This window comes from Burkholderia sp. AW33-5 (assembly GCF_053427615.1).
This window is the reverse complement of sequence record NZ_JBSAXA010000001.1, coordinates 398,630-454,277: the sequence shown is the minus strand read 5'-3', so window position 1 is coordinate 454,277 and position 55,648 is coordinate 398,630. Positions and strand designations below refer to the sequence as shown.

Annotated in this window: 53 protein-coding genes and 1 pseudogene (2 of these 54 cut by a window edge); 30 read left to right on the top strand and 24 right to left on the bottom strand. The window is 69.1% G+C overall.

Translation table 11 applies throughout. From position 1 onward, the window contains the following. The 6 genes from ACV22V_RS02120 to ACV22V_RS02095 all read right to left on the bottom strand — a co-directional run. Positions 1 to 860, bottom strand: partial view of a phosphotransferase enzyme family protein gene (locus tag ACV22V_RS02120; protein ID WP_448012863.1) — the 5' portion only. 349 nt of this gene lie to the left of the window's left edge; the window shows 860 of its 1,209 coding nt (coding positions 1-860); it begins with the start codon at positions 858 to 860; its stop codon lies beyond the left edge, outside the window. 36 nt (positions 861 to 896) lie between these two features. Further along, positions 897 to 1,508, bottom strand: coding sequence for a nicotinamide riboside transporter PnuC (pnuC, locus tag ACV22V_RS02115; protein WP_059531890.1), 612 nt, complete (start codon positions 1,506 to 1,508; stop codon positions 897 to 899). Between the two features lie 59 nt (positions 1,509 to 1,567). After that, the gene (locus ACV22V_RS02110; protein ID WP_448012862.1) at positions 1,568 to 3,799 is read right to left on the bottom strand and encodes a TonB-dependent siderophore receptor; all 2,232 of its coding nucleotides are present in this window, start codon (positions 3,797 to 3,799) and stop codon (positions 1,568 to 1,570) included. A gap of 619 nt (positions 3,800 to 4,418) precedes the next feature. Continuing rightward, positions 4,419 to 4,622: a DUF2970 domain-containing protein gene (locus ACV22V_RS02105; RefSeq protein WP_059531896.1), complete on the bottom strand. Its 204-nt coding sequence runs from the start codon at positions 4,620 to 4,622 to the stop codon at positions 4,419 to 4,421. 124 nt (positions 4,623 to 4,746) lie between these two features. Further along, positions 4,747 to 6,834, bottom strand: a complete 2,088-nt coding sequence (locus tag ACV22V_RS02100; protein ID WP_448012861.1) for a pyridoxamine 5'-phosphate oxidase family protein — start codon at positions 6,832 to 6,834, stop codon at positions 4,747 to 4,749. A 31-nt stretch (positions 6,835 to 6,865) separates the two neighbouring features. Then, positions 6,866 to 7,510 (bottom strand): glutathione S-transferase family protein, encoded by a 645-nt coding sequence (locus ACV22V_RS02095; protein ID WP_448012860.1) that lies wholly within the window; start codon positions 7,508 to 7,510, stop codon positions 6,866 to 6,868. Between the two features lie 126 nt (positions 7,511 to 7,636). Here ACV22V_RS02095 and ACV22V_RS02090 point away from each other — a divergent pair, with 126 nt between their 5' ends. Beyond that, positions 7,637 to 8,581, top strand: coding sequence for a LysR family transcriptional regulator (locus tag ACV22V_RS02090; RefSeq protein WP_059699736.1), 945 nt, complete (start codon positions 7,637 to 7,639; stop codon positions 8,579 to 8,581). A gap of 63 nt (positions 8,582 to 8,644) precedes the next feature. Here the strand turns inward: ACV22V_RS02090 and ACV22V_RS02085 are convergent, their stop codons facing one another. Next, positions 8,645 to 9,286: a TetR/AcrR family transcriptional regulator gene (locus tag ACV22V_RS02085; protein ID WP_257129925.1), complete on the bottom strand. Its 642-nt coding sequence runs from the start codon at positions 9,284 to 9,286 to the stop codon at positions 8,645 to 8,647. Positions 9,287 to 9,389: 103 nt separating this feature from the next. Here ACV22V_RS02085 and ACV22V_RS02080 point away from each other — a divergent pair, with 103 nt between their 5' ends. Genes ACV22V_RS02080 through ACV22V_RS02070 form a run of 3 tightly spaced genes read left to right on the top strand, consistent with a single transcriptional unit; the run spans position 9,390 to position 12,845 of the window. Next, positions 9,390 to 10,292: an SDR family NAD(P)-dependent oxidoreductase gene (locus tag ACV22V_RS02080; protein WP_059689452.1), complete on the top strand. Its 903-nt coding sequence runs from the start codon at positions 9,390 to 9,392 to the stop codon at positions 10,290 to 10,292. Beyond that, a complete protein-coding gene (locus ACV22V_RS02075) occupies positions 10,289 to 11,851 on the top strand; it encodes a flavin-containing monooxygenase (protein WP_448012859.1) in 1,563 nt (520 codons plus the stop codon). The genes ACV22V_RS02080 and ACV22V_RS02075 overlap by 4 nt, the downstream gene beginning before the upstream one ends. A 7-nt stretch (positions 11,852 to 11,858) precedes the next feature. After that, positions 11,859 to 12,845, top strand: coding sequence for an alpha/beta fold hydrolase (locus tag ACV22V_RS02070; protein ID WP_448012858.1), 987 nt, complete (start codon positions 11,859 to 11,861; stop codon positions 12,843 to 12,845). 41 nt (positions 12,846 to 12,886) lie between these two features. Here ACV22V_RS02070 and ACV22V_RS02065 read toward each other — a convergent pair whose 3' ends face one another. Continuing rightward, on the bottom strand, positions 12,887 to 13,285 hold the full coding sequence (locus tag ACV22V_RS02065) for a carboxymuconolactone decarboxylase family protein (RefSeq protein ID WP_059689450.1): 399 nt from the start codon (positions 13,283 to 13,285) through the stop codon (positions 12,887 to 12,889). Between the two features lie 377 nt (positions 13,286 to 13,662). Next, entirely contained in the window at positions 13,663 to 14,514 is an 852-nt protein-coding gene (locus tag ACV22V_RS02060; RefSeq protein WP_448012857.1) for a hypothetical protein, read from the bottom strand. Here ACV22V_RS02060 and ACV22V_RS02055 point away from each other — a divergent pair. From ACV22V_RS02055 to ACV22V_RS02035, 5 genes are all read left to right on the top strand, one after another. Continuing rightward, complete coding sequence (locus tag ACV22V_RS02055; RefSeq protein ID WP_448012856.1) at positions 14,459 to 15,691, top strand: collagen-like triple helix repeat-containing protein; 1,233 nt, start codon at positions 14,459 to 14,461, stop codon at positions 15,689 to 15,691. The genes ACV22V_RS02060 and ACV22V_RS02055 overlap by 56 nt on opposite strands. 120 nt (positions 15,692 to 15,811) lie before the next feature. After that, on the top strand, positions 15,812 to 17,095 hold the full coding sequence (locus ACV22V_RS02050) for an isoprenylcysteine carboxylmethyltransferase family protein (RefSeq protein WP_448012855.1): 1,284 nt from the start codon (positions 15,812 to 15,814) through the stop codon (positions 17,093 to 17,095). Between the two features lie 234 nt (positions 17,096 to 17,329). Continuing rightward, positions 17,330 to 17,479 carry a hypothetical protein gene (locus ACV22V_RS02045; protein WP_156441416.1) on the top strand — a complete coding sequence of 50 codons (150 nt, stop codon included), beginning with the start codon at positions 17,330 to 17,332 and terminating at the stop codon, positions 17,477 to 17,479. Between the two features lie 106 nt (positions 17,480 to 17,585). Beyond that, complete coding sequence (locus ACV22V_RS02040; RefSeq protein ID WP_448012854.1) at positions 17,586 to 18,263, top strand: histone acetyltransferase; 678 nt, start codon at positions 17,586 to 17,588, stop codon at positions 18,261 to 18,263. A 54-nt stretch (positions 18,264 to 18,317) separates the two neighbouring features. Next, entirely contained in the window at positions 18,318 to 18,890 is a 573-nt protein-coding gene (locus ACV22V_RS02035) for an NADPH-dependent FMN reductase (protein WP_448012853.1), read from the top strand. A 37-nt stretch (positions 18,891 to 18,927) separates the two neighbouring features. On the opposite strand, the gene ACV22V_RS02030 is transcribed toward ACV22V_RS02035, so the two are convergent. The 4 genes from ACV22V_RS02030 to ACV22V_RS02015 are packed head-to-tail and all read right to left on the bottom strand — an operon-like array spanning position 18,928 to position 24,015. Beyond that, positions 18,928 to 19,563 (bottom strand): DUF2894 domain-containing protein, encoded by a 636-nt coding sequence (locus ACV22V_RS02030; RefSeq protein ID WP_448012852.1) that lies wholly within the window; start codon positions 19,561 to 19,563, stop codon positions 18,928 to 18,930. Further along, positions 19,560 to 20,204 (bottom strand): OmpA family protein, encoded by a 645-nt coding sequence (locus ACV22V_RS02025; protein WP_059531940.1) that lies wholly within the window; start codon positions 20,202 to 20,204, stop codon positions 19,560 to 19,562. The genes ACV22V_RS02030 and ACV22V_RS02025 overlap by 4 nt, the downstream gene beginning before the upstream one ends. Before the next feature lie 3 nt (positions 20,205 to 20,207). Beyond that, positions 20,208 to 23,255, bottom strand: a complete 3,048-nt coding sequence (locus tag ACV22V_RS02020) for a DUF802 domain-containing protein (RefSeq protein WP_448012851.1) — start codon at positions 23,253 to 23,255, stop codon at positions 20,208 to 20,210. Positions 23,256 to 23,265: 10 nt separating this feature from the next. Continuing rightward, the gene (locus ACV22V_RS02015) at positions 23,266 to 24,015 is read right to left on the bottom strand and encodes a DUF3348 domain-containing protein (protein WP_448012850.1); all 750 of its coding nucleotides are present in this window, start codon (positions 24,013 to 24,015) and stop codon (positions 23,266 to 23,268) included. Positions 24,016 to 24,458: 443 nt separating this feature from the next. On the opposite strand from ACV22V_RS02015, the gene ACV22V_RS02010 reads away from it, so the two are divergent. Beyond that, positions 24,459 to 25,670 (top strand): hypothetical protein, encoded by a 1,212-nt coding sequence (locus ACV22V_RS02010; protein WP_448012849.1) that lies wholly within the window; start codon positions 24,459 to 24,461, stop codon positions 25,668 to 25,670. A 123-nt stretch (positions 25,671 to 25,793) separates the two neighbouring features. On the opposite strand, the gene ACV22V_RS02005 is transcribed toward ACV22V_RS02010, so the two are convergent. Further along, positions 25,794 to 26,432 (bottom strand): LysE family translocator, encoded by a 639-nt coding sequence (locus tag ACV22V_RS02005; RefSeq protein ID WP_059532414.1) that lies wholly within the window; start codon positions 26,430 to 26,432, stop codon positions 25,794 to 25,796. 149 nt (positions 26,433 to 26,581) lie between these two features. Here ACV22V_RS02005 and ACV22V_RS02000 point away from each other — a divergent pair, with 149 nt between their 5' ends. From ACV22V_RS02000 to ACV22V_RS01990, 3 genes are all read left to right on the top strand, one after another. Further along, a complete protein-coding gene (locus ACV22V_RS02000; protein ID WP_448012848.1) occupies positions 26,582 to 27,046 on the top strand; it encodes a GNAT family N-acetyltransferase in 465 nt (154 codons plus the stop codon). Further along, on the top strand, positions 27,046 to 27,621 hold the full coding sequence (locus tag ACV22V_RS01995) for a hypothetical protein (protein WP_448012847.1): 576 nt from the start codon (positions 27,046 to 27,048) through the stop codon (positions 27,619 to 27,621). Before ACV22V_RS02000 ends, ACV22V_RS01995 begins: the two co-directional genes overlap by 1 nt. 161 nt (positions 27,622 to 27,782) lie before the next feature. Beyond that, positions 27,783 to 29,159, top strand: a complete 1,377-nt coding sequence (locus tag ACV22V_RS01990) for an FAD-containing oxidoreductase (protein ID WP_059690308.1) — start codon at positions 27,783 to 27,785, stop codon at positions 29,157 to 29,159. Positions 29,160 to 29,212: 53 nt separating this feature from the next. On the opposite strand, the gene ACV22V_RS01985 is transcribed toward ACV22V_RS01990, so the two are convergent. Further along, positions 29,213 to 30,106, bottom strand: coding sequence for an SDR family oxidoreductase (locus tag ACV22V_RS01985; RefSeq protein ID WP_448012846.1), 894 nt, complete (start codon positions 30,104 to 30,106; stop codon positions 29,213 to 29,215). 94 nt (positions 30,107 to 30,200) lie between these two features. On the opposite strand from ACV22V_RS01985, the gene ACV22V_RS01980 reads away from it, so the two are divergent. The 6 genes from ACV22V_RS01980 to ACV22V_RS01955 all read left to right on the top strand — a co-directional run bounded on the left by ACV22V_RS01980 (position 30,201) and on the right by ACV22V_RS01955 (position 37,639). Then, the gene (locus ACV22V_RS01980) at positions 30,201 to 31,070 is read left to right on the top strand and encodes a helix-turn-helix transcriptional regulator (protein WP_223963028.1); all 870 of its coding nucleotides are present in this window, start codon (positions 30,201 to 30,203) and stop codon (positions 31,068 to 31,070) included. 140 nt (positions 31,071 to 31,210) lie between these two features. Continuing rightward, a complete protein-coding gene (locus ACV22V_RS01975; RefSeq protein ID WP_448012845.1) occupies positions 31,211 to 32,440 on the top strand; it encodes a cyanate transporter in 1,230 nt (409 codons plus the stop codon). 149 nt (positions 32,441 to 32,589) lie between these two features. Continuing rightward, entirely contained in the window at positions 32,590 to 33,360 is a 771-nt protein-coding gene (locus ACV22V_RS01970; RefSeq protein WP_059690312.1) for an ABC transporter substrate-binding protein, read from the top strand. Positions 33,361 to 33,778: 418 nt separating this feature from the next. Then, positions 33,779 to 35,263, top strand: a complete 1,485-nt coding sequence (locus ACV22V_RS01965) for an alkaline phosphatase family protein (protein ID WP_448012844.1) — start codon at positions 33,779 to 33,781, stop codon at positions 35,261 to 35,263. Between the two features lie 100 nt (positions 35,264 to 35,363). Then, positions 35,364 to 35,783, top strand: a complete 420-nt coding sequence (locus tag ACV22V_RS01960; protein WP_448012843.1) for a VOC family protein — start codon at positions 35,364 to 35,366, stop codon at positions 35,781 to 35,783. Between the two features lie 293 nt (positions 35,784 to 36,076). Next, entirely contained in the window at positions 36,077 to 37,639 is a 1,563-nt protein-coding gene (locus ACV22V_RS01955; RefSeq protein ID WP_448012842.1) for a methyl-accepting chemotaxis protein, read from the top strand. 108 nt (positions 37,640 to 37,747) lie between these two features. On the opposite strand, the gene ACV22V_RS01950 is transcribed toward ACV22V_RS01955, so the two are convergent. The 6 genes from ACV22V_RS01950 to ACV22V_RS01925 all read right to left on the bottom strand — a co-directional run bounded on the left by ACV22V_RS01950 (position 37,748) and on the right by ACV22V_RS01925 (position 43,901). Continuing rightward, positions 37,748 to 38,131, bottom strand: a complete 384-nt coding sequence (locus ACV22V_RS01950) for a hypothetical protein (protein ID WP_059531991.1) — start codon at positions 38,129 to 38,131, stop codon at positions 37,748 to 37,750. Positions 38,132 to 38,262: 131 nt separating this feature from the next. Beyond that, positions 38,263 to 39,735, bottom strand: coding sequence for an amidohydrolase family protein (locus tag ACV22V_RS01945; RefSeq protein WP_448012841.1), 1,473 nt, complete (start codon positions 39,733 to 39,735; stop codon positions 38,263 to 38,265). A gap of 103 nt (positions 39,736 to 39,838) precedes the next feature. Further along, the gene (locus ACV22V_RS01940) at positions 39,839 to 41,317 is read right to left on the bottom strand and encodes a sodium:solute symporter family protein (protein WP_448012840.1); all 1,479 of its coding nucleotides are present in this window, start codon (positions 41,315 to 41,317) and stop codon (positions 39,839 to 39,841) included. Next, positions 41,314 to 41,526 (bottom strand): DUF3311 domain-containing protein, encoded by a 213-nt coding sequence (locus tag ACV22V_RS01935; RefSeq protein ID WP_059702769.1) that lies wholly within the window; start codon positions 41,524 to 41,526, stop codon positions 41,314 to 41,316. Before ACV22V_RS01935 ends, ACV22V_RS01940 begins: the two co-directional genes overlap by 4 nt. Before the next feature lie 39 nt (positions 41,527 to 41,565). Continuing rightward, positions 41,566 to 42,681: a porin gene (locus ACV22V_RS01930; RefSeq protein WP_448012839.1), complete on the bottom strand. Its 1,116-nt coding sequence runs from the start codon at positions 42,679 to 42,681 to the stop codon at positions 41,566 to 41,568. Positions 42,682 to 43,001: 320 nt separating this feature from the next. After that, positions 43,002 to 43,901: an IclR family transcriptional regulator gene (locus ACV22V_RS01925; protein WP_448012838.1), complete on the bottom strand. Its 900-nt coding sequence runs from the start codon at positions 43,899 to 43,901 to the stop codon at positions 43,002 to 43,004. A 294-nt stretch (positions 43,902 to 44,195) separates the two neighbouring features. Between ACV22V_RS01925 and ACV22V_RS01920 the strand changes: the two genes are divergently transcribed. From ACV22V_RS01920 to ACV22V_RS01890, 7 genes are read left to right on the top strand one after another with little or no spacing between them, the layout of a single operon-like run. Then, the gene (locus ACV22V_RS01920; RefSeq protein ID WP_059532006.1) at positions 44,196 to 45,278 is read left to right on the top strand and encodes an ABC transporter ATP-binding protein; all 1,083 of its coding nucleotides are present in this window, start codon (positions 44,196 to 44,198) and stop codon (positions 45,276 to 45,278) included. Next, the gene (locus ACV22V_RS01915; protein ID WP_448012837.1) at positions 45,279 to 46,268 is read left to right on the top strand and encodes an ABC transporter permease; all 990 of its coding nucleotides are present in this window, start codon (positions 45,279 to 45,281) and stop codon (positions 46,266 to 46,268) included. Next, positions 46,265 to 47,059, top strand: coding sequence for an ABC transporter permease (locus ACV22V_RS01910; RefSeq protein ID WP_448012836.1), 795 nt, complete (start codon positions 46,265 to 46,267; stop codon positions 47,057 to 47,059). Before ACV22V_RS01915 ends, ACV22V_RS01910 begins: the two co-directional genes overlap by 4 nt. Next, positions 47,059 to 47,406, top strand: coding sequence for a (2Fe-2S)-binding protein (locus ACV22V_RS01905; RefSeq protein WP_059702776.1), 348 nt, complete (start codon positions 47,059 to 47,061; stop codon positions 47,404 to 47,406). Before ACV22V_RS01910 ends, ACV22V_RS01905 begins: the two co-directional genes overlap by 1 nt. Beyond that, positions 47,403 to 48,842, top strand: coding sequence for an FAD-dependent oxidoreductase (locus tag ACV22V_RS01900; protein ID WP_448012835.1), 1,440 nt, complete (start codon positions 47,403 to 47,405; stop codon positions 48,840 to 48,842). Before ACV22V_RS01905 ends, ACV22V_RS01900 begins: the two co-directional genes overlap by 4 nt. Continuing rightward, positions 48,835 to 49,986: an NAD(P)/FAD-dependent oxidoreductase gene (locus ACV22V_RS01895; RefSeq protein WP_448012834.1), complete on the top strand. Its 1,152-nt coding sequence runs from the start codon at positions 48,835 to 48,837 to the stop codon at positions 49,984 to 49,986. The genes ACV22V_RS01900 and ACV22V_RS01895 overlap by 8 nt, the downstream gene beginning before the upstream one ends. Further along, on the top strand, positions 49,983 to 51,029 hold the full coding sequence (locus ACV22V_RS01890) for an ABC transporter substrate-binding protein (protein WP_059690326.1): 1,047 nt from the start codon (positions 49,983 to 49,985) through the stop codon (positions 51,027 to 51,029). The genes ACV22V_RS01895 and ACV22V_RS01890 overlap by 4 nt, the downstream gene beginning before the upstream one ends. A gap of 87 nt (positions 51,030 to 51,116) precedes the next feature. Here the strand turns inward: ACV22V_RS01890 and ACV22V_RS01885 are convergent, their stop codons facing one another. Continuing rightward, on the bottom strand, positions 51,117 to 52,367 hold the full coding sequence (locus ACV22V_RS01885; RefSeq protein WP_448012833.1) for a YbfB/YjiJ family MFS transporter: 1,251 nt from the start codon (positions 52,365 to 52,367) through the stop codon (positions 51,117 to 51,119). Positions 52,368 to 52,869: 502 nt separating this feature from the next. Between ACV22V_RS01885 and ACV22V_RS01880 the strand changes: the two genes are divergently transcribed. Then, on the top strand, positions 52,870 to 52,992 hold the full coding sequence (locus tag ACV22V_RS01880) for a hypothetical protein (protein ID WP_006752127.1): 123 nt from the start codon (positions 52,870 to 52,872) through the stop codon (positions 52,990 to 52,992). Positions 52,993 to 53,050: 58 nt separating this feature from the next. Further along, the gene (locus ACV22V_RS01875; protein ID WP_059702784.1) at positions 53,051 to 54,004 is read left to right on the top strand and encodes a hypothetical protein; all 954 of its coding nucleotides are present in this window, start codon (positions 53,051 to 53,053) and stop codon (positions 54,002 to 54,004) included. Between the two features lie 10 nt (positions 54,005 to 54,014). Here the strand turns inward: ACV22V_RS01875 and ACV22V_RS01870 are convergent, their stop codons facing one another. Further along, positions 54,015 to 54,524, bottom strand: a complete 510-nt coding sequence (locus tag ACV22V_RS01870; protein WP_448012832.1) for an N-acetyltransferase family protein — start codon at positions 54,522 to 54,524, stop codon at positions 54,015 to 54,017. A gap of 68 nt (positions 54,525 to 54,592) precedes the next feature. Continuing rightward, positions 54,593 to 54,709, bottom strand: a pseudogene (locus tag ACV22V_RS01865) (AraC family transcriptional regulator); the annotation flags it as partial. A gap of 285 nt (positions 54,710 to 54,994) precedes the next feature. On the opposite strand from ACV22V_RS01865, the gene ACV22V_RS01860 reads away from it, so the two are divergent. Continuing rightward, a complete protein-coding gene (locus ACV22V_RS01860) occupies positions 54,995 to 55,327 on the top strand; it encodes a type II toxin-antitoxin system RelE/ParE family toxin (protein WP_059702790.1) in 333 nt (110 codons plus the stop codon). Further along, on the top strand, positions 55,324 to 55,648 hold the 5' portion of the coding sequence (locus tag ACV22V_RS01855) for an addiction module antidote protein (protein WP_059532042.1). It continues 5 nt past the right edge of the window; 325 of the gene's 330 nt are visible here — the first part of the coding sequence; its start codon is at positions 55,324 to 55,326; the stop codon falls past the right edge of the window. The genes ACV22V_RS01860 and ACV22V_RS01855 overlap by 4 nt, the downstream gene beginning before the upstream one ends.

Here is a 55,648-nt window from a genome sequence, read left to right as displayed (position 1 = left end):
ATCACCGCGCACGTGCGATCGGACAGGCCGAAGTCGAGCACGGTGCGCACCTGTGCTGCGGGGCCGGCATCGGTCCACAACAGGTTCGACGCATGCCAGTCGCCGTGCGTCCACAGCGGCGGCAGCGCGGGAAGCAGCGGCACGAGGCGCGCATGATACGGGCCGATCGCATCCGCTACATCGCCGCGCCAGTCGCGCGTGCCGAGCGCGCGCACCAGCAGCGGCTGCGCATCGACCCAGCGTTCGAGCGCACCCGCCAGATCGGTGGACGACAGTACGCGAAAACTCGACAACAGCGTGCGCACGGGCCGCGCCGGCGCATCGTATCCGGCCGATGCGCGATGCAGTTCGGCCAGCGCGCGGCCGGCCGCGTATGCATGCGAAGGATCCATGAACGGCTGCCACGACATCACGCCGCGATACGCGTCGACACCCGGCGCGACCGCGTGCACTTCATAGGTCCAGTCGCCGGATGCGAACGCGGTCGCGCCGTCGCGACCGGCGAGCACGTCGGCGACCGGAACATCGCGTGCACGCAGATGCGCGATGAAGCGATGCTCTTCCTCGAGTCCGGCGACATCACGCAGGCTCACGTGATGACGCTTGACGAACAGCGTGCGCTCGTCCGTCGTGCGCACCAGCACGGCCGCCGAGAACGGCCGCGGGCTGTGCCACGTGAGCCGCGCCGGCGCGCCGACGCCATCGATCCGCGCGAGCACACCCGCGACTTCGTCGTGCGTCATCAGCGGCCAGTCGCGTTCGGCCTGCTCGCCGTCGACGCCGAATTGCGGCGGTGCGACGTCCCGCGCGTCGGCGGCGTCACGCGACGCAGGCGCGTTCGGCTCGAGAGGAAATGTCATGAACGACGCAGCTCCGTAGTTGAATCGGTCCGTGAATCAGCCCGCCGGGCTCGCCGTCGCGCGCAGCGCGTCGGCCGTCCGGCTCCAGTCGCGCCAGCCGATGACGGCGAGCGCGATGAACAGCGCATAGAGTCCGGCCGTCAGATACAGTTCCTTGAACACGAACATCCCGACGTATACGACGTTCACGACGATCCACAACCCCCACGACGCGATGTAGCGCCGCGCGGTCCAGTATTGCGCGACGAGGCTGAACGCCGTTAGCGACGCATCGACGAAGGGCAGCGCCGCGTCGGTCCAGCGCGCCATCATCCCGCCGAGCAGCGCGCTCCCGACGACGGCCGCGATCAGGTCGGGCAGCATCTGCCGCGGCCGCACGCCGGTGACGGGCGCGACATCGCCGGCCGGCGCCGCGCCGCCGCTCGCCTCCAGCGTACGCTGTGCGATCCAGCGGCGCCAGCCGTACACCTGCAGCACCGCGAACGCGCCCTGCAGCAGCATGTCGGAATACAGCTTCGCGTCGAAGAAAATCCAGCCGTACAGCGCGACCGACGCGAGCCCGACCGGCCAGCACAGCATGCGCCGTTTCGCGGTCAGCCAGATCGCGAGCGCGCTGACGATCACGCCGGCGATTTCGAGTGGGGACATCGTCTGTGCTCTCCTGGTTGGCTGCCGGGGCCGCGCATCACGCGGCCGGATCCGGACGATCAGAAATCATAGGTCAACGATACGCGCGCGGTGCGCGGCGCGCCCGGGAACAGGTACGCGTCGCCCTGCTGCTCGCCCGCGTCGCGCCAGTAGAACTTGTTGAACAGGTTGTCCACCGACACGCGCAGCACCGTGCGATGGCCCGCGATCTTCGTCGTATAGCGCGCGCCAAGATTGAACACGAACCACGACGGCACGCGCGCGGTGCCTTCCTCGTTCGCATTGCGCGCCGCGCTGTACTCGACGCCGCCGAGCACGTTCAGACCGGCGACGCCCGGCACCGCGTAGTCCGCATACAGCGATGCGCGCAGCGCCGGCACGTTGATGATCTGGTGCCCCTCGTACGCCGGCGAACCCGAATCGTACGCGCGCGCGCGAATCGCCGCGACGCTGGCCGTCAGTCCGAGCCGCTCGGTCACGCGCCCGGCCGCGCCGAGTTCGATCCCCTGGTGGCGCTGCGTGCCGCGCTGCACGAACGTATAGCTCGTGCCCGACGCATCGGAATCGGCGAACTGGAACGGCTTGCTGATCGAGAACACGGCGGCCGTGAGGCTCAGCCGGTCGAGCCAGTCGTATTTCGCGCCGAGTTCGAACTGATGCGATTCGACCGGCGGCAGGAACGCATACGCGTTGGTCGCGCGCACCGGCGCCTGGTCGCCGAGCGACAGCGCCTTGCTGTACGACGCGTACAGCGACAGCACGTTCACCGGCTTGTAGACGAGCGCGACCTGCGGCAGGAACACCGAGCGGTCGGTGTGCGTCGCGTCGCCGTCGAGGCTGTTCCAGCTGCGCTGGCGCAACAGCACTTCCTTGCCGCCCGCGAGCACCTGCCAGTGCTCGCCGATGCTGATGCGGTCGAGCCCGAACACGCCGTACTGCCACGCGTCGAGCTGCGGATACGACGGCCCGGCCGTGTTCGGCGACGGCGCGAACGCGACGTCGGGCCCATAGATGTTCTCGCTGCCCACGTAGTCGTACACGGCGTTCGCCATGTGTACGACGCGGCGCTGCACGCTCACGCCGAGCGTCAGCTCGTGCCGCAGCGGGCCTGTCGCGAACTTGCCCGTCGTGACCGCGCGCAGATCGTCGTTGCGGCGGTATTCGCCCGGGCTGCGGAAGTCGTACACGTCGTAGTCGCCGTTCGCGCCGAAGAAGAACGGCGACGTCGTGCCGGCCGCGCAGCTCGCCGCGTAATAGCAGCCGTACGCGAACGCGCTGTTGTCGTCGATCATCGTGCGGCTGCGGCCCGCGGCGATGTAGGCCTTCCAGTCGTCGTTGAACTGGTAATCGAAGCGCGCGTTCAGGTTCAGCGCATCGGTCGTCACCGGCTTCGCCCACGGCTGCGTGCCGAGCGCCTTCGACGTCGTGTTGACGGACGGCACGACGGTGCCGCCGAGCAGCTGGTAGCCGGGCGCGGAGCGCTGGATCCACTGCTGGAATTCCGCGTTCAGCTGCAGGCTCGCGCGCGGGCTGATGTCCCAGTCGGCGGCGATCGAGCCGAACGTGCGTCGCCCGTTGGTGCCGTCGATGTACGAATGCATGTTCTCCTTCGCGGCATTGATCCGGAAGCCGAACTGATTGTCGGGGCCGAAGCGGCGGCCGAGATCGACGGCCGCCGACGTCGAGCCGCGGCTGTCGACGCCGGTCGTCACGCTCGCGACGTTCGCCGAGCGCTTCGTCACGAAGTTGATCACGCCGCCCGGCGCGACCACGCCGCTGTCGATGCCGGCCAGTCCCTTCAGGATCTCGACACGCTCCTTGTTCTCGAGCGGCACGTTCTGCTCACCGGACACCGTCAGCCCGTCGATCCGGATCGCGCTCGCGAGATCGACCGGAAAGCCGCGGATCGCGAAGCCTTCGAAATAGCCGACCGGCGCATAGTCGTTGACGACCGACGCATCGTTGCGCACCACATCGCTCAGGCGCTTGGCCTGCTGGTCGTCGATCAGCGCCCGCGTGACGACGTTGACGGAGGCCGGCGTGTCGCGCAGCGGCGCGTCGTCGAGCCCCGCGACCGACGCCTCGCGCACGCGAAACGAGCCGCTGCGCTCGCCGCTGACCGTGATCGTCGGCAGTGTCGCGGCCCGGGCCGCATCGGCATCGGATGCCGGCGCGTCGCCCTGTGCCGCGGCGGCCTGCGCCGCGAAAAGCGTGATGCCGAGACCGACGCCAAGCCCGACCTTCGCGCGCCGCCGCCGTGCGGGCGCCGCTGTTGTTCTATTCACCGTCATTGTTCTGGATGGAAAACTCGCCACTCGACCCTGTCGAAACACTCGAAACGCGTTATGCAGCCGCGAAGCGCGACCTCGCGCAAGAACCCGCGGCGGCCCAGCGGACGCCGGGCACGAACGTCGACACGACATTCATCAGACGAATCGGACGATCGGGCAGCATGCGTGCCGATCGATCGGGAAAGCGCTGGATGGGACATCGGATGACGGAGACGCGCCGGGTACCGACGCAGCCGTCGACCGGTTCGTCGGGGGCGTGTCGGGCGGCCGGCTGCATCGCGCGCGGCTTGTCATGCGGGGGGACGCTTCGAACGCCCCGTTGCGGGCGCGACGTACTTGCGCGCGCCGTTCGCTGGAACGGCGGCATGCCCGTCGCGCGCGACATCGCGGCGCGGCGCGCATTTTACCCCGGGCGGGGTTGACCGCCCTGGAATCGGGCAAATCGGGGGCGAGGAAGGCGGGAACGGACACCGCGCGATTCATGCGGCACGGCGACGGTATCGATGTGCGCGTGACCGGCGTCGTGCGCGGCCACCTCGATGGCCGGCAGGGTCACGTGTCGGTCATGCGGCCGGAAACCGGAGCGGGAACGTTCGCCCGCTCGCGATTCGGCGGTCGGTCAGAACCCCTGCATCGTCGCGGTCGGATCGACGACCAGGTGCACCACACCGTAGATCACCGCGCCGACCAGCACCGCGAGCACGATCGCCACGAACGGCAGCAACGTATAGTTGACGTTCGCGAGATCGGCGGCGTGCGCCTTGCTGTTGCGTACGCCGAAGAAACTCCACAGGACCAGCTTGATCATGCCGAGCAGTTTCATGGTTGTGCTCCTTTCATCGAATCGGTTGACGCTATCGTCGACCCGACCGGCATCCGAAAAAAGCAGCAGTTGCGCGCGCTTTTCGCGCAGCAGGCCATCTGCGGCGGCATGTCGCATGGTGCGTTCAGCGCTCGAACACGAGCGGCGTCACGGCCCCTTCGATAGGCTGCGCGACGCACAGCAGCACGCAGCCGGGTTCGACCGGCGCATCGTGCGACTGCACGTAATCGACCGCACCGGACAGCATGCGCGTCGCGCACGTGCCGCACGACCCGGAACGGCACTCGGACGGCACCGCCACGCCCTGGCCTTCGGCGAATTCGAGCAATGTGCCGTCGGCGGGTATCCATGCAGCTTCGCGGCCCGTGCGCCGGAATACGACCGGCACGCTCGCCGCCGGCGCGCCGGTCGCACGGGTCGTGTTACGCACGACGCTCGACGGCCCGAACGCCTCGAAACGGATACGCTCGTCCGGCACGTTCAGCGCGCGCAATCCGTCGTACAAGTCGCGCATGAACGCGGACGGCCCGCACACGTAGAAATCGTAGTCGTCGAACGGCAGGATGCGCTTCAGTTGCGCGATGTCGATGCGGCCCGGTCGCGCCGCGCCGTCGCGCTGCGGCCGGCTGTCGAACCAGTGCAGCGATACGCGCGGGTCCGCGTCGGCGATGCGCGTCAGTTCCGCCGCAAACGGCCGGTCGGCCGTGTCGCGCGCGCCGTGCACGAACACGATGCGACTCGACGCCTTGTCGTCGGCCAACGCGCGGCGCAGCATCGCGATCATCGGCGTGATGCCGATGCCGGCCGACACCAGCACGGCCGGGCGCGGGCTCGCGACGTCGAACGTGAAGCGGCCGCGCGGCATCTGCGCGTCGAGCGTCATGCCTGCCCGAGCATGATCGTGCAGCCACGCCGACACGCGTCCTTCGCGCTTCACGGTGATCCGGTAACGCGGTGCGCCCGGCGCATCGGACAACGTGTAGCTGCGGATCGTCGGCGCGTCGCTGCCCGGCAGCGCGACGCGCAGCGTCAGGTGCTGCCCGGCTTCGTACGTCGGCAACGCGTCGCCATCGGCTGCTTCGAAATGAAACGAGCGGATCGCGCACGCTTCGTCGACGATCTTCGCGATGCGCAGCGGGCGCCATGCGGGAGCCGATGCGATTGCTGATGAAGGCGCGGACGTGCGTGCCGTTGCCGATGCGAGTGCGGACGGCACCTGCCCGCCCGCCGCAACCGCGCCCGCCGCCATCGCCGCGAACTGCGGCGCGCGTTCGACCGCCGACCACCTGAACGGCAACACCGCGCGCATGCGCCGCACTTCCCGCACATGAAACCGCACGACCCGCTGCGCGCCATCGAACGACGCGACGAGCGGCCCGTCCCACACGATCTCCGCCCGCGCGGCGACATACAGCAGATCGCCGCTGTCGAAATCGACGAACAGCAGCCCCGCGCGCGGATCGTGCTGCAGGTTGCCGAGCGTGTTGAAGAAGCGGTTGCCGCTGAAATCCGGCGTCGTCAGCGTGTGCGGGTCGTCGACGCGCACGAAGCCCGGCATGCCGCCGCGATGCGACACGTCCGCGCCGCGCGCGGCGCCCGCGTCGGCCGACGTGTTCGCACTCGCGACGAAGAACGTATCGGCCTGCGCGAGCAGCGCGCGATCCGCGTCGCTCAGCCGGTCCGACACGTCGGACGCAATGGACGCCCCGGCTTCACGCGCCACGAAGGTGGGTTTGCGGCCCTGGATGTACTTCGCACAGTTGCCGAAGCTCTGCTCGACCGCGATCGTCAGCGCGCCGCCGTCGGTCGCGCGCACGACGCCGTTCACGCGATTGCGCCTGCGCGTATCGAACTCGATCCCGAGCCCGCCGAGCGGCGCACCCGGCTGCCACGCGCCGGCCAGCGGATCGCCGGGCAGCGCATCGCCGTCGATGCGCAGCGTGCGCGCGTCCGGCGCCGTCACGAAGCCGGGCGTCCCGACCCGCAGCGTGGCCCACGGCTGGCCGTGCGCATCGACGCCGCCGAGCACGAAGAACGGCAACTGCGCAAAGAACGTCCGGTGCTGGTCCGGCATGAAGCGGCGAATCCCGCGCCGGCCGGCCGTGCCCGCGGCCTCCGTCACGCCCGCGCGCTGCTGCACGGCAAGCTCGCCCGCGTGAAACGGCGCGACGTCGAGTTCCCAGCCCGGTACGGCGGCGGTCGGCGTGGTCATCGCGTTCTCCCGGTCAAGGCGCGGCTTCGCGTCAGGCGGCAAGCAGGCCGGCGCGGGTCGGCGGCATCGCGACGAAGCCCGGCAGCGCCTCGACGCGCGCGAGCCACGCGCGCACGTGCGGATACGGTTCGAGCGACACGCCGCCTTCCGGCGCGTGCGCGATGTACGTGTAGGCGGCGACGTCGGCGATCGTCGGCTGCGCACCTGCCGCGAACGGCTTGCCGGCGAGTTCCCGGTCGATCACGGCCAGCACCTTCGCGGCCGTGCGCTTGGCCGCGTCGTGATCGAGCGGCGCGCTGAACACGGTGACGAGCCGCGCGGCCGCCGGCCCCGAAGCGATCGGCCCGGCCGCGTATGACAACCAGCGCTGCACGGTCGCCGCGCCGGCGGCATCGTCGGGCAGCCAGTGCGCGTCGCCGTAGCGCTTCGCGAGATAGACGAGGATCGCGTTCGAATCGGCGAGCACAGTGCCGTCGTCGTCGATCACCGGCACCTGGCCGAGCGGATTGAGCGCGAGGAATGCGAGTTCGCGCTGCGCGCCGGCCGCGAGATCGACGTCGACGGTGTCGAACGGCAGCCCCAGCAGCGACAGGAACAGCCGCACGCGATGCGCATGCCCCGACAGCGGGAACGAATAGACACGAACCGGACGGGCGGGCTTGCTGGCGGCTGGCATGGAGAGGCTCCTGGATCTCGCGCCGCCGGGAATCGGCGACGAACGGCCCCAGCGTAGCGCTCGCCGTTCGTGTCCAGAAGACGGATAATCGCTGAAACATTATCCTTTTCCATAGGACAATCGACGATGGCCGATCTTCGCGACGTGAACCTGAACCGGCTGGCGATCTTCGTCGCGGTGGTCGATGCCGGCTCGCTGACGGCCGCGGCCGAGCGGCTCGGCCTCGCGAAGACGGTCGTCAGCACGCACATGCAGCGGCTCGAGTCCGAGGTCGGCGCGAACCTGCTGGTGCGCACCACGCGGCGGCTGAGCGTGACCGATGCGGGGCGCGCGTTCTACGACGCGTGCCGCGACATCGTGCGCGCGACCGAAAGCGCGCTCGACGCGGTGTCGTCCGACGCGGGGCCGCTGCGCGGCACGCTGCGCGTGAGCGTGCCGATCGACTACGGCGCGCTCGTCGTCGCACCGGCCGTCGTCGCGCTGCGCGACGCGCATCCGGGGCTCGACGTCGAATTGATCGCGAACGATCGCGTCGTCGATCTCGTCGCGGACAATCTCGACGTCGCTATCCGCATCGGCCGCCTCGCGGATTCGAACTATCGCGCGGTGCAACTCGGCGAGTACGAGAAATGGCTGGTCGCGAGCCCGGCGTTCGTCGCGCGGCACGGGCTGCCGCGCGCCCCGGATGCGCTCGCCGCGCTGCCATTCGTGATGCTGTCGACGCTGTCGCGCCCGCATACGCTCGAACTTCTCGACGCGAGCGGCGGCCATGCGTCGGTGCGCTGCGTCGCGCCCGTCGTGTCGAACACGGCGACGGCCTGCCGTGCGATCGCGCTCGCGGGCGGCGGCTTCGGGCTCCTGACGGATTTCTCGATCGCGGAGGACGTCGCGGCCGGCCGGCTCGTCCGGCTGCTACCCGCATGGCGCTCGGCGCGGGCCGGGATTCACGCGGTGTATCCGTCGACGCGGCTGCCTTCGCCGAAGGTGCGTGCGTTCATCGATGCGATGAAGGCGAGGATCGGAGAAGCGCGGTCGGTGACGCCGGCACGATCGAAACGCTCGAGGGGCTGAAGCGTCGGACGGCTCCGCAACGCAACCGGATGCGAATCGCGCAGGTCCGATCGTCGCCGCCTCCTAGCCCGCTTCGCGCAACGTCCCCAGCAGCACCTTCCTGCAACTCGCGACCATCTGCGCCTCCGGGTCGCGATACCCGGTGAGCAGCCACGCCGCGCCGACGTTCGTCATCGCGCCGACCAGCGCGAGCCCGACGAGCCGCTGCTCGGTGCGCTCGGCAGGCGTCACGGCCTCGCGCGCCGTGCCGATCGCCATGATCAGCTTGCCGAAGTCGATCAGTATCCGCTGGTACGTCATGTCGGTATCCGCGCTTACGCCCATCACTTCGAGCAGCAGCACGCGCGCCGCGCACGGATCGCGCAGGAATCCGAAGAACGCGGCGAGCCCCGCGTCGATGCGCTCGCGCAGATCGCCGCCGCGCTCCGCCACCGCCCGCGCGACCGCGTCGTGCAACTGCTGCGCGTGATGCAGGTAGGTGCAGCGCAGCAGATCCTCGGTACTGTCGAACGCCGCATAGAAATAGCGATCGTTGAGCTTTGCTTCCTGGCAGATCGACCGCACGGTCGCCTTGCGGAAGCCGACCGTGCCGAACACGCGCGTCGCCGCGCGGATCAGCGCATCGCGCCGCTCGGCGGCCCGCACCTCGGGTGCCACGCCGCCGTATGCCCGGCCCCGTTTTTCCGTTTCGAGTGCTTTCTCCATTTCGCTATTTGACATCAGGACACCCGAAAACTAAAGTGGTGACGAATAACACCACAATAGGCGCGCCGCCGACGCAGCGCAAGCGGAACGGGAGGAACGACGAATGAAGGGTTTTTCCGGCAAGGTCGCCGCGATCACGGGCGCCGGCTCGGGCATGGGCCGCAGCCTCGCGGTCGAGCTCGCGCGACGCGGCTGCGAGGTCGCGCTCGCCGACGTCGACGAAGTCGGGCTCGCCGGCACGGCGGCCGCGTGCGCGAAGCACGGCGTGCGCACGAGCACGCGGCGGCTCGACGTCGCCGACCGCGATGCGGTGTTCGCGTGGGCCGATGACGTGCGCGCCGAACACGGCAAGGTCAACCTGGTCTTCAACAACGCGGGCGTGTCGCTGGCCGCGAGCGCCGAGACCGCGCGCATCGCCGATCTCGAATGGATCGTCGGCATCAACTTCTGGGGTGTCGTGCACGGCACGCAGGCGTTCCTGCCGCATCTGCGCGCGTCGGGCGACGGGCACGTGATCAACACGTCGAGCCTGTTCGGGCTCGTCGCGATGCCGACGCAGAGCGCGTACAACGCGACCAAATTCGCCGTGCGCGGCTTCACCGAGGCGCTGCGGATGGAGCTCGAACTCGACGGCGCGCCCGTCAGCGCGACCTGCGTGCATCCGGGCGGCGTCGCGACCAACATCGTCGACGCGAGCCGCGTCGACACCAGCATCCACGCGCTCACGGGCCAGGACGAAGCGACCCACCGCCGTCAGGCGAACCGCCTGATCAACGCGACGACGGCCGACGATGCCGCGCGGCAGATCCTCGCCGGCGTCGAGCGCAACGCGCGCCGCGTGCTGGTCGGCGCCGATGCCCGCCGCCTCGACAAGCTCGCGCGCCTGCTCGGCGCCGGCTACCAGCGGCTGGTGCTGCGCCACGTGCGCCGCGCCCGCGCGCGCAATCTCGAGCGCATCCATGCGCCGGCCGCGCTCCCGACCACCCCGACCAAGGATCCCGCATGACCTCGACGACGACCGAGCGGCGCGACGTGCCGTCCGCCCGCGGCGACAGCCGCGACCTCGACGTGCTGATCGTCGGCGCCGGCCTGTCCGGCATCGGCGCCGCCTATCACCTGAAGCGGCGCTGCCCGTATGCGAGCGTGGCGATCGTCGAGGCGCGCGACGCAATCGGCGGCACCTGGGACCTGTTCCGCTATCCCGGCGTCCGTTCGGATTCCGACATGTTCACGCTCGGCTACAGCTTCCGCCCGTGGCACAGCGACAAGGCGATCTCGGACGGCCAGACGATCCTGGACTACATCCGCGACACCGCGCGCGCGTACGGCATCGACCAGACGATCCGCTACGGCCAGAAAGTGGTCGCGGCAGACTGGGATTCGAACCGCGCGCGCTGGACAGTGCACATCGAGCGCACGCGGGACGGCGCGGTCGACACGCTGGTCTACACGTGCCGCTTCCTCTACATGTGCAGCGGCTATTACGACTACGACGGCGGCTACCTGCCCGACTGGGCCGGCATGGAATCGTTCGAAGGCCGAATCGTTCATCCTCAGCAATGGCCGAAGGACCTGCCGTACGCGGACCGGCGCGTCGTCGTGATCGGCAGCGGCGCGACGGCCGTCACGCTGGTGCCGTCGATGGCGGCCGATGCGAAACACGTGACGATGCTGCAGCGCTCGCCGACCTACATCGTGTCGCTGCCCGCACGCGACAAGATCGCGAACGCGTTGCGCCGCGTGCTGCCGTCGAGCCTCGCGCACCGGATCGTGCGCATGAAGAACGTACTGCTGACGATGTACCTGTACAACGTGTCGCGCCGCAAGCCCGAGCAGACGAAACGGTTCATCATCCGCGCGGCCGGCAAGCAGCTCGGCCCCGACTTCGACGTCGCGAAGCATCTGACGCCGCGCTATATGCCGTGGGACCAGCGCGTGTGTCTCGTGCCGAACGGCGACCTGTTCAAGTCGATCCGCGCGGGCCGCGCCTCGATCGTCACCGACGAGATCGAGCGCTTCACGCCGACCGGCCTGAAGCTGAAGAGCGGCCAGCAGCTCGACGCGGACGTGATCGTCACCGCGACGGGACTGAAGGTGAAGATGCTCGGCGGCGCGCGCGTCACGGTCGACGGCCGCGCGGTCGATCTGCCGCAGACCGTGTCTTACAAGGGAATGATGTACAGCGACGTGCCGAACCTCGCATCGTCGTTCGGTTACACGAACGCGTCGTGGACGCTGAAGGCCGAGTTGATCGCACGCTACGTGTGCCGGCTGCTCAACCACATGCGCGCGAACGGCTACGACACCTGCGTGCCGCGGCTCGGCGCGGGTGATCTCGGCGACGTGCCGGCGGTGAACCTGAGCTCGGGCTACATCCAGCGCGCGGCCGGCATCCTGCCGAAGCAGGGGCACCGCAAGCCCTGGAAATTCCATCAGAACTACGTGCTCGATCTCGCGTCGCTGAAGTTCAGCGGGCTCGCCGATTCGGCGATGCAGTTCGAACGCCGCGCGAAAGCCGGCCCGGCCGCCGCGCCGGTCGCCGACCCCATACTCGAAACCCGTTGAGGCCGACATGAGCCATACGCTCCACCTGATCCAGAACGTGCTGCTCGGCGTCGTCGCGGTGCTCGCCGCGCTTGCGCTGTTTTCCGGCTACGTCGCGCGCCGCGTGACGCGCGCGTTTCCGCCCGAAGGCCGCTTCGTCGACATCGACGGCGACCACATCCATTACGTCGAATACGGCAGCGGCCCGCCGCTCGTGTTCGTGCACGGGCTCGCCGGGCAATGGCGCAACTTCGCGTACCTGCCGCTCACGCGGCTCGCGCAGCATCATCGCGTGATCCTCGTCGACCGGCCCGGCGCCGGCCGCTCGCTGCGCGGCGCCGGTTCGCAGGCGAACGTGTTCGCGCAGGCCCGCACGATCGCCGCGTTCATCGATGCGCTGAAGCTCGATCGGCCCGTGCTCGTCGGCCACTCGCTCGGCGGCGCGATCGCGCTCGCGGTTGGCCTCAACCATCCGGAGCGCGTGAGCCGGCTTGCGCTGATCGCGCCGCTGTCGCACGAGCAGACCGAGCCGCCGGCGCCGTTCAAGCCGCTGATGCTGCCGTCGCCGCTGGTGCGCCGCTTCGTGTCGTGGACCTTCGCGATCCCGCTGACGATCCTGACCGGCCGCAAGGCCGTTAGCCAGGTGTTCGCGCCGGAAGCCGTGCCGCGCGACTTCCCGGTGAAGGGCGGCGGGCTGCTCGGGATGCGGCCGCACGTGTTCTACGCAACGGCGACGGACCTGCTGTCGGCACCCGTCGACCTCCCCGCGATGGAGCGCCGCTACGCGGACCTCGCGTTGCCGGTCGACGTGCTGTACGGTCGCGCCGATCCGATCCTGAACTGGCGTACGCACGGCGAGGCGCTCGCGCAGAAGTCGGCGCGCGTGCGGCTGAAAGTCGTCGAAGGCGGGCACATGCTGCCGGTCACGATTCCGGACGCAACGGCGGACTGGCTGCTCGAAGTCGCCGCCGCGCCGGTCGAGACGCCAACGCAGAGCGCGCACGTCGCGCATTGATCCGCCGCGGGCCTGCCGGCACGCGACGCGCCGCGTGCCGGTCAGCCTTCGTCGTCGGGCAGCGACAGCCCGAGTTCCGTCATGACCTCGCGCGCGCTGCGGAACGCCTCGACCGCCGCCGGCGCGCCCGCGTACAACGCGCTGTGCAGCAGCACCTCGCGGATTTCGACGAGGCTCGCGCCGTTGTTGAGGGCGCCCCGCACGTGGCCCTTCAGTTCCGTGCCGCGGCCGAGCGCGGCCAGCATCGCGCAGGTACAGAGGCTGCGCGTCTTCAGGTCGATCCCGCCGCGCTGCCACGTGCTGCCCCACGCGTGCTCGTTCAGCCAGTTCTGCAACGGACGCGAAAAACCGTCGAGGTCGCGCATCGCACGCTCGACGAACGCCTCGCCCATCACCTCGGTACGGCGCGCCTTGCCCTGTTCCCTGTCCTGTTCGCTCATGTCGTGTCCTGTCTGAAGTCGTGGCCGCTTCGGCGTTGCCCGCGGCCGGGTGGGTCCGCGTCATGTTCGCGGCGCGCGGGCGTTTCGTCAAAGACCGTGTCCTCGGGTCGTGGCCGGCCGCGTCACGCGCGGAACGTCGGGTCGAACGCTACGTAACATCCGGCCCGGCGTTACGGTTCCTTACGGGAACATCACGGCGAGTGCGCCGGCACGTCCGGCGTCTCCGTCTCGCGAAAGCGCCATTCCTCCGTTTAATTCGCGTCGATATTCCCGATTCCCGCAACAAAGCGCTGGCGCGTTTCGCGAAAGGTGTCATGGCGCGGAATTTGCAGTAATGGCCCGGACACAACTTCCAATGTCGAGGCCACCATGCACCATTACTTAAAGAAGTCGGCGGTATCGCTGGCCGTCCTGTCGCTGCTCTCGCTGTACGGCTGCGGCTCGGTCGACGGACCGGTCACTCCGCCGATCAAACCGAGCACGTCGGGGACGTCCGGGACTTCGGGTACCTCTGGCACTTCGGGTACCTCTGGCACTTCGGGTACCTCTGGCACTTCGGGTACTTCCGGTACGTCGGGTACTTCCGGTACCTCGGGTACCTCCGGCACCTCGGGCACCTCCGGTACGTCGGGCACTTCCGGCACGTCGGGCACTTCCGGCACGTCGGGCACTTCCGGCACGTCGGGCACTTCCGGTACCTCGGGTACCTCCGGTACGTCAGGCACCTCCGGTACGTCGGGCACCTCCGGTACGTCGGGCACTTCCGGCACGTCAGGCACTTCCGGCACCTCGGGCACTTCCGGCACTTCCGGCACTTCCGGTACCTCGGGCACTTCCGGCACGTCGGGCACTTCCGGCACCTCGGGCACTTCCGGCACGTCGGGCACTTCCGGCACCTCGGGCACCTCCGGTACGTCGGGCACTTCCGGCACCTCGGGCACCTCCGGTACGTCGGGCACTTCCGGCACGTCGGGCACTTCCGGTACCTCGGGTACCTCCGGTACGTCGGGCACCTCCGGTACGTCAGGCACCTCCGGTACCTCGGGCACTTCCGGCACCTCGGGCACCTCCGGCACCAACGTCACCCCGCTCGGCAACGTCCTCCAGCAAACCGGCACGCTCGTCACGGCACTCGGCACGACGGTCGCGAACGGCGGTTCGCAGATCGGCGGCGTGCAAGTTCCGGGCACGAACCCGACGACGGCCGCCAGCATCGGCAACGCGGTCACGAGCCTCGGCAACGGCGTGCAGTCGCTCGGCAACGGCGTCGCGGCCGGCCTCGGCTCGATCGGCGTGTCGCCGAACCCGCTCGGCCCGACGCTCACGTCGACCACCGGCCTGCTGACCGGCGCCGGCAGCGCGGTCAACAACCTCGGCAACGCGGTGACGAGCCTCGGCACCGGTCCGCTGTCGCCGCTCGCGCCGGCGACGACCCTGGTCGGCAGTCTGGTCAACACGGTCGGCACCGCGGTCAACTCGACCGCATCGGCGCTGAACACCGCGCTGAACAGCGCGCCGGTCCAGCAACTCGAAACGCAGCTCGGCAGCGTGATCAACCCGATCACGAACACGCTGACCGGCGGCGTCACGACACCTGGCGCCACGCAGATGCTCGGCGGCGCGACCCTGCTCGGCGCCCCGCTCAGCGGCCTGCTGAACACGCTCGGCAGCGGCCTCGGCCTCGCCGGTACGCAGGTCGGCAACGCGACCGGCAACCCGGTCGGCACGAGCGCAGGCAGCAGCGTGTCCCAGCTCGGCAACACGGTGTCGTCGGCCGGCGGCCTGCTGTCCGGCGGCAGCTCCAGCAGCGGCACCAACCCGCTCGCGCCGATCACCGGCCTGCTCGGGACGCTGACGGGCGGGCTCGGCGGCGGCAGCAGCTCGAGCGGCTCCGGCGGCACCAGCGGGACGAGCGGCACCAGCGGCGGCCCGCTCGCGCCGATCACGGGCCTTCTCGGCACGGTGACGGGCGCGCTCGGCGGCCTCGGTTCGAGCGGTACGGGCGGCACCAGCGGCACGAGCGGTACCAGCGGCTCGGGCATCGGCGGCCTGCTTGCACCGGTCACCGGCCTCGTCAACTCGCTGACGCCGCTTGGCGCAAGCCTCACCGGCACGGTCACGACACCGGGCGGCAACCTGACCGGCAACCTCGGCGGTGCGCTGACGAGCGGCCCGGTCGGCACGCTGACGGGCTCGCTGACCTCGCCGGCCGGCGCGCTCGGTGCGCTCGGCACGGCCAGCCCGGGCGGCGCGGCCGGCACGGTGACGACGCCGTCCGGCAGCGGCGCCGTCACGGCCGGCCTCACCGGCAGTTCGAACGGCACCACCACGGCTGGCGCGACCAACCTGCTGGCACCGGTGACGAACCTGCTCGGCGGTCTGCTCGGCGCCGTCCCGAAGAAGTAACGCTGCACCTATCAGAACCACAGGCCAGTGGCCGGGCACATACCAATCCAAAGCCCGGCCGACGGCCGGCGTCACCCGCCAGACGGGGGCGCCGGCCATCATCCCGACGAGGATCCGATCATGAACTCCACGCTCGACGGCATCGCCGCGGTCCAGGACCGCCCGCCCCGTTCCGCCACGCCATTCCGCGCGGGCCTGCTCGGCATCGCGGCCGGCCTCTTCGCGCTGTGGATCACGCGCGACCAGCCGAACCTCGACGCGGCCACGCGCGCGGTCATCGCGAGCCTCGCGATCATCGGCACGATCGCGCTGCACGAAATCTTCATCTCGCGCGTCTACCTGCGTCCGAGCGCGGGACTGTCGCGGCAGGCCGTGCGCCCGCTCGGGCTCGCTCGCGTCGCGACGCGGCTCGGCGCGCTGACGTCGATCTACGCCGGCATCGGCATGATCTACTGGCTGCTGCCCGAATATCACGGCGCGTTCTACCTGCCGTTCTGGTCGCTGCTGCGCTCGCTCGCGCCGTACGTGATCGTCGCCGCGCCGTTCTACTTCGCGTGGATGGATCGCCACCAGCGCGAAACCGACGACGCGTACCTGCTGTGGGGCCGCTACCTGTTTCGCCGCGAGAAGCCCGCGAGCTGGCAGCCCGTGCGCGAGATGCTCGCCGGCTGGGGCGTGAAGGCGTTCTTCCTGCCGCTGATGACCGTCTACCTGTCGAAGGACGCCGATCACCTGAGTGCGTCGCTTGCGAACGCGCTGCACGCGCCGATGACGCTCGCGACGTTCGTATTCCTGTACGACCTGTCGTTCACGATGGACCTGATGTTCGGCACCGTCGGCTATCTGTGCACGTTCCGCATCCTCGACAGCCACGTGCGCACCGTCGAGCCGACCACGCTCGGCTGGGTCGCCGCGCTGATGTGCTACCAGCCGTTCTGGTCGCTGATCTCGAACAACTACATCCGCTACGAAGGCTCGCTGTTCTGGGACAACTGGCTGCTGTCCGCGCCGACGCTGCGCGTGATCTGGGGTGCGGCGATCATCCTGCTGCTGATGACCTACGCGCTGTCGACGATCTCGTTCGGGCTGCGTTTCTCGAACCTCACGAACCGCGGCATCATCACGTCGGGCCCGTATCGTTTCACGAAGCATCCGGCGTACATCACGAAGAATCTGTCGTACTGGATGGTGTCGGTGCCGTTCGTCGAACCGCTCGGCTGGCAGGTCGCGCTCATGCACTGCGCGGGGCTCGTCGCGGTCAATCTGATTTACTACACGCGGGCGAAGACGGAGGAGCGTCATTTGATGCGTGATCCTGACTATCGCGCGTATGCCGAGTGGATCGCGCAGCATGGGTTGTTCGCGCGAATCAGGCAGGCGTTCGGGGTGCGGCAGGCGGTGTGAGGCGGCGACGGGCAGCCGGGCAGTATGTGATTTCGAGACAACCGCCGGCAAACGGCATCGACACGCGCGCCCCCTTGCGACCAATTGTCGCGAAACACCGCGATTCGCCGCGTTTCGTCGCTTTTCTCCCGCAGTCCGATTGCCCGCCCCGTGCCCGTCGCGTATGGTGCTGACCGTCCGCGCGCCTGCCGCCCGGACCTCCGACCGTCGTCCCGCACGACGGCCGCGCGGGCCGTGCCCGCCATCACCGTCTCCGCGGCGCCGCCTTCGGCGCCGCGCGTTCATGAGGAGAGAGGCGTGATCCACAAAGTCCTGATCCTGTTCGCACTCTGCATCGCGGGCCTCGCCGCGATCGCCGCCGGTTTCCAGCACATCCCCAGCTGATTCGCGGCCCCGGCTCGCTCGCCGAGCCCGGGGGCCGCTGCCATTTCCTTTTTCCCGTTTGCGATGAACCCCTTTCTCGATGCGCCCGGGACGGGCGCCTTTTGCCATGCGTATCGACGTACAGCATTCCCAGCACGACATCGACGATGAACTCGACACGCTCTACGCGCGTCTGCACCAGCCAGGCCATCGCCTGCACGGCCTGCCGGCCGTCGCGCTCGGCGACTCGGGCCTGATCGTCCGCCACCGCGAGGCCGACGGCGAATACTTCCTTTACGTCGAGGATCCGTCGGCCCGGCAGCTCGCCGGCTACACGATCTTCAACCGGCTCCCCGAACTGCCGCGCCGCGCGGACCGCTATCTGCGCGCGCCGCACACGCGGCTGCGCGGGTCCGCGCAACGCAAGGGGCTCGCGACGACGCTGTATCGATGGGGCCTCGACGCGGGCCTGTGCCTGATCAGCGGCGCGCGTCAGTCGATCGGCGCGGCGCAGCTCTGGACCGCGCTCGCGCACGACTACCGGCACGGCTTCGTCGACGTCGAAGGCCGCGCGCTGCGCTATCTCGGCGAGGCCGTCGCGGACGACGTGTACGGTGCGCTGCATACGCGCCGGCTGTTGCTCGGCAACGGATGGACACTCGGCGACCTGACGCGCGTAACCGGGATGATCGATACGCTCGCCGCGGAGCGTCAGGACGTGAAGTTTCCGCGGGAAGGACGCGACTGGCATCGCCTGCACCGCATCGCGAACGCGCGCCACGTCGCTCACGCACCGATGCGATAATCCGTCGGATTCGCGCGGCGTCGCCGCGCAAGCCACCCTCCCCGACGCTCCCCGATGGCTACCGAACTCCGAACCGATTCCGAACGCCGCATCGACATCGTCGCGCTATGCGGCAGCCTTCGCGCGCAGTCGTACAACGCGGCGCTGCTGGACGCCGCCGCACGCGTCGCGCCGCGCGGGATGCGCATCACGCGTTTCGATCGTCTCGGCGAGTTTCCGCTGTTCAATCCCGATACCGAATATCCGTCGCCGGCCGCGGTGCGCGACCTGATCGAGCGGCTGAACGCGGCGGACGGCGTGCTGATCGCGAGCCCGGAATACGCGCACGGCGTGACGGGCGTGATGAAGAACGCGCTGGACTGGGTCGTGGGATGCGAGGCCGTGGTGTACAAGCCGGTCGCGGTATTGAACGCGTCGCCGCGCGCGACGCATGCGGACGCGGCGCTGCGCGAAACGCTGTCGGTGATGTCGACGTGCATCGTCGAGCGCGCGTCGATCACGTTGCCGATCCTCGGCAGCCGGCTCGACGCGGCGGGCATCGCCGCGCATCCGCCGTTCGCGTCGGCGCTGATCGACGCGTTGCATGCACTGCGCGCGGCGATCGACGCGCAGGCGCCGGGTCGCTAGACGACAACCCGCGCGGCGGCGCGGCCGAAGACGTGCGTTATCGCGCCTTGGCGCGCGTGGTCTTCCTCGCGGGTTTCGTCGGCTTCGCGACCTTCGCGCGCGGCGCTTCCTTCTCGGGCTGAGCGCCGCCGCCGGCAAGATCCTCGAGCCACGCCAGCGCATCGATGTACGACATGAATTGCTGCAGGTATTCCGGCGACAATTCGCGCATCGTCGCGAGCGATCGATGCACGAGACTGTTCGAATTGAGCGGCCCCGCGTTGCGCGGCACCTGGTCGAGCGACTGGCGATACTGCTGTTCGGTGCGGACCTTCGACCACGTCGTGCGGAAGTAGTCGATCAGTTCGGGATCGATCCCGCTTCGATCGGCCTGTGCATCGCGCGCGAGCTGCTCGACGAGCCCGCCGAGCAGGCCGCGCGCGGGCGCCCGGGCGGCGGCTTGCGCCGTCTCGCTCGCGGCTGCCGTCTCACCGGCTCGCGAGACGATCTCCGCAAACCCTTCCAGCAGCGTCGCGAGCCGCGCATCGAGCAACGCGCGCGCGTCGCCGTCGAGCGCGGCCGCGCGCTTTTCGAGCGCGTCGAGCCGATGGAAGCGCACCGGATCCAGCCGGTCGGCGCCCTGCTCGCGCCACGCGTCGAGCGTCGCGCGCACATGCGTCGCGTCGCCCGTCACTTTGCCTTCCCTCCGCTCGATGCGGTCTTGCGCGGCACCGGCGCGATCTCCACGCGGCGGTTCTTCGCTCGGCCTTCATCGTCCGCATTCGAGCTGACCGGCTGCTCGGAGCCGAACGCGGCCGCGAACACCGACGGCGCCGGCACGCCGGCGTCGATCAGCGCACGCGTGACCGTCAGCGCGCGCTTGGCCGACAGTTCCCAGTTGTCCGCGAACTGGCGGTTGCCGGCACGCACCTGCTGGTCGTCGGCGAAGCCGCTGATCATCAGGATCTCGTCGCGCGTCTTCAGGTAGGCGGCCAGCGGCGCGGCGAGCGTCTTCAGCAGATCGCGGCCCTCGGGCTGCAGCTGGTCGGAGTTCAGCGCGAACAGCACGTTGCCGCTGATGCCGATGCGTCCGTTCACGAGCGTCACGCGGCCGGCCGCGAGCGGCCCGGCGAGCGCCTCTTCGAGCGACTTGCGCTGCTGCGCCTCCTGCTGGCGCGCGCGCACGGCTTCCTCGAGCTTCGACGTGAGCTGCAGCTGCATGCCGATCACGCCGACGAGGATCAGCACGAATGCACCGAGCAGCACCGACATCAGGTCGGCGAACGCGGGCCATACCGGCGCGGAAGGTGCGCCGTCGTCGATTTCGTCGTGCATGCGTTACGCTCCGACCGATGCCCGCCGACCGGCGATCTGCTGCAGGTCCTCGACGATCTGCTTCTGCGACATCATGCTCAGATCGATCACCTCGCGCGCCTGCGCGACGTAGTACTCGAGCTGCTCGTCGCTGCGCGCGAGCGATTTCTCGAGCGCCGCCTCGATACGCTGCAGGTGGTTCAGCAGCTTGTCGTTCGATTCGCCGAACACTTGCACGGCCGCACCGAACGCATCGCCGAGGCTCGCGACCTCGACCGCCCCCGCCGTGACCTGCGCGGCCACCGAATCGAGCTTGCGCGTTTCGGCATCGACGGTGTCGTTGAAGCGCGCGCCGACGCGGTCGAGCAGGTCGGCCGACGTGCTGACGAGCGCGTCGATCGCGGTGCGCTGCTCGGTCGACGCGTGGTTGACCGCGCCGAGCAGCGTCTCGAGCGTCGCGAGCAGGCGGCTGCGCTCCTCGAGCATCGCGGTGTCGCGCACCATGCTGTCGGACAGACGCTGGCGCAGTTCGGCGACGACGTCGGCCGCGGCCTTCGGCGCTTCGGATGCGGCCTGCACGAGGCGCGAGATTTCGTTGATCGTGTCGCTCGCGTGCACCTGCGCCTGGGCGGTGATGTCGTTCGCGGTGCGGGTCAGCGTGTCGCAGATGTCCTGCTGGTGCGTCGCGGCCTGCGCGCTCGTCCGCGCCCATTCGTCGCGCAGCGCGGCGGCCATGGCAGCGAGCGAGTCGTTCCATGCGGACAGGCGTGCTTCGTCGCGTGCGGCCAGTTGCGTTTGCAGGCTCGCGTGCGATTCGCGAATCGTCGACAGCAGGTCGTTCGAACGTTGTTCGAACGTGGACGCCTGTGCCGTGAGATCGCGTGTCGTTTGCGCGAGCGCGTCGCAGATTTCCTGCTGACGGCCCGCGCTATGCACGCCCGCGCGCTGCCATTCGTCGCCGAGCTTCGCAGCCATCGCGGCCAGCGAATCGTTCCATGCCGCCAGACGTTCTTCGTCACGCGCGGCCAGTTGCGTTTGCAGGCCCGTGTGCGATTCGCGAATCGTCGACAACAGGTCGTTCGAGCGTTGTTCGAACGTGGACGCTTGCGCGGTCAGATCGCGCGTCGTTTGCGCGAGCGCATCGCAGATTTCCTGCTGACGGCCCGCGCTGTGCACGCCCGCACGCTGCCATTCGTCGCCGAGCTTCGCGGCCATCGCGGCCAGCGAATCGTTCCAAGCCGCCAGACGTTCTTCGTCACGCGCAGCCAGTTGCGTTTGCAGGCCCGTGTGCGATTCGCGAATCGTCGCAAGCAGATCGTTCGAACGTTGTTCGAACGTGGACGCTTGCGCGGTCAGATCGCGCGTCGTTTGCGCGAGCGCATCGCAGATTTCCTGCTGACGGCCCGCGCTGTGCACGCCCGCGCGCTGCCATTCGTCGCCGAGCTTCGCGGCCATCGCGGTCAGCGACGCATTCCACGCCGCCAGGCGTTCCTCGTCGCGCGCGGCCAGTTGCGTTTGCAGGCCCGTGTGCGAATCGCGAATCGTCGACAACAGGTCGTTCGAGCGTTGTTCGAACGTGGACGCTTGCGCGGTCAGATCGCGCGTCGTCTGCGCCAGCGCATCGCAGATTTCCTGCTGACGGCCCGCGCTGTGCGCGCCCGCGCGCTGCCATTCGTCGCCGAGCTTCGCGGCCATCGCGGTCAGCGACGCATTCCACGCCGTCAGGCGTTCCTCGTCGCGCGCGGCCAATTGCGTTTGCAGCGCCGCATGCGACTCGCGCATCGCGGCAAGCGCCGCGCCCGAATGCCGCTCGAACGTCGCGGCGGCTTCGCCGAGCGCCTGCGCATGCTGACCAGCCAGCGTCTCGCCGACCTGCTCCTGGCGCGCGAGCGCATCGCGCCACGCGTCGGACAGCCGGCTTTCGGTCGATTCGAGGCGCGTCGCGACGCCGTCGAGCAGATCCGTCGAACGCTGCGCGAAGGTGTCGGTGAACTGGCCGAGCGTCGTTTGCAGCTGCTGCGCGACCGCATCGCCCGCGCGGCGCTGCTCGTCGAGCGCGCGGTTCCAGACGGCCGTCACGTTCCCGGTGGTCTTCTCGAAACCGTCGGTCAGCCCGTCGAGCTGACGCTGCACGGCGCCCGTCACGGTGTCGCGCAGCGCGGCCATCTCCTGCGCGAGCCCCGCCATCGTCGCCGCGACGACCGGCTGCAACGCGGCACCGGCCACGCGCGCGCTCTCGGCGGCGCTTTCCTTCAGCGCGTCGCCGACGTTCGATGCCAGGCCCGCATACGCGCGCTCGGTCCGATCGAAGAACGCCTGCTGGCTTTCGATCTGGCGATCGTGCAGCGCGACGCTGCGCGCCTCGAGCGTCGTCATCATCGTCTGCAGCCGGTCGACCAGCGCCGGCATCACGTCGGCCTGGCGCTGCAGCAGCCGGAACGATTCGTCGCGCTGGTGCGCGGACGAATGCACGCGCAGCGTCGTCGCGATCTTCGCGTCGAGCTGCTGGCCCGCGTCGAGCCGTTCGCGGCGCACGAGCGCGGACAGAAGGCCAAGCATCGCGGACGTCGCGACACCCGCGATCGACGTGCCGAACGCGAAACCGAGCCCCTTCACCGGCGCGATCAGCGACGCGCGGATCGCGTCGAGATCGGTCGCGCTTTCGAGCGCGGCGCCCGTGCCCTTCAGCGTCACGACCATCCCGAGCAGCGTGCCGAGCATGCCGAGCAGCACGAGCAGACCGACCAGATACGGCGTGAGCGACGGCCCCGGCAGCGCGACGCGCGCGCCTTCGACGCGTGCCCGCACGGCACCGCGCAGGCCCGGCGGCAGCGTATCGAGCCACGCGTCGAGCTTCGCCGGCGGTTCGGTCAGGCCGGCCACCGCGTGCGACAGCGCGGCGGTGGCCTGCCGGTAGCGCCGCAGCTCCCACGCACCGGCGACGTAGCACGCGCCGATCAGCAGCGTGACGGCCGTCGCGAGCGGGTTCGACGCGATATAGCCGACGCCGATCCAGCACACTGCGAGCAGACCGGCGATGAAGACAACGAGATCAAGACGAATTCTGGACATAGCGTAGGGATTAGCAGGTACGAAGGGCCGCGAGCAGCCCGTCTACCGTTTGAAACCGGACTTCGAGTTCGGCGAGCAGGATGCTTTGCATCTCGTTGCGGAACGTGTCGAGCCACGTGCCGGGCACGATCGCCGCGACGGACGGTGCGTCGCCGTCGGCATCGGCATCGGCCGCCGCTTGCGCGTCGGCGAGCGCCTGCCGTTCCGCGTCGCGCAGCCGCTCGAAGCGCATGCCGAGCAGCGCGGGCACGGCGGACAGCAGGCTGCGCTCGCGCGCGCCGAGCACGCGCTCCATGATCGCGTCGAGCGTCGCGAGCCGCGCCATCCCGGACGAGCGCGCGGCGACCGCGACCCGCAGGCGGCCGCGCAACTGGCCGATCGCGGTCTCCATTTCCTGCTGGAGCGACAGACAGCTCTGGCGGAAATCGGCGAAGTCGGCCGTGTCGGCGGGCGGCGGCGGCAACTCGCCGGGACGCCGCCGCGTGCGCGGGCGGTGAGCGGCCGTGATCGCCTGCGCGAGGTCGTGACGCACGCGCGCGCAGTCACGCTCCGCGTCGTAACCACGCACGCCGGCCGCGACGCCGGGCGGGCTCGCATTCAGCGCGGACGACAGCGTGATCGCGTCGGTCCAGCCGAGCCACTGGCTCAGGCGGTCCGACAGCGTCTGCCGGGATTCCGCGACGTCGGCATCGGTCAGGCGCGCGAGCAGCCGGACGAGCGTCGGGCCGCTCAGTGCCGGGCGCGAGGGTGCTTGCACCATGCTGCAAACCGTCAAAAAAGGCAGCAGTTTACACGTCGTCGGGAGGTCGACCGCCAGAATCGGGGAAGCGGCCTGGCCCGGCATGCCACGCAACCGGCCCGAACGCCCGCAGCACAAGGCTCGCGGGCCGATCGCCGGGGATTCCCGGTGCGCCGGCCACGCATCCGGGCGGCCTTCGAAGCCGCCCCGGCGGGCGCCGGTTCACGCCGGACCATAATGTTCGCGCGCATGCGTTTCCATCACTGACGTGCGGTACCATCGCGACACCCGCCGCGCGATTCGCGCCCGATGCGGGCCCGCGTCGATTTGCAGCCGGCGCGCGGGCCGCCGGACGCACATGGATATCCGGCCGATATCCGCGGGACGCAGGCGGCGCCCCGGGAGACGGGCGCCGCCGCCCATGACAACGACTGATAACAGACGGGCCTGCCCGACCGCTCACGATGCTTTCCGACTTCGTCGCGCGCCTGCGCGAGCGCTTCAGCAAACCGCCAACCCGGCAGGACTTCGCCGCCCGCCTGATCGCCGCGCTGCGCGCGACCGGCGACACGCGCGAGTGGCTTCACGAGGACGACAAGGGCCGTCTCGTGCAAGCGGATGTCCCGTCGAACATCATCAACCTGCACAACCTGTTCCGCGACTACGCGGACGCGAAGCCGGCCGAGCGCGAAGCGACGCTGCAGCGCCAGGCGAGCGCGATGATGCAGCACGAGATTCCGGCGAACTTCGCGGACGTCCGCGCGCGGCTGCGCCCCGTGATCCGCAGCGCGACCGAGCGCGGCACGGTCGCGCTGCAGCTCGCCGGGCAGCCGGCCGCGTCGGAAGTCGCGTTCCGGACGCTGTGCGAGAACCTCGAGATCGGCATCGCGTACGACGGCGAATTCAGCGTCGCGCGGCTGACGAGCGCACGGCTCGCCGAATGGGGCGTCAGCTTCGACGACGCATGCGACATCGCGATCGACAACCTGCGCGGTGCGTCGTCGACGCCGTGGGCCGCGTTGCGAGACGGCGTGTTCCTGTCGCAGTTCGGCGACTACTACGACGCGGCGCGGCTATTGCTGACCGACCTGCTGCACCGTCAGCCGATCTCCGGCGCGCCGGTGGTGATGGCGCCGAACCGGGCCGTGCTGCTGCTCACCGGCGACCGCAATGCGGCCGGGCTCGTGACGATGGTCGAACTCGCGGAACAGGCGCGCGCGCAGCCGCGTCCGCTGCCGCCGCTGATGCTGCGCTGGGACGGCGCCGCGTGGCGGAATTTCGTCCCGGCAGGGCTGGAAGCGAAGCTGCACGCCTTGCGCGTGGACGAGCTCGCGGGCGACTACCAGGATCAGCGGACGCTGCTGGACGACCTCCACAAGCGGGACGGCATCGACGTCTTCGTGGCGTCGTACACCGTGTACCGGCGGCAGAACGGCGAGCTGTTCAGCGTCGGCGTGTGGAGCGACGGCGTGCCGACGCTGCTGCCCGAGACGGACATCGTCGTGCTCTATCGGGAATCGACGCGGCAGTCGGCGCACGTGCCGATGGCCGCGCTGCGGGACGCCTGCGGCGACCTGATGACGGCCACCGCGCACCGGCCGGTGCGGTATGAAGTGACGGCGTTTCCGGATGACGCGCGGTTCGCGGCCCTGCTCGAACGGTTTCCGGCGGCGTGACGCGCGCATGCGCGTCCGGGGGGCGGTGATTCGAAGCCGTGGCTCCGCCCGCGACGCCATGTGCCGGAATGACCGGCCGTGGCGGCATGCCGGTCGGGAATGCAACGGCGAGACCGCCTGACGTCAGATCCCCGCCTTCGGCGCGTTCAGGATCAGCCGCAGGCCGAGCAGCGTGATCGCGCCGGCCGCGACGCGGTCGACCCACTTCTTCGCGCGCAGGTAGAGTTCGCGCGGCCGGCGGGTCGAGAAGCACAGCGCGACGAGCGTGTACCAGCCGAATTCGACGCCGAACACGAGCGGCGGCAGCGCCAGGTAGCACCAGAGCGGCGGATGCTGCGGCAACAGCGCGGCGAAGATGCTGCCGTACCAGATCGCCGTCTTCGGGTTGCTGAGCTGGGTCGTGAGGCCGGTCCAGAACGACTTGCGCGCGCTGCCGGCGACGACGGCCTGCGAATCGTCCATCGCGATCGGCCGGTCGGCGCCGCGCCAGATCTTCGACGCCATGTAGATCAGGTATGCGCCGCCCGCGAGCTTGAGGCCCACGTACAGCCATTCGACCGCCTGCAGCAGCGTGTAGAGCCCGGCCAGCGCGACGCCACCGAACGCGATCCCGCCGACGCCCATGCCGAGCGCGGTCGCGAGCCCGTCGCGGCGCGACAGCCCGATCGAATTGCGGGCGACCAGCACGAAACTCGGGCCCGGAATCATCGCGCCAAGCCACAGCGCGGCCAGAATGGCGAGTACGGCAGCCGATGCAGTCATCGAAGTCTCCTTGATCAGCGACGCCGAAGCGCCGGCGCCGGCGTGTCGATTCCCGTGAAGTCGACGATTCTGGCACGCTTCGCGGGCCGCCGGAAGCACCCGCGCGCTGCTATGCTGGGTGCCGTTTCCGCCATCGCGCCACGCCCCCCATGATCGAGATCCGCGCCGCCCGCTATCCCGACGATGCCGCCGTCGTCGACGCGATTTTCCGCGAGTACATCGCGAGCCCCACGGTCAGCCTCGCGTTCCAGGACTATGAGCCCGAGCTCGCCGCGCTGCCGGGAAAATACGCGGCGCCGCGCGGGCAATTGCTGCTCGCGTGGCGCGGCGAGCGCGCGGTCGGCTGCGCGGCGTTTCGCGAAATCGACGCGACGACGTGCGAGATGAAGCGCGTATACGTGCGCCCCGAAGCGCGCGGGCTGAACGTCGGCCGCCAGCTCGTCGAACGGCTGCTGCGCGACGCGAAGGCGGCCGGTTATGCGCGGATGTGTCTCGACGTGCTGCCCGAATTCGTCGCCGCAAGGCAACTGTATGATTCGCTCGGCTTCACGCCCGCGCCGCCCGTGGCGTTCAATCCGGTGCCCGGCACCGCGTTTCTCGGGCGGGATCTGTGATGGGCACGACCGCGCGCCGCACCCTCCTCGCGCTGCTCGCCGCGCTGTCGTCCGGCGCAGGGGCCGACGGCCTGCCGCAATCCATCGCGACGCAACTGCCGTCCGGCTACCAGCCGCTCGTCGCGCAAGCAGGACCGGACCTCGGCGACGGTCGGCGCAGCTTTCTCGTCGTCGTGCATCGCGCGGCCGATACGCGCGGGCAGCCGTCGCCCCGCCCGCTGCTGATCTTCGAGGAGCGGCCCGATCGCGCGTACCGGCTCGCCGCGCGCAACGACCACGTGGTCCTGCGCGCGAACGAAGGCGGCCAGTGCGATCCGTTCGATCCCGAAGACGCCGCCGACAGCGGCCTCTCGGTGAAAGGCCGCTATTTCACCGTGCAGAACTTCGTCGCGTGCGGCCAGCACTGGAGCGACTACGTGACGTTCCGCTACGACCCGCGCACGCACGGCTGGCTGTTCGCCAGCGAGATCTACACCGAGTCGTTTCCGCTCGACGACAAGCCCGACGAAGTCACCGTCACGCGCGCCGATGCGCACCGGCCGGTGACGTTCGGCCAATGGCGGCGCAAGGACTGAAAAACCGTCGGCGGACCATGTTCCGCCGCTTGCATCGGCGTAACTCGCCTCCCCCCGCCAACCGGTCTACCATAGGCGCTCGTCGCCGTTCGGGCGCGCGCCGACGCGGCATGCGTCTTGCGCGCTACCCTTCCCACGTTGAACCAGCGCAGGAGGACGTCATGACGCAACACTTCGACGCGATCGTCATCGGCACGGGCCAGGCCGGTCCGCCGCTCGCCGCGCGGCTCGCGGGCGCCGGCATGAAAGTGGCGATCGTCGAGCGCGGCCGCTTCGGTGGCACCTGCGTGAACACCGGCTGCATTCCGACCAAGACGCTGATCGCGAGCGCGTACGCGGCGCAGCTTGCGCGTCGCGCGGCCGAATATGGCGTGTCGGTCGGCCCCGTCAGCGTCGACATGAAGGCCGTGAAGGCGCGCAAGGACCGGATTTCCGGCCGCTCGAACCACGGCGTCGAACAATGGGTGCGCGGGCTCGAGAACACGACCGTGTTTCAGGGTCATGCCCGATTCGAGCGGGCGAACGCGGTACGCGTCGGCGACGACGTGCTCGAAGCCGACCGCATCTTCATCAACGTCGGCGGGCGCGCGCAAATTCCGCCGATGCCGGGCCTCGACTCGGTGCCGTACCTGACCAACTCGACGATGATGGACGTCGACTTCCTGCCCGAGCATCTCGTGATCGTCGGCGGCAGCTACGTGGGGCTCGAATTCGGTCAGATGTACCGCCGCTTCGGCTCGCAGGTGACGATCGTCGAGAAAGGATCGCGTCTGATCCGGCGCGAGGACGAGGACGTCTCGCAGGCCGTGCACGAGATTCTCGCGAACGAAGGCATCGACGTGCAGCTCGATGCGAACTGCCTGACCGCGCGACGCGACGGCGACGGCGTCGCGGTCGGCCTCGACTGCACCGGCGGCCGCCGCGAGGTCGCGGGCTCGCACCTGCTGCTCGCGGTCGGCCGCGTGCCGAACACCGACGATCTGGGGCTCGAGCAGGCCGGCGTCGCGGTCGACGCGCGCGGCTACATCACCGTCGACGATCAACTGCGCACCAACGTGCCCGGCATCTGGGCGCTCGGCGACTGCAACGGGCGCGGCGCATTCACGCACACCGCGTACAACGACTACGAGATCGTCGCGGCCAACCTGCTCGACGACGATCCGCGCAAGGTGACCGACCGCATCGCCGCGTACGCGATGTACATCGATCCGCCGCTCGGCCGCGTCGGCATGACGCTCGCGGAAGCGAGGCAGACCGGCCGCCGGTTGCTGGTCGGCACGCGGCCGATGACGCGGGTCGGCCGCGCGGTCGAAAAAGGCGAGAGCCAGGGTTTCATGAAGGTGATCGTCGACGCGGACAACCATGCGATCCTCGGCGCGTCGATCCTCGGCGTGACGGGCGACGAGGTCGTGCACGGGTTGCTCGACGTGATGGCCGCCGGCGCGCCGTACACGACGATCAGCCGCGCGATGCACATCCACCCGACCGTGTCGGAGCTCGTGCCGACGCTGCTGCAGGACCTGCATCCGGTCGAATGACGCGCGACGGGCGTGCCGGCCGACAACGACGGCACGCCCCGCGCATTCGCGCATCAGGTCTCGAAGTACCGCGGCCGGTCGATGTCGGCCAGCAACCCCGGCTGCACCGGCGCCCAGTCGAGCAGCGCACGCGTGCGCTCGCTCGTTGCGGGCGCATCCATTCCCGCGAACATCGCGAACCAGCCGAAATGCTCGCCCGCTTGCGCGGCCGATTTCGACACGACCGGCACGTTCAGCCGGCGACCGATCACGTCCGCGATCGCGCGAAACGGCACGCCCGTATCGTCGACCGCGTGATAGCGTGCGCCGGACGCGCCGCGTTCGACTGCGAGCCGGTACACGCGCGCCGCATCGAGCCGGTGCACGGCCGGCCAGCGGTTGCCGCCGTCGCCGAGATACGCCGACGCGCCCTTCTCCCTCGCGAGCGCGATCAGGCGCGGCACGAAGGCGTGATCGCCGTCGCCGTGCACGGACGGCGGCAGGCGCACGACCGACGCGCACACGCCGCGCGCGGCCAGCGCGGCCGCCGTCGCTTCCGACGCGCGCGGATAAGTCGCCGACACCGGCACGTGCGGATCGTCCTCCGTCGCCGCGCGGCCGGGCGCGACGAGCGCGAGGCCCGACGTGACGATCAGCGGCCGCGCCGACCCCGCGAGCGCCGCACCGATCGTCTCGATCGCGCGGCGGTCGAGCTCGCAGTTTTCCGCGAAGCGTGAGAAGTCGTGATTGAACCCCGTGTGGATCACCGCGTCGACGGCCTCGGCGCCGCGCGTCAGGCTGTCGAGATCCTCCAGCGACCCGCGATGGACCTCGGCACCCGCTGCCGCGACCGCCTCGGCGGCCGCGTCGGAACGCGCGAGACCGAGCACCGCATGCCCGGCGGCCACGAGTTCCGCAACGACCGCGGAGCCGACGAAACCCGACGCTCCCGTTACAAAGACACGCATTTCGACACCTCCGAATGAATGAGAGGCTTACTATCTGTCGACCGTCGCGCGCAGTGAAGACGTGACGGTTTACCGGTAAACGAACTAACAGGCTATGGCTGACGCATCCGACAACCTGCTCGGCGCGTACCTTCGGGACCGCCGCGAGAAACTCGATCCGGCCGCGCTCGGGCTGCCCGTCGCGCGCCGCCGCACGCCGGGCCTGCGGCGCGAGGAAGTGGCGCAGCGCGCGCACGTGAGCGCCGCGTGGTACACGTGGCTCGAACAGGGGCGCGGCGGTGCGCCGTCCGCCGACGTGCTCGACCGGCTCGCCCGCGCGCTGCTGCTCAACGACGCCGAACGCGAGCATCTGTTCCTGATCGGCCTCGGCCATCCGCCCGAGGTGCGCTATCACGCGAGCAGCGACGTCACGCCGCGCCTGCAGCACGTGCTCGATTCGCTCGACGCCAGCCCCGCGATCGTGCGCACGGCGACGTGGGACGTCGTCGCGTGGAACGACGCGGCCGCCGCGACGCTGACCGACTATGCAACGCTGCCGCCGCCCGCGCGCAACATCCTGCGGCTGATCTTCGTCGATGCCGGGGTGCGCTACGCGCAGCAGAACTGGGAACGCGTCGCGCGGTTCGCGGTGGGCGCGTTTCGCGCCGACATCGCGCGCGGCGGGGCCACGCAGGCCGTGCAGACGTTCGTCGACGAGATGCGCGCGACGAGCGCCGAGTTCGACGCGATGTGGCGCGACCACGACATCCATTCGCATGACGAAGGAACGAAGGAGATTCGTCATCCGCAGGCCGGCCGGATCGCGCTCGAATACTCGGCGTTCTCGGTGACCGGCCGCCCGGACCTGAGCCTCGTGATCTTCACGCCGGCGACGCCGGCCGATCGTGCGCGCATCCGGACGCTCGTCGCCGCGCGTGAAAAGGCCCGCGAACGGGCCGGCGAACCGCACGTGCCGGCCGCATAGCGCGTCGAAGTTGCGCCCGGCGCCGCGCCATCGCAATCCGCACTGACACCCAGTCGAATATTTAATTTTCACCTGGGCAAGCGCGCCTTTACCCTTTCGGCATCGCATCACATGGCCACCGGCCACCCTGGAGCATTCCGATGACCGACCCCGGCACCGCGCAAGCCGTCTCCCGCCCGCACGCGGCTTCCGTATCCTGCGGCGCACTCGCGTTGCTGGTGCTCGCCGGCCTCAACCTGCGTCCGTTCCTGACCGCGTTCGGCCCCGTGCTCGACATCGTGCGTGCCGACACAGGCCTCGGCTTCCGCGCGGCCGCGCTGCTGACCACGCTGCCGTTCGTGTTGATGGGCGTCGTCGCCGGCGTCGGCGTCGGGCTCGCGCGACGCGTCGGCGAGCAGCGCGCGCTCGCCACCGCGCTGGCGCTGATCGCCGCGGGCTGCGCCGCGCGGCTGTGGACCGGCAGCAGCATCGGGCTGGTCGTCACGGCGATCGTCGCGGGCGCGGGCGTCGCGGTGGTCCAGTCGCTCGCGCCGGGCCTCGCCAAGCGCTGGTTCGTCGACCGGCTGCCGCTCGCGATGGGCCTCTATTCGGCCGCGCTGGTCGGCGGCGGCGCATTCGGCGCGGTCGCGAGCCCGTGGCTCGCCGCGCACGGCGGCTGGCATCTGTCGCTCGCCGTCTGGGCCGTGCCCGCGCTCGTCACGCTCGCGCTGTGGCGCGCGAAGGCGCCGCGCGACGCGGTGCATGCCGCGACGGTTTCGGCGCCCGTCGCCGCTTTCGTCCGGATTCCGCGCGCATGGCAACTCGCGCTGTTCTTCGGCCTCAGCAACAGCGGCTACGCGAGCGTCGTCGCGTGGCTGCCCGCGTTCTATCGCGGCGTCGGCCTGAGCGCGCAAGCGAGCGGCAACCTGCTTGCGTGGATGGCGCTGTTCCAGGCAGCCGGCGCGCTCGCGATGCCGCTGCTCGCGAAACGCTCGCATGATCGCCGCCCCGTGCTGTGGCTCACGCTCGCGTTGCAGACGATCGGCTTCGCCGGCTTCGCGACGATGCCCGCGCTCGCGCCGGGGCTGTGGGTCGCGAGCGTCGGCGTCGGGCTCGGCGGCTTCTTCTCGATGAGTCTGATCGTCACGCTCGACCACGTGCCCGATGCGCGGCTCGCGGGCGCGCTCGCCGCGTTCGTGCAGGGCATCGGCTTCCTCATCGTCGCCGCGAGCCCCTGGCTGATCGGCTGGCTGCGCGACGCGGGCGGCAGCTTCGCGATCGCGTGGTGGCTGCATGTCGGCGTGATCGCGTCGATGGCCGCGTTGAATGCCGCGTTCTCGCCCGCCGGCTACCGCCGCAACATGGCGCGCATCGCCGGCGCCGCGCGCTGACACCGAACCACCGGATTCCCCGATCCGGACGAACGCCGGCATCTTCCGGTGCTCGTCCAGCCGCCCGCGCATGGCCGGGCGCGGGCCGTCACGCCCACCGGCCGCATTCGCTTCACCGCACACGACATCAATCGATCTTGGAGACAATCATGAAAAAACTCGTCATCGCCGTCGCGCTTGCGCTGACGACAGGCGCCGCCGCCGCGAAAGACCCGGCCGTCCTGCGCCTCGGCGTCGATCCCAGCTACGCGCCGTTCGAATCGCTCGCGCCGGACGGCAAGCTCGTCGGCTTCGACATCGATCTCGGCAACGCGATCTGCGAACGCATGAAGGTGCGCTGCGTGTGGGTCGAGAACGCCTTCGACGGGATGATCCCCGCGCTGAAGGCGCGCAAGTTCGACGGCGTGCTGTCGTCGATGAGCGTGACCGAGAAGCGCCTCGCGCAGATCGCGTTCACCGACAAGATCAACAACGTGCCGCCGCGCCTCGTCGCGCGACGCGGCTCGAACCTGCAGCCGACGGCCGGGTCGCTCGCGGGCAAGAGCGTCGGCGTCGAGCAGGGGTCGACGCAGGAAACCTATGCGCGCACGTACTGGGAACCGAAGGGCGTGATCGTGCGCACGTACCAGACGCAGGATCTCGTCTATCAGGATTTGATTGCGGGGCGCCTCGACGCGTCGCTGCAATCGTCGGTGCAGGCCGATCTCGGCTTCCTGAAGACGGCGAAGGGCGCGAACTTCGAATTCGCGGGGCCGCCGCTGCACGATCCGAAGACGCTCGGCGTCGGCTCCGCGATCGGCGTGCGCAAGGATGACGACGCGCTGCGCACGCAGATCAACCAGGCGCTCGCGAGCCTGATTCAGGACGGCACGTATCAGCGGATCGCGAAGAAGTATTTCTCGTTCGATATCTACAACTGACGGATGCGAGCGGCCTCGGCCGCCAACCGATGCGAAGGGGGGTCGCGCGCGAGCGCGATGCCCCTTTCCTGCTTTCGGCATCCGGTTCGCCGAGTTCCTTTTGACCAACGGCCTGTGCAATTGCGCCGCGCAATCGTCTGACGACAACCGCGGGATCGACAGGTGACCGAACGATGCGCCGCGATGAACATCTCGGTCGACGGCGAACGCGCGACGGCCGTGCGCAGCGCGTGGCGGCCGCGCACGCACGAAGCGGGCGACCCGACAGCGCGCACGACACGCCGAGCCTTCCGCAACGGGCATGAAGCTTGCGCCTTGCGCCCGCTCGCGATCTCCAACGGCGAGTGCGCGTCGCTTCGCGGCGGCGATGCGTGACCGGCCGGTCAACGCCGCATCCCATCAAGAAGGAGACGTCGTCATGGACGAGACGAATGCATATCGGCGCTACAATCGCCGGCGCTTTCTCGCCGGTGTCGCAGCAATGGCCGGCAGCGTTGCGCTGCCGGGTTGCGGCGGAGACGGCAATGGACCCAGTTCGGACGGCAACGCGCCCGCGCCTTCGATCGGCGACACGCCGTCGCCGAACGGACGCGATCGCTACAACCTTCCACGGCCGGCGTTGCCCGATCCCGCGAGTTCCGGCATCGATCACATCGTGCTGGTCACGATGGAAAATCGTTCATTCGACCACTACCTGAGCTGGGTGCCCGGCGCCGAGGGCATGCCCGCCAATCAGCAATTCAAGGACGCGTTCGGCGGGATCGACGCGCCGTTCCCGCTGTCGGCCAATCCCGCTTACGGCTATCAGGCATGCGCATACCACGACCCGAATCACAGCTACGAGGGCGCACGCACGCAACTGGCCTCGGGGGCGATGAACGGCTGGCTCCTGACACCGGGAACGAGCCTGACGCGCGGCGACCTGCTGCCGATCGGCTTTTACACGTCGGCCGACCTGCCGTTCTTCAGCGCCGTGGCGAGCAGCTACACGATCGGCGACTTCTACTTCACCGGCATCCTGACCAACACGTTTCCGAATCGCCTCTACCTGCACAGCGGCGCCACCGACCGCCTCACCGACACCCCCGACAACTCGTCGCTGCGCACGATCTGGGACAACCTGAGCGATGCCAACGTGGGTTGCAGCTACTACTATCACGACGTGCCGTTCACCGCGCTGTACGGCACGCGCTATATCGGCATCTCGCATACGTTTTCGGATTTCCTGTCGAATGCGGCGGCGGGAACGCTGCCGCCGTTCTGCATGGTCGACCCGGCTTTCACGGGCGAGCAGCAAGGCGCTTCCGCGGACGATCATCCGCATGCGGATATTCGCGACGGGCAGGCGTTTCTCAACCAGGTTTATGACGCGTTGCGTACGAGCCCCAGCTGGAGCCGCACGCTGATGATCGTGGTGTACGACGAGTGGGGCGGTTTTCTCGAGCACGTGGTGCCGCCGATCCGGCCGATCAGCAACAGCGAGCACGCAATCGGCAACGACGGCAAGCTCGGCTTTCGCGTGCCGCTTGCGCTGCTCGGTCCGCGCGTTCGCGCGGGCACGGTGACGCGCTATCCGTTCGACCCGAGCTCGATTCATGCGCTGCTGCAGTGGCGTTTCGGATTGAAGCCGCTCGGCGTACGCGGCAGCGACCCGGCGACGTTCAATCTCGCTTACGCGCTCGATTTCGCCGACGCGCCGCGCACGGATGCACCGGCGTTCACGGTCGCGCAAGGGCCGTTCGGCGGAACGTGTCCCGGGGAAACCGCACCTGCGCCGTCCGGCTCGGTGTCCGGCATCGATCCGTCGCAAATGGCGGCCAGTCCGTCATCCAGTCCGGCGGTCGATCGTTTCGCCGAATTGCGCGCGAAGGCAGCGACGCTCGGGTTCCGGACGGGCGCCTGACGATGGCGCGGAGGCGGCGGCACCGATCGAAATCGGCGCCGCCGCCCCTTTGCGCGCACACCGCGCCCGGAGGACAATGCGCGGTGAATCCCTCCCGAGGATGCTCGACATGGCCCGATTCCAGCCCGACGGATGGCATACCGTCACGCCTCGCATCGTCGTTCCCGATCCCGAGCACCTGATCGCGTTCATCAAGGCGGTCTTTCACGCGCGGGGCGAATTCCGTTCAGGGCTGCCAGCCGAAATCAGGATCGGCGATTCCGTCGTGATGGTGAGCGGCGGGGACGGCCTGCGCGATCCGACGCCGGCGTTTCTCTACGTCTACGTCGAGAACACCGACTCGACCTATCGCCGGGCGATGGCCGCAAACGCGACTTCGCTCGAAATGCCGGCCGACATGCCGTACGGCGACCGGCGCGCGATGGTCAGGGACCCATGGGGAAACACCTGGCAGATCGCCACGCATCAGCGCGATCCGTCGGTTGAAGAGATCCGGTCTCGGCTGGCGGACGGCGAATAATCGACAGCCGGGACCGTCGGCGATCCGGGCGCATCGCACCCCGTGCATGCGAAGCGCGCCTCGGCCGTCGGCACGCCGTTCACCTCGGCAACGTATCCGCCTTCCACCACCGCCTTTCTGTCGCACTCATTCAGATTCGCGTCGCGTGCGGATAAAACCGCCGCGCCACACCTGCCGTTAACCCGTTCGCAATCCCGGCGCCCCGCATTTCGACGCGGCGCCCCGTCGTCGTTCGTGATCCGGAATCCACATCCGCCGTTGGCCGCTCGTCGGGCCGCCGGCAAGGGAACGTCATGCGAAAACTCACCATCCGCGGCGGACTCGTCGCGACCATCGCCGGCTATACGGCGCTGCTCGTGCTGGTCGTCGGCGCGTGCATCGCCGCCCTCTACGCGGGCAACGGCTCGCTCGAAGCGATGTACCGCGACGACACCGCGTCGCTGCTGCACCTGAAAACCAGCTCGGAGCGCATGCTCGTGCTACGCGAACGCGTGAGCGACGTCGCGCAGATCATCAGCGCCGGCCAGCCCGCGAAGGCGGAAATCGCGCAACTCCACACGCTCCTCAAGCAGAGCGACGACGAACTGGACGCGTACACGCGCCTGCACGCGCGCGACGCCGACGAGCAAACGCTGTTCGACACGCTGCGCAATCGCCGTCGTGCGCTGCTCGACCAGGTGTTCCTGAAGGCGATGTCGCAACTCGATCACGACAACGCATTCGACTTCCTCGACACGCACCGCACCGCGCCGCCGGCACTCTTCACCGCCTATCAGGAAGCGATCGACGCGCTCGAATCGTTCCAGGTCGCACGCCAGAAGGCGCGCTACGACGCGGCCGGCGAGCGCTTCCACCGGATCGTATGGGCCATGGTGGCGGTCGCGCTGTTCGCGCTGATCGTCGGCTTCCTGGCGCAGCGCGTGCTCGCGAAGGCGATCATCGCGCCGATTCATCTCGCCGTCGCGCATTTCGACAGGATTTCGAAAGGCGACCTGACCGGCACGGTCGTCATTCCCGGCGAAAACGAAATGGCGTATCTGCTGAATGCGTTGAAGCGGATGCAGGACGGCCTCGTCGAAACCGTGAACCAGGTGCGCTCGAGCACGGAGACGATCGTCGGCGACGTCCGCACGATCGCGAGCGGCAACGTCGACCTGTCCGCGCGCACGGAGCAGCAGGCCGTGTCGCTGCAGCAGGCGGCGGCGAGCGTGGAGCAGCTGACGGCGACCGTGCGCCAGAACGCGGACAACGCGCGCAATGCGCGCACTTACGCGGAAGGCGCGGCCGGGATCGCGTCCAAAGGCGGCGACGCGATGCAGCGCGTCATCGAAACGATGTCGGCGATCTCGCACAGCTCCACGCGGATCTCCGGCATCGTCGGCGTGATCGAAAGCATCGCATTCCAGACGAACATCCTTGCGTTGAATGCCGCGGTCGAAGCGGCGCGCGCGGGCGAACAGGGGCGTGGCTTCGCCGTGGTGGCGACCGAGGTGCGCGGGCTCGCGCAGCGCTGCGCGTCGGCGGCGAAGGAGATTCGCGAACTCATCGGCCACTCGGCGCAGCGCGTCGAAGACGGCAGCGGCCTCGTCGCGCTCGCCGGCTCGGCGATGACCGAACTCGTCGCCGCGGTCGGGCGCGTGAACGCGATCATGGGCGAGACGAGCATCGCATTCGACGAGCAGTCGGCCGGCATCGAGCAGGTGAATGCCGCGGTCATCCAGATGGAGCAGACGATGCAGCGCAATGCGGCGCTGGTGGAAGAGGCGGCCGCCGCGGCGCTGTCGCTCGAGGATCAGAGCACGCGGCTGAGCGATGCCGTCGCGCAGTTCCGTCTTCGAGAGGCGGCGGTGGCGTGACGTGACCGGCCCGACCGGCGTCGGGCCGCCCGGCACGGTACGACACCCGAGCGGCGGCCCGGTGTCGTTGCCGGTAAAAATGTGGATCGTGTCGCGGGCCGCTCGCGCCTAGGCCGCCCGTGCCAGCAGGTCCATCGCGAAGGACCTCGCGTGCGCGACGGCCTCCTGCGCGTCGGGGAATACGCCGAGCTGCTCCCAGCGCTCTTCGGCCGCGTAGGTTCCTTTCACGGCGAGCGCCCGCTGCACGCGCAGCTGCGCGGCGAACCCGCCGTCCTCCAATGCGCGCGCCGTCGCGACGACCTTGTGCGGGGGGCTGGCTCGCTCCGGCTGATTCAACTCGACCGGACCGCCCGGCACGCCGGCGCTCGTCAACTCGTTCCTGGCCTTGCAGTCCGGGCAGTAGAAACACCACCCCGCATCCTCGTGCTCGGGCTTGACCTGACCACGAGCCAGCACGGCGCGGCATTCAACGTTTTCGCAGATGAACGGCATAGCAGTCTCCGGAGTTGTTTGACGGAAATCCTAGCATGTCCGTCGGCGGCGAAACCAGAAAAAAACCCGGCCCGAACCGACCCCGCCTCGCCGTCCTTGCACCGCGCAAACCGCTGCGGCAATTGCGTCGTTCAGTAGCGACTGCGCCCCCACAGCGTCGTCGGCTCGTCGAGCAGGTGCCGCAACCCACTGCGCGCGATCATCGTCTCCGCCACCGTCGTCACGCGCTCGAGAATCTCGTGCTCGTCGACCGACAACACGCGGCGATCCTCCATCAGCACGCGGCCGCCGACCATCGTCATGCACACGTCGGCCGCATTCGCGAAACACGTCACGCGATACACGGGCATGTTCATCGGCATCATGTGCGGGCGGAACAGGTCGACGAGGATGACATCGGCGAGCTTGCCGGCTTCGAGCGAACCGATCTCGCGATCGAGCGACAGCGCCTTCGCCGCGTCGATCGTCACCATCTCCAGCACCTTGCCGTGCGGCAGCACATCCGGGTCGCGGAAGTGGCGGCGATGGTAGTGCATGCACTGCCACATGTGACGGAACATGTCGTAGCCGCGATCGGGCGCCGCGCCGTCCGACGCGATCGCGACGGTCACGCCCGCATCGATCAGCTCGGGCACCGGGCAGCGGCCGACGATCGACATGATCGCGCTCGGGTTGTGGACGATCGCGGTGCCGGTTTCCACGCACGCCGCGATATCGTCGTCGGTCAGGTCGATGCTGTGCGACATGAACGACGTCGGGCCGAGCAGCCCGAGTTCGCGATGCGCGAACGCGAGCGTGCCGGCGCGATGCCCGTCCTGCGTGAACGTCAGGCCGCGTTCGCGCGCCAATGCGCCGTAGCGCGCCGCCTGGTCGCGGAAGTCGCGCTCGTACCGCGCGAGTTCCGGGTCGTGCTCGGGACCGTACACCGGCAGCGTCAGCGCGATCCGGATCCGGCCGTCGGCATCGCCGTGGCATGCGTCGACGATGCGCTCGCACACGTCGTACATCGTGTCGAAATCGACGTCGCGCGTCTCGCTGCCGTCCGGCGTATGGCGCGTGTATGCGCGCGGCGCGGGCGGGCGCGACGGGCCGACGGCCACGACCGAGCGCGTGCCGGTGCGCACGACCGCATCGCAGTGGCGCCGCGCGTAGACGGGATCGTCGACGCGCATGATCGAGTTGCCGCCGCCGAGCAGCGACACGCCCGTCGTCACGCCGGCCTTCAGCCGCTCGAGCGCCGCGAGGTGCGACTCGGTTTCCCAGAACGCCTCGTCCGACGCGCGCGTGTAGATCGTCTCGGCCGCGGCCGACCACGCATCGCCGTCCGCACCGCCGATCGTGCGCAGCATCGCGTGGCCGGCGTGCGCATGCGAATCGATCAGGCCCGGCAGCACGGCCTTGCGGCGTGCGTCGATCGTGCGCGCGGCACGGAACCGCGCCTGCAACTCGGCGGTGTCACCGACGGCGACGATGCGATCGCCCTTCACGGCAACCGCGCCGTTCTCGATCACGCGCCGCTGCGGGTCCATCGTGATCACGCAGCCGTTCGCGATCAGCGTATCGATTGCTTCGCGCCGGTCGTCGGCCTTTTCCTCGGTCTTCATCGCCTGGTGTCCTGTTGGAATGCGAAATAGTCAAAGGGCCGCCGGGCGGAACAACCGCCGGGCGGCTGCCCGGCGGCTCGACGGCGGCATGTCGGTCGTGACGTCACGCGGAGCGGACCGGCGCCGTCACGCGCGCCTTCAGCTTGCGCTGCGCCGCGCTGATCGCGATGAACACGACGGCGTTCGCGGCGAGCGCGACCAGCCCGGGGTTGATCGACGTCAGCGTGCTCGATGCGCCGGGGAACAGCGACGCGAGCGTCACGCCGTAGTAATTCGTCATCGCGATCACGATCGCGCCGGCGACGATGCCCGCGAACGCGCCTTCCCGCGTGCCGAACGGCCGCTTCAGGAAGCTCGACGCAAGCATCGGCACGAGCTGGGTGAGCAGGCTCGACGAGAAGATCGCGAGCGTGACGAAGGTGGCGCCGCCGCGCAACACGAAGTAGACGACGACCAGCGTGAAGATCGGCAACGCGATCCGCGCGACGCGCGTCACCTCGCGATCGGTCGCATTCGGCGCGAAGCCTTCGCGATAGATGTTGCGCGCGATCGTCGTCGATGCGTTCAGCATGATCAGCGAGCCCGGCACCAACGCGGTCAGCAGGCCCGTGCCGCCGACGATGCCGACGAACCACGCGGGGAACGTCTGCTTCACGAGGCGCAGCAGCGCGAGGTCGGCTTGCGCGCCTTCGAGCCCGTGCACGGTCATCACGGCCGCGAAGCCGACGAGGAACAGGAACGCGATCAGCACCTGGTACAGCGGCATCAGGATCACGTTGCGGCGCAGCGCGCGTTCGTCCTTCGCGACGTAGATCGCGGTGAAGCCATGCGGATACAGGTAATAGCCGAGGGACGTGAGCAGGATCGTCGAGTTGTACCAGCTCAGGTTGAAGCCGTGCTCGGGCATGCGCAGCAGTTCGGGATGCGCGGCATCGATCTTCGCGAACATCTCGCCGAGGCCGCCGTAATAGTGCATCGGCAGGTACAGGCCGAGGAAGATCGCGATCGCGAGGATCAGCACGTCCTTGAAGATCGCGATGCTCGCGGAGCCGTGAATGCCCGACACGACCATGTAGACCGCCATCAGCGACGCGGCGATCCAGATCGCGGCCGATTGCGGAATCAGTCCGTACGACATCTCCGACACGATCACGCCGAGGCCGCGCAGCTGGATCATCAGCAGCGACACCATCGCGAACACGGCCACCACCGACACCAGCACACCGATCGCGCGGCTGTCGTACTTCGCCGCGAAGTAATCGGCGAACGACACGAGCCCGCGTTCCTTCGCGTAGCGCCACACCGCGGGCAGCATCCAGTAGCCGATCACGAACGCGAGGCAGCCGTACGACAGGATGTAGAACGCGGGCACGCCCTTGCTGTAGGTCCAGCCGCTCGCGCCGAGAAACGAGAACGTCGAGAACGCCTCGCCCGCCATCAGCAGGAACGTGAGCAGCGAGCCGAAGCCGCGCCCGCCGACCGCCCACTGTTCGAGCGTGAGCTTGCGGCCGCGCCGTGCCATCACGCCGATCGCGAGCGCGAACACGGCGAACGCCGCGATGATGAGGATCGATGCGTTCATCGCGCGTCTCCCGTGCGGCCGTCGCGGGCCGAGTCGCGCTCGTCGAGGTGGAACAGGATCGCGAGGATCGCGGCGGTCGCGGCCATCCAGATCAGGTTCCATACGAGCAGGAACGGCAGGCCGAACAGCAGCGGCCGTACCTCGGCGATCGCGCCGCCGGTGTACATTCCGACGAACGGCAACGCCGCCAGCAACAGTTTGAATTTCATTGATGTCTCCTCCGGAAGACGCGCGAACGCGTCAGGACGTCAGAACTTCTGGCGAATGCCGACCACCGCCGCCACCTGCGACGTCGTCGACGACGGGCCGTCGGTGCCGTCGATCCACGCGTGTCCGACACCCGACGACGCCTTCTGGTAGAAGCCGTTCACGTATACGTCGGTGCGCTTCGACAGCAGGTACTGAACGCCGGCCGACACCTGCTGGTAGTGACCGCCGTCGCCGCCGCGCGCGACCTTCGTATACGTGTAGCCGGCCGCGGCCATCAACGCGGGCGTGATCAGGTAGCGCACGCTGCCTTCGTAATTGCTGAAACGCAGCGCGCCGCCCGTTGCCTGGCCGAAGTTCGAGCCCGTGTACAGCAGCCCCAGCGTCGCCTGCCCGATCGCATAGCTGCCGCCCGCGCCCCAGATCTGCTGGCGCACCGCGTTCCCGAGGCTCGCACCGAACACGGATGCCGACGACGAATAGTAGTTATCCGAAGCAACTGCGCCGCTCGTGCTGACCGCCGGATGGTTCACACGCGCATACGCGGCGCCCGCGTTGAGCGGCCCGTTCGCATACGTGACGCCCGCGCTCCACGTGTTGTCGTTCGAGAAGCCGGTCGAGTTCGAGAAGCCGTACACGAGGTTCGCCTGCAGGCCCGCGATCGTCGGCGACACGTACTTGACCGCGTTGTTGGTGCGGAACGTGTTGTTGATGTCGTCGTTGTCGAACGGATGTGTCGAGTACTGCGCGAGGAAACTGCTCATCTGCAGCGAGCCGAGGATGTCCTGCGTCGAGTTGTACTGGCGGCCGAGCGTCACCGCACCCCAGCTCGCGCCGCTCAGGCCGACCCATGCCGAGCGGCCGAACATCCGGCCGCCCTGCCCGAGCGCGCCGTTCGCGACGTTGAAGCCGTTCTCGAGCCGGAAGTTCGCCTTCAGGCCGCCGCCGAGATCCTCGGTGCCGATCAAGCCCCAGCGCGGGCCCGATTCGTTGCCGCCCGTGAGCTGCCACAGCGCATGGCCTTTCGCGTTGTTCGTATAGGTCACGCCCGCGTCGACGATCCCGTACAGCGTCACCGTCGACTGCGCGTGCGCGGCGCCGGCGAACATCATCGCAATGGCCGCGCTCATGCACGCGACGCCCCTGTTACTGTCCATCGTTCGCACCATCTCCGTCATCTCCTCTCCAAACCGTCTTGTCGATGTTGTGTTGTGTTTTCTCGATGCTGGCCATACGCGCCGGTCGGCTTGTATAGACAGTGGCTGGATGGTATCCAGCCGCAATCGCATCAAGAAATGAAATGTTCAACTGGCCGGCAGTTGAAAATCGAATGGAGACGAGTGAAGCGGGGACGGGCGGGGAAAGCGGCCATCCGCAAGCAAACGGAAAGCCTCGAGGCCCGCGTGACGCGGCGCACTTTGCTCAGACGTGAATGGCGCGTGTAAGCAAGCTGACGAAACGGCGACGCGTGATGCGGCTATGCGGTTTTCCCGGATAGCCCGTGCATCGGCCGCCGCAGTGCGGCGTCGAACGGGTTCGTGCGCGGGCCGATCGCGTCGGCCTGGCGCCTGAGCAGTTCGACGACCATCGGCATCCGGTCGTCGCCGAGACGCGACGCCAGCGTGCCGACGCTCAGCGCGCCGACCGGATAACCGGTGCGGTCGAGGATCGGCACCGCGACGCCGGCCATCCCGTCGAGCACGCCGCTGTTGCGCCCTGCGTAGCCGAGTTGGCGCACGCGTTCGATCTCGGTGCGCAGATACACCTCGTCGAGCACGCCGTAGCCGCGAATGCGCGGCACGTTGAAGCGGATCACCTCCTCGCGCTCGGCTTCCGGCAGGAACGCGAGGATCGCGAGGCTGCCCTGCCCGACGCCGAGCGCGATGCGCCCGCCGATGTCGCCGGTAAACGAGCGGATCGGGAACGGCCCTTCGCACAGATCGAGGCACACCGCGTCGAAGCCGCTCTTCACGAGCAGGAAGATCGTCTCGCCGAGACTCGCGCACAGCCGCAGCAGCGCGGGCCGGCACAGCGTACGCATGCTGCTCGGGTTGCCGGCCAGCGCCGCGAGCGCGAAGAAGTCGACGCTCAACCGGTACAGCTTCGACTGCTCGTCCTGCTCGACCATCCCTTCGGCGATCAGCGATTGCAGGATCCGGTGCGCGGTGCCCTGCGTCAGGCCGACGGCCTTCGCAAGATGCGTGACGCGCACGCCGTCCTGCTGCATGCCGGCCAGTGCGCGCAGGATCGCGAACGCGCGCTGCAGCATGCCGGTGCCCGGCGCGCCGGCGGCATCGGTCGCATCGGCGGCGGCGTCCTCGTCCGGGGCCGGCACGCTTGCGGCACGCGACGTTCCGCGCGAATGAGGTTCCTGCATGCGAGTTCTCCTCGATGATTTCAGTGAACGGAATACGCCAGCCGCCATTGTCGTGCCGCCGAAATGCGTCGGGCATCCGGGTGTGCACGGGATTGACGCGCGCTTTTCATCGCCTCGGCCGCCTTCACTCAACGGAACGATTTTCCGGGGATGCCCCAAACCATTCCGATCAATGGAATTTTTCAGAAATTCATCCCGCTGAGCAGAATTCGAAATTGACGCTCCCAAATATGGCTGGCTAGAGTCCGCGTCAATGACGCACCGGCCATCCGGTGTGCGAACCCGGAGTTCCCCATGTCGTTTCTCACGCTTACGGATCTGACGAAATCGTTCGGCGAGCTCACGGCCGTCGCCGACGTCAACCTGTCGGTCGAACAAGGCGAATTCGTGTCGCTGCTCGGGCCGTCGGGCTGCGGCAAGACCACGACGCTGCAGATGATCGCCGGCTTCGTCGACGTCACGCGCGGCCGCATCGCGCTCGACGGTCAGGACATCACGCACATGAAGCCGAACCGCCGCGGGCTCGGCATCGTGTTCCAGAGCTATGCGCTGTTTCCGCACATGAGCGTCGCGGAGAACGTCGGCTTCGGCCTCGACATGCGCGGCGTCGACAAGGCGGAGCGCGCCGAGCGCATCCGCGCGGCGCTCGCGCTCGTGCGTCTCGATGCGCTCGCGCACCGCTTTCCGCGCGAGCTGTCCGGCGGCCAGCGCCAGCGTGTCGCGATCGCGCGTGCGGTCGTGATCGAACCGCCGGTGCTGCTGCTCGACGAGCCGATGTCGAACCTCGACGCGAAGCTGCGCGAGGAGATGCAGTTCGAACTGCGAGCGATCCAGCGCAAGATCGGCACGACGACGATCATGGTCACGCACGATCAATCGGAAGCGCTGTCGATCAGCGATCGCGTGGTCGTGATGGAAGCCGGCCGCATCACGCAGACCGACACGCCGTACCGCGCGTACGAACGCCCGGAGAACCACTTCGTGTCGCAGTTCATCGGCAAGGCGAACCTGCTGCCCGGCACCATCGTCGCGCACGACGGCGACGCGATCCGCATCGACCTCGGCCACGATCTCGCGGAGACGGGCCGCACCGCGCACCTGCCGGCGCGCGAGCGCGACGTGCGCATCGGCGACGCCGTATCCGTGTGCATCCGTCCTGAAAAACTGCGCCTGTGCGCGCCGGGCGCGGGCCGCTTCGCCGCGACCGTCACGAGCCGCTTCTTCCTCGGCAGCCAGTGGCTGTACCGCGTCGACAGCGCGCTCGGCGAAGTGCTCGTCTGCTGTCAGAACGAAGGGGCGGAGCCGCTCGCGGAAGGTGCGCCGGTCGGCGTCGACTGGCACAGCGACGCGGTGCGCGTGATGCGACGGGAGGCCTGAATGGGACAGCCTGCCCGACCGCTCCCGACCGACGGCGCGCCGGCCGCGCGCGCGCAATCGGCGGTGCCCGCATCCGCCGCCGATGCCATGTCGCAACGCGCCGCCGGCGGCCGCACGTTGCGCGCGTCGTGGCGCGCCCATGCGCCGCTGTGGCTGATGTGCGCGCCCGCGTTCCTGCTCTTCGCCGCGCTCGTGCTCGTGCCGCTCGCGATGACCTTCGCGCTCACGTTCTACCGCTACGATCCGGCCACGGGCCCGATCGCCGCGTTCCAGCTCGGCAACTACGCGGAGGTGCTCGGCTCGTCGTACTTCCACACGATCTTCGCGCGCACGTTCGGCATCGCCGCGCTGACCACCGCGATCTGCGTCGCGATCGGCACGCCGGAAGCGTACGTGCTGTCGAAAATGCGCGACCCGTGGCGCTCGCTGTTCCTGCTCGTCATCCTTGCGCCGCTGCTCGTGTCGGTCGTCGTGCGCGCGTTCGGCTGGAGCATGCTGCTCAACACGAGCGGGCTCGTGAACCAGGCGCTCGGGCTCGTCGGTCTCGGGCCGTACAAGCTCGAATACACGACGTTCGCGATCGTGATCGCGCTGGTGCACGTGATGCTGCCGTTCATGGTGATCCCCGTGTGGACCGCGCTGCAGCGGCTCGATCCGCAGACCGAGCACGCGGCGCTGTCGCTCGGCGCGTCGCCGTTCACGACGCTGCGCCGCATCGTGGTGCCGCAGCTGATGCCGGGCGTGCTGTCCGGCAGCCTGATGGTGTTCGGGCTGTCGGCGAGCGCGTTCGCGATTCCGGGCCTGCTCGGCGGACGCCGGTTGAAGGTCGCGGCGACCGCCGTCTACGACGAATTCCTCGGCTCGCTGAACTGGCCGCTCGGCGCGACGATCGCGGTGCTGCTGCTGGTCGCGAACCTCGTCGTGATGCTCACCTACTACCGCGTGCTCGAACGCCGCTATGCGCGCAGCCTCGGAGGCGCTTCCCGATGAGAAAGAACGGCCCCTTCGCCCTGGCGTTCCACACGCTCGTGATCCTGTTCGTGCTCGCACCGCTCGTGATCGTCGTGCTCGTCGCGTTCACGCCCGACGAAACGCTGACGCTGCCGACGCATAGCCTGTCGCTGCGCTGGTTCCGCGCGATCCTCGACTATCCGGACTTCGTCACCGCATTCGCCAACAGCGTGAAGCTCGCATTCGCGTCGGCGACGCTGTCGCTCGCGATCGCATTGCCCGCCGGGCTTGCGATCGGCCGCGCGGCGTTTCCCGGCCGTGCGTTCCTGAACGGCCTGCTGCTGTCTCCGCTCGTGATCCCCGGCCTCGTGCTCGGCATCGCGCTGCTGCGGTTCTTCGCGCTGATCGGCGCGACCGGCTCGTTCGCGTGGCTGGTGCTCGCGCACATGATCGTCATCACGCCGTTCGTGATGCGGCTCGTGCTCGCATCCGTCGCCGGTCTCGACCGCAGCATCGAACAGGCCGCATGCTCGCTCGGCGCCGATCCGTGGACGACGTTCCGCCGCATCACCCTGCCGATGATCGTGCCCGGCATCACCGGCGGCTGGCTGCTCGCGTTCATCAACAGCTTCGACGAACTGACGATGTCGATCTTCGTCACGTCGCCGCAGACGGTCACGCTGCCGGTGCGCATGTACATGTACGCGACCGAATCGATCGATCCGATGATGGCGTCGGTATCGGCGCTCGTCATCTTCATCACCGCCGGCGCGATGCTGCTGCTCGATCGCGTATACGGCCTGAACCGCATCCTGATCGGCCAACACTGATGACGACTTCCGTTTCCCGTTCCACCGGCATCGCGGACGACGGCGCGCAGTTCGTGCGCGTCGCCGAACGCGAGCGCGCCGCCGTCGCGTTCACGCTCGACGGTCGCCCCGCGCACGCGCTCGCCGGCGACACCGTGCTCACCGCGATCCTCGTCGCGCAGCGCCGCGTGCGCGTGAGCGAATTCAGCGGCAAGCCGCGCGCGGGCTTCTGCCTGATCGGCGCGTGCCAGGACTGCTGGGTGCGCACCGAGGCCGGCGCACGCGTGCGCGCATGCTCGACGCCGATCGTCGACGGCATGCGGATTCTCACCGGCGCGCAGCCCGCCGCAGCCGGAGAGGCATCATGAACGACGCGTTGCGACCGGTGATCGTCGGCGCGGGGCCGGCCGGCGTACGCGCGGCCGAGGCGCTGGTCGACGCGGGGCTGCGCCCCGTCGTGATCGACGAGAACGCGCGCTGGGGCGGGCAGATCTATCGTCAGCCGCCGGCCGACGGCGCGTTCGCGCGCGGCAAGCGCGTGCTGTACGGCTTCGAGGCCGCGAAGGCCGATGCCGTGCACCGGACCATGGCCGCGCTGCTGCCGCACGTCGATTACCGGCCGAACACGCTCGCGTGGGCGTGCGGCGCGGGCCGCGTCGACACGCTGCAGGACGGCCGCGAGACGACCGTGCCGTTCTCGCACCTGATCGTCGCGAGCGGTGCGACCGATCACATGCTGCCGGTGCCGGGGTGGACGCTCGCCGGCGTCTACACGCTCGGCGGCGCGCAGGTCGCGCTGAAGGCGCAGGGCTGCGCGATCGGCAGCCGCATCGTGTTCGCGGGCACGGGACCCTTGCTGTATCTCGTCGCCTATCAATACGCGAAAGCCGGCGCGCAGGTCGCGGCGGTGCTCGACACGAGTCCGCTGCGTCAGCAGGCCGCCGCGACATCGGCCCTGCTGCGCATGCCGTCCACCTTCGCGAAGGGGCTGTACTACATCGGCTGGCTGCGCGCGCACGGTGTCGCGATCGAAACGGGCGTCACGCTCGAGCGCGTGCTCGGCGAGCAACACGTGACGGGAATCGCATGGCGCGCGGCCGGCGGCGACGCGCCGCCGCGGCGGCTCGACTGCGACGCGCTCGGCCTCGGCTTCGGGCTGCGTTCGGAAACGCAGCTTGCGGATCTCGCCGGCTGCCGGTTCCGTTTCGATCCGCTCAACCGCGCATGGCTGCCCGAACGCGACGCGGCCGGCCGCACGTCGGTGCGCGGCATCTACGTCGCGGGCGACGGTGCCGGCATCGCAGGCGCCGACGCGGCCGAGGCGTCCGGGCGACGCGCGGCGCTGGCGCTACTCGACGATGCGGGCATCGAAACGCCGTCGCGTGCGCGTTCCGGCAAACCCGATGCGGCGATGCTGGAACGCAGGCTCGTCCGGCTCGGCGCGTTCCGCGCGGGCCTCGAAGCCGCATTCGCGCCGCCCGCCGCACTCGTCGCGCGCTGCCCGGACGACACGATCGTATGCCGCTGCGAGGAAGTCGACGCGGGTACGCTGCGACGCTGCATTCGCGGCGGCGAAGCGACCGAGATGAACCGGTTGAAGGCGCTGACACGCGCCGGGATGGGCCGCTGCCAGGGCCGCATGTGCGGCGACGCGACCGCGCTCGTGCTCGCCGCCGAAACCGGCCGCTCGCTCGCGGATGTCGGTCGGTTGCGCGCGCAACCACCCGTGAAGCCGTTTCCGATTTCCGCCGCGCTCGCGGGCGACGAAGTCGCGGCGATTCCCGACGAGGCGCGCGATGAGTGAACTTCGCCACTACGACGTCGCGATCGTCGGCGGCGGGCTCGTCGGGGCATCGGCCGCGCTGGCGCTGACGCGGCGCGGCTTGCGCGTCGCGCTGTTCGAACGCCGCGACTGCGGCGCACAGGCGAGCGGGGTGAACTACGGCGGCGTGCGCTGCCAGGGCCGCCCGGCCGAACAGTTGCCGCTCGCGCTGCGCGCGCGGCGCATCTGGGACCGCCTGCCCGAGCTGATCGGCATCGACGGCGAATTCGTCGTGTCGGGCCACTTGCGGCTCGCGCGCAGCAACGCCGATCTCGATGCACTCGATGCCTACGCGGCGCTCGCCGGCGAGCACGGCCTGCCGCTGCAGGTGATGCGCGGCGACGCGTTCCGTCGCCGCTATCCGTGGCTCGGCCGCGCGGCGGTCGGCGGCTCGCTGTGCGCGACCGACGGGCATGCGAACCCGCGCGTCGTGTCGCCCGCGTTCGCGCGCGCAGCCCGCGCGGCAGGCGCCGACGTTTTCGAGCACACGCCGGTCGACGCGGTCCGGCACGACGGCACGCGCTTTCACCTTCATGCCGGCGACCGCGCATGCGCCGCGACGTGGCTGATCAACTCGGCCGGCGCATGGGCGAACACGATCGCCGAACGCTTCGGCGAAGCCGTGCCGATGGAGCCGATCTACCCGAACATGTGGGTGACCGAACCGCTGCCGCCGTTCATCACGCACAACCTCGGCGTGTACGGCGGCGGCGTGTACGCGCGGCAGGTCGCGCGCGGCAACTGCGTGATCGGCGGCGGGCGCGGCCGCGGCGACGGCGAATTCGGCCAGCCGTCGGTCGATACGACACGCGCGGTGATGCGCGATGCGTGCGCGCTGCTGCCCGCATTGCGCGACGCGCTGCTGATCCGCACGTGGAGCGGCGTCGAAGGCTGCACGCCCGACCACAACCCGATCATCGGCGCGAGCCGCACCACGCCGAACCTGCTGCATGCGTTCGGTTTTTCCGGCGGCGGTTTCCTGCTCGCGCCGGGCGTCGGCGAGGTGCTCGCCGATCTCGTCACGACGGGCGAAACCGCCACGCCACTCGATGCATTCTCGATCGGCCGCTTCTTCCGCCAAGCCGCGCCGACCGCCCCTTTCCGTCAAGAGGAGACCCAACGATGAAACTGCTCGGAACGATCGCGGCGGCTGCCGCCCTCTGCATCGCCGGCGCCGGCGCGCCCGCGTTCGCGCAAACGAAGACGATCTACGTCGGCATGAACGGCGGCCCGATGGAAAAGGCCTATACGAGCCAGGTGCTGCCCGACTTCGAGAAGGCGAACAACGTGAAGGTCGTCGTCGTGCCCGGCACGTCGTCGGACGTGCTCGCGAAGCTGCTCGCGAACCGCAACAAGCCGCAGATCCACGTCGCGTTTCTCGACGACGGCGTGATGGCGCGCGCGGTGAGTCTCGGCGTATGCCAGAAGCTCGACGATTCTCCGGTGCTGAAGGAGCTGTATCCGTTCGCGCGGATGAAGGACGACGTCGGCGCGGGCGTGCAGCTCGGGATGACCGGCATCGCATACAACAAGAAACTGTTCGCGGAAAAAGGCTGGGCGCCGCCGACGTCGTGGATGGATTTCGCCGATCCGAAATACAAGGGCAAGGTCGTGTTCCAGTCCGCGTCGAGCAGCACGTTCGGGCTGCACGGATTTCTCGCGATCAACCGGCTGCTCGGCGGCAGCGAACAGAACGTCGAGCCCGGCTTCAGCAAGTGGGCGAGCACGGTCGGGCCGAACGTCGTCGAGTACATCCCGAACTCGGCGAAGATCTCCGAGATGGTGCAGACCGGCGAAGCCGGCCTGTTCCCGCTGACGCCGACCGGCGTCGGCGACCTGCAGGACAAGGGCATTCCGGTCGCGTATGCGAACCCGAAGGAAGGCCCGGTGCTGCTGCTCGTCGACCTGTGCGTGGTCGCGAACAACCCGGATCCGCAACTGGCCCAGAAGCTCGCGCAGTTCCTGCTGTCCGCGCCCGCGCAGACGAAGGCGGCCGAGGCCGGCAAGCAGATCCCGACCAACCGCCTCGCGAAGATGCCGGCCACGATGCAGCAAAGCCTCGGCAGCGTCGACGACCTGGTGCGCAAGGTGACGGTGGTCGACTGGACGGCGATCAACGCGCGCCGCGCGCAGTGGGACACGCGCTGGAACCGGCAGATCGAGCGGTAACGGGCGCCGGCGCGCGCCTCGACCATCATGTGCGGGAGTGACGACACTCCCCTTTCTCTGCGGATTCGACCGGGGCGGCGGTGCGCGTTACGTAGCCCCCCGCAACGCGCGCTGCCCGGCCGCGAGCGCCGCGCCCGCGAACAGCGTCAGCGCCGAATACACGAGCCCGCGCGCGAGCCCGGCGCTGTCGGATACCCAGCCGATCGCGACAGGCCCGGCGATCTGCCCGAACGCGAAGATCGTCGTGAACGCGCTGATGCCCTTCGCCCAGCCTTCCGGCGGCAGGTTGTGGCGCACGAACGCGGTCGTCGACGCGACCGCCGACAGGAACGTCGCGCCGAACAGCACGCCCGACGCGAACGCGGCCGCCGGATGCACGAACAGCGCCGGCATCAGCGTCGCGACGCCGAGCAACGCATTGAGCGCGGCCAGCGCCTGGCCGCCGCGCATCCGGTCGAGCAGCCCCGACCACAACCGCGCCGACACGACGGTCGCGACGCCGAGCATCACGTAGAACGCGGACACGACCGCGCCGCTCATCCCCGCGCCGCGCAGCAGCGCGACGATGAACGTCATGTAGCCGATGTAGCCGACGCCGAACAGTCCGTAGCCCGCGAGCGCGAGCGCGAAGCGCGCGGGGCTCGCGGTGGCCGCCGGCGCGGCGCCGTCGCGCCGCACGGCCGGTGCCGCGTGCGCCTGCTCGATGCGACGCGCCGCCGCCACGGCGACAGCCGAGAACAGCACGCACGCGACCGCGAGCGCGAACCACGCCGGTTGCCAGCCGTGCGCGCGATGCACGAGCGTCGCGGGCACGAGCAGCGACGACGCGACGATGCCCCACCCCGTGCCGCCGTAATAGAGCCCGAGCAGCAGCCCCGCATCGCGCGGCGACGCGGACGCGAGCCGCGCCGCCAGCACGCCGCCGCTGATGAAGATCAGCGCGCTGCCGACGCCCGTTGCGAGCCGCTCGACGAGCAGCGCGTTCATGCCGGACGTGAACCCGCATGCGGCCATCAGCACCGCGGTCAGCCCGCAGCCGGCCGCCAGCAGCGTACCGGCGCGCCAGCGCCGCGACAGCAACGGGAAGATGAGCGCGCCGATCAGGTAGCCGGCCGCGTTCGCCGTGTTCAACGCGCCGGCCTGCGCGAAGCTCCAGCCGAGATCGGATTTCATCGGCGGAAGCAGCAAAGCATACGAGAAGCGCGCGAGGCCAAGCGCGATCGCGCTGCCGAGCGACAGGCAGATCGCGAGCCGCCAGGCGGCCATCCGGTCCGGTTCGGTGGCGCGTGCATCCGGCCGTGCTCGGCCGGCGTGCTCCGGTTGCGGCGCTGCGCGCATCGCGGTGTCTCCATCGTGGTTCGAATCGTGCCGCCGGGATGGCGGTGCGCGCGCGGCGGCGGCCCGCACGCGAAGTCGTCAGATGGTGCCAGAAAATCGGTGCAACCGCCGGAGCCGGCTCGTCGGCGGCTGGCGGACAGCTCGCATGGACGTTGGCCGTGCGCGCATCGTTCGTGAATGGTGAAAATCGAAACGATCGACGCGATTGCGCTTCAAATTTAAATAAAGCACAAAAGTCAATTCATCATTAACGGACGCGATATTAAAAAAATAATGGATGGCCTTCACGATCCGATTCATTCGTCTTGATCGCAAGATATGCAGAAAACCCGCTTGTTTAGCACGCCACAGCTAAAAACAGCGCAACGCATTGCATTCGCGAAATCGTCAGACTAATATCGACGCCACTCGTCCGGTATTCAAAAAATTCCGGACGAGTGGCGGTGATCCATTTACCGCGCTTTCATGTTGAATCGCTCATGTTCATCACAGGAGAATTGACATGCAGGAAACCCGGCAGATCGAATTGCTTGACTGGATGCAGGAAGACACGCACCCCGAGGCCGTCGACATGATGGTCGAGGATGCCGTGGTGCCGTTCGGCACCGCGCTCTGGCCGGTCTGAGCGGCCAGCCCGTTCTCGCGGAAGGGCCACGGCCCTTCCGCCGCTTCCGGAGACACGCATGCTGAACCTGCACCGCGCGCTCGGCTGTCACCCGGCGCTGCGCGACAAGCTCGCACGCGGCGAAACGGGCAAACTGCTGGTCGGCTACGACACCCGCAATCGCGATATCGCGCTGCGCGCGTTTTCCGCCCTGCCCGACTCGCTCGACGCGACGACCCTCTGCCTCGAAACCACCCCGCCCGCCGACATCGCCAGCGCGCTCGCGCACGCGGATCTGTTCGTACTGCTGTACGACTCGTCATGCCTGCCGACACCGTCGCCGAGCGGCCCGCCGTTCCTGGCCGCGATCCGTCCCGCGATCGTCGAGCACTGGAGCAAGTCGGTACTGTTCAAGGATTACGGCCCGCATCTCGACGAAGCGTTCGCCGAATCGCTCGACGACATCGCCGCGCGCAACGGCCGGCTGATCGAAGCGGCCGCGCGCGCATCGCGGATCCACTTCATCGACGAAGCCGGCAACACGCTGACCGGCTCGCTTTCGCCGGACCAAAAATGGACGAGCGTGGACGGGATGGGCAATCTCGACGTCGTGCCCGGCGAGATCGCAACGCACGTCACCGACCTGCGCGGCTCGATCGTATTCAGCGGCACGTTCCTCGGCACCGTGCCGTTCGCGATCAAGTACCGCGTGACGGAGCGGCTCGCGACGCTGCACGTCGAAGACAGCCTGATCGTCGATTTCGACAGCGACGACGCGGGCTTCCGGCGCGACTTCGCGTCGTACCTCGACCGGCATGACAATCACCGGCGCATCGAGGAATTCGGCATCGGCACGAACCTGGGCATCCGCGCGCTGTACGGCCGCAACGCCGGGTTCGAGGAACGCCATCCGGGGCTGCATCTCGGCCTCGGCGGCGGCGCGAACGGCAGCCACCACCTCGACCTGATCTTCGCGCGCGGCACGCTCGCATTCGACGAGCGGATCGTGTTCGACGGCGCGTTCGCCGTCTGACCGTCGAGAATCAGGCTTCGGCGGCGGCCGTGTCGCCGAGCCACTTGAACATCACCAGGCAGTCGACGAAGCCGAGCCGCGCGTGGCGATACGCGCGCGGCAAGCGGCCGACGATCTCGAAGCCGAGCTTCTGCCACAGCGCGACCGCCACCTCGTTCGTCGCGACCACCGAATTGAACTGCATCGCGAGAAAGCCGCGTTCGCGCGCCACCTGCTGCGAGTGCTCGCCCATCAGGCGCGCGACGCCCTTGCCGCGCGCGGCCTCGCTGACCATATACCCGCAGTTGCACACGTGATTGCCGGGCCCGGCCGCATTCGCCTTCAGGTAGTACGAGCCGAGCAGCACGCCATCCTCCTCGGCGACCCACGTGCAAAGCGGCGCGTCGAGCCACAGCGCGCGAGCGGCCTCCTGCGTCGCCGCCGGATCGAATGCATAGGTCTCCTGCGCGGCGACGATCGCGTGGTACGTGGGCCAGAAGCGGGGGAAATCGTCTTCGGTCATCGGGCGAAGCGTGATCATGCGGGTTCTCTCGTGAAGGGATTTTGGAGTGCGCACGTGCGGATCGGCGCGCGTGGCGCGACACGGCGTCAGTGCGGGCCGCCGTCGCGCAGCAGGCCGCTGCGACAAGTGCCCGACGGCACACCATACCATCGCTCGAACGCCTGCGAGAAACTCGACAGGTCGCTGAAGCCGAGCCGCTCGGCTTCTCCCCGCGCGGCGCGTTTCCCGTACGCGCCGGTGAAATCGGCCGTTCGGCCGAATCGTCATCGCACGCCCCGAATGAAAGAATGATCCTCGTTCGGGCGACCGGTCTCACCGCCTGAAACCCCGAGCACGAAGGCACCGCAGGCAATCCCGCGCACCGCCTTCACGTCGTGCTTCGTCTCGATTCGGCAATCGACCCGTGCGCGTTTCACTTCATCCGCCTCACCGGACAAACAGCGCAATCACCTCGATATCCACCCCCCTCATGTAGCTTATAAGTTACAATGCTCTCCAAGTTCGAACTGCTTCGCTATCAGCGCGACGACGGTCGCGAGCCTTTCACCGAATGGCTGAACGCCGTGCGCGACAAGGTCGTCCAGGCGCGGATTCGCGAGCGCCTGCGCCGCATACAGACCGGAAATTTCGGCGATTGCGAGCCCGTCGGCGAAGGCGTGATCGAACTGCGCATCCACGTCGGTGCCGGCTATCGCGTGTACTTCGGCCGGTACGGCGGCGCGCTGGTGCTGCTGTTGTGCGGCGGCGACAAGCACAGCCAACCCGACGACATCAGGCATGCGAAGGAACACTGGTTGAACTGGAAACGGAGGCAAGCATGAACAAGCTCAAAGGCTCGGTATCGCACCACGACGCGGAAGTCGCCGAACTCGGCGCCGATCGCGAGCTCGCGGTGGCCTATCTGCGCGTCGCGATGGAATCGCTCGACGATCCCGACAATCGCGCGGCCGCGCTGCTCGCGCTGCGCACCGTCGCGGAAGCCTACGGCGGGCTCGGCGCGGTCGCGGCCGAAGCCGGCATCAGCCGCGAATCGCTGTATCGCACGCTGTCGCCCAACGGCAACCCGACGCTGAAAACCCTGCTCGCGGTACTCAAGACCGTCGGCCTGCGCCTGTCCGTCGTCCCCGCGCAACCGGCGCACG

What these genes read in the sequence shown, in the direction of transcription:
- ACV22V_RS01930 (WP_448012839.1), bottom strand. Translation starts at nt 42,681, where the DNA reads ATGGACAGTAACAGGGGCGTCGCGTGCATGAGCGCGGCCATTGCGATG.
- ACV22V_RS01965 (WP_448012844.1), top strand. Translation starts at nt 33,779, where the DNA reads ATGGACGAGACGAATGCATATCGGCGCTACAATCGCCGGCGCTTTCTC.
- ACV22V_RS01885 (WP_448012833.1), bottom strand. Translation starts at nt 52,367, where the DNA reads ATGCGCGCAGCGCCGCAACCGGAGCACGCCGGCCGAGCACGGCCGGAT.
- ACV22V_RS02020 (WP_448012851.1), bottom strand. Translation starts at nt 23,255, where the DNA reads ATGTCCAGAATTCGTCTTGATCTCGTTGTCTTCATCGCCGGTCTGCTC.
- ACV22V_RS01960 (WP_448012843.1), top strand. Translation starts at nt 35,364, where the DNA reads ATGCTCGACATGGCCCGATTCCAGCCCGACGGATGGCATACCGTCACG.
- ACV22V_RS02095 (WP_448012860.1), bottom strand. Translation starts at nt 7,510, where the DNA reads ATGCCAGCCGCCAGCAAGCCCGCCCGTCCGGTTCGTGTCTATTCGTTC.
- ACV22V_RS01905 (WP_059702776.1), top strand. Translation starts at nt 47,059, where the DNA reads ATGACGACTTCCGTTTCCCGTTCCACCGGCATCGCGGACGACGGCGCG.
- ACV22V_RS01935 (WP_059702769.1), bottom strand. Translation starts at nt 41,526, where the DNA reads ATGAAATTCAAACTGTTGCTGGCGGCGTTGCCGTTCGTCGGAATGTAC.
- ACV22V_RS02015 (WP_448012850.1), bottom strand. Translation starts at nt 24,015, where the DNA reads ATGGTGCAAGCACCCTCGCGCCCGGCACTGAGCGGCCCGACGCTCGTC.
- ACV22V_RS01955 (WP_448012842.1), top strand. Translation starts at nt 36,077, where the DNA reads ATGCGAAAACTCACCATCCGCGGCGGACTCGTCGCGACCATCGCCGGC.
- ACV22V_RS02010 (WP_448012849.1), top strand. Translation starts at nt 24,459, where the DNA reads ATGCTTTCCGACTTCGTCGCGCGCCTGCGCGAGCGCTTCAGCAAACCG.
- ACV22V_RS01925 (WP_448012838.1), bottom strand. Translation starts at nt 43,901, where the DNA reads ATGCAGGAACCTCATTCGCGCGGAACGTCGCGTGCCGCAAGCGTGCCG.
- ACV22V_RS01945 (WP_448012841.1), bottom strand. Translation starts at nt 39,735, where the DNA reads ATGAAGACCGAGGAAAAGGCCGACGACCGGCGCGAAGCAATCGATACG.
- ACV22V_RS01975 (WP_448012845.1), top strand. Translation starts at nt 31,211, where the DNA reads ATGACCGACCCCGGCACCGCGCAAGCCGTCTCCCGCCCGCACGCGGCT.
- ACV22V_RS01980 (WP_223963028.1), top strand. Translation starts at nt 30,201, where the DNA reads ATGGCTGACGCATCCGACAACCTGCTCGGCGCGTACCTTCGGGACCGC.
- ACV22V_RS01910 (WP_448012836.1), top strand. Translation starts at nt 46,265, where the DNA reads ATGAGAAAGAACGGCCCCTTCGCCCTGGCGTTCCACACGCTCGTGATC.
- ACV22V_RS02080 (WP_059689452.1), top strand. Translation starts at nt 9,390, where the DNA reads ATGAAGGGTTTTTCCGGCAAGGTCGCCGCGATCACGGGCGCCGGCTCG.
- ACV22V_RS01920 (WP_059532006.1), top strand. Translation starts at nt 44,196, where the DNA reads ATGTCGTTTCTCACGCTTACGGATCTGACGAAATCGTTCGGCGAGCTC.
- pnuC (WP_059531890.1), bottom strand. Translation starts at nt 1,508, where the DNA reads ATGTCCCCACTCGAAATCGCCGGCGTGATCGTCAGCGCGCTCGCGATC.
- ACV22V_RS01940 (WP_448012840.1), bottom strand. Translation starts at nt 41,317, where the DNA reads ATGAACGCATCGATCCTCATCATCGCGGCGTTCGCCGTGTTCGCGCTC.
- ACV22V_RS01990 (WP_059690308.1), top strand. Translation starts at nt 27,783, where the DNA reads ATGACGCAACACTTCGACGCGATCGTCATCGGCACGGGCCAGGCCGGT.
- ACV22V_RS02075 (WP_448012859.1), top strand. Translation starts at nt 10,289, where the DNA reads ATGACCTCGACGACGACCGAGCGGCGCGACGTGCCGTCCGCCCGCGGC.
- ACV22V_RS02070 (WP_448012858.1), top strand. Translation starts at nt 11,859, where the DNA reads ATGAGCCATACGCTCCACCTGATCCAGAACGTGCTGCTCGGCGTCGTC.
- ACV22V_RS02035 (WP_448012853.1), top strand. Translation starts at nt 18,318, where the DNA reads ATGGCTACCGAACTCCGAACCGATTCCGAACGCCGCATCGACATCGTC.
- ACV22V_RS01970 (WP_059690312.1), top strand. Translation starts at nt 32,590, where the DNA reads ATGAAAAAACTCGTCATCGCCGTCGCGCTTGCGCTGACGACAGGCGCC.
- ACV22V_RS01875 (WP_059702784.1), top strand. Translation starts at nt 53,051, where the DNA reads ATGCTGAACCTGCACCGCGCGCTCGGCTGTCACCCGGCGCTGCGCGAC.
- ACV22V_RS02110 (WP_448012862.1), bottom strand. Translation starts at nt 3,799, where the DNA reads ATGACGGTGAATAGAACAACAGCGGCGCCCGCACGGCGGCGGCGCGCG.
- ACV22V_RS02090 (WP_059699736.1), top strand. Translation starts at nt 7,637, where the DNA reads ATGGCCGATCTTCGCGACGTGAACCTGAACCGGCTGGCGATCTTCGTC.
- ACV22V_RS01870 (WP_448012832.1), bottom strand. Translation starts at nt 54,524, where the DNA reads ATGATCACGCTTCGCCCGATGACCGAAGACGATTTCCCCCGCTTCTGG.
- ACV22V_RS02005 (WP_059532414.1), bottom strand. Translation starts at nt 26,432, where the DNA reads ATGACTGCATCGGCTGCCGTACTCGCCATTCTGGCCGCGCTGTGGCTT.
- ACV22V_RS01895 (WP_448012834.1), top strand. Translation starts at nt 48,835, where the DNA reads ATGAGTGAACTTCGCCACTACGACGTCGCGATCGTCGGCGGCGGGCTC.
- ACV22V_RS01900 (WP_448012835.1), top strand. Translation starts at nt 47,403, where the DNA reads ATGAACGACGCGTTGCGACCGGTGATCGTCGGCGCGGGGCCGGCCGGC.
- ACV22V_RS01995 (WP_448012847.1), top strand. Translation starts at nt 27,046, where the DNA reads ATGGGCACGACCGCGCGCCGCACCCTCCTCGCGCTGCTCGCCGCGCTG.
- ACV22V_RS02040 (WP_448012854.1), top strand. Translation starts at nt 17,586, where the DNA reads ATGCGTATCGACGTACAGCATTCCCAGCACGACATCGACGATGAACTC.
- ACV22V_RS01950 (WP_059531991.1), bottom strand. Translation starts at nt 38,131, where the DNA reads ATGCCGTTCATCTGCGAAAACGTTGAATGCCGCGCCGTGCTGGCTCGT.
- ACV22V_RS01985 (WP_448012846.1), bottom strand. Translation starts at nt 30,106, where the DNA reads ATGCGTGTCTTTGTAACGGGAGCGTCGGGTTTCGTCGGCTCCGCGGTC.
- ACV22V_RS01890 (WP_059690326.1), top strand. Translation starts at nt 49,983, where the DNA reads ATGAAACTGCTCGGAACGATCGCGGCGGCTGCCGCCCTCTGCATCGCC.
- ACV22V_RS02000 (WP_448012848.1), top strand. Translation starts at nt 26,582, where the DNA reads ATGATCGAGATCCGCGCCGCCCGCTATCCCGACGATGCCGCCGTCGTC.
- ACV22V_RS01915 (WP_448012837.1), top strand. Translation starts at nt 45,279, where the DNA reads ATGGGACAGCCTGCCCGACCGCTCCCGACCGACGGCGCGCCGGCCGCG.
- ACV22V_RS01880 (WP_006752127.1), top strand. Translation starts at nt 52,870, where the DNA reads ATGCAGGAAACCCGGCAGATCGAATTGCTTGACTGGATGCAGGAAGAC.
- ACV22V_RS02065 (WP_059689450.1), bottom strand. Translation starts at nt 13,285, where the DNA reads ATGAGCGAACAGGACAGGGAACAGGGCAAGGCGCGCCGTACCGAGGTG.
- ACV22V_RS02025 (WP_059531940.1), bottom strand. Translation starts at nt 20,204, where the DNA reads ATGCACGACGAAATCGACGACGGCGCACCTTCCGCGCCGGTATGGCCC.
- ACV22V_RS02085 (WP_257129925.1), bottom strand. Translation starts at nt 9,286, where the DNA reads ATGGAGAAAGCACTCGAAACGGAAAAACGGGGCCGGGCATACGGCGGC.
- ACV22V_RS01860 (WP_059702790.1), top strand. Translation starts at nt 54,995, where the DNA reads ATGCTCTCCAAGTTCGAACTGCTTCGCTATCAGCGCGACGACGGTCGC.
- ACV22V_RS02050 (WP_448012855.1), top strand. Translation starts at nt 15,812, where the DNA reads ATGAACTCCACGCTCGACGGCATCGCCGCGGTCCAGGACCGCCCGCCC.
- ACV22V_RS02105 (WP_059531896.1), bottom strand. Translation starts at nt 4,622, where the DNA reads ATGAAACTGCTCGGCATGATCAAGCTGGTCCTGTGGAGTTTCTTCGGC.
- ACV22V_RS02100 (WP_448012861.1), bottom strand. Translation starts at nt 6,834, where the DNA reads ATGACCACGCCGACCGCCGCCGTACCGGGCTGGGAACTCGACGTCGCG.